This is a genomic window from Bradyrhizobium sp. UFLA06-06, from assembly GCF_054820065.1.
Genome location: NZ_JADFUD010000008.1, coordinates 57,672 through 112,325 on the forward strand (window position 1 = coordinate 57,672; position 54,654 = coordinate 112,325).

59 protein-coding genes and 1 tRNA gene (2 of these 60 running past the window's edge) are annotated in these 54,654 nt (G+C 64.3%); 37 read left to right on the forward strand and 23 right to left on the reverse strand.

Translation table 11 applies throughout. The annotated features are described in order from the left end of the window. The 7 genes from IF803_RS09210 to mgtE all read left to right on the forward strand — a co-directional run. Positions 1–60, forward strand: partial view of a two-component system sensor histidine kinase NtrB gene (locus tag IF803_RS09210; protein WP_026192783.1) — the end only. The gene continues 1,116 nt to the left of window position 1, outside the view; 60 of the gene's 1,176 nt are visible here — the last part of the coding sequence; the start codon falls outside the window, past its left edge; its stop codon occupies positions 58–60. 9 nt (positions 61–69) lie between these two features. Further along, positions 70–1,512, forward strand: coding sequence for a nitrogen regulation protein NR(I) (gene ntrC / locus IF803_RS09215; protein WP_021079341.1), 1,443 nt, complete (start codon positions 70–72; stop codon positions 1,510–1,512). Positions 1,513–1,689: 177 nt separating this feature from the next. Beyond that, positions 1,690–4,161 (forward strand): sensor histidine kinase NtrY-like, encoded by a 2,472-nt coding sequence (locus IF803_RS09220; protein WP_461191935.1) that lies wholly within the window; start codon positions 1,690–1,692, stop codon positions 4,159–4,161. A 17-nt stretch (positions 4,162–4,178) separates the two neighbouring features. Next, positions 4,179–5,549 carry a nitrogen assimilation response regulator NtrX gene (gene ntrX / locus IF803_RS09225; RefSeq protein WP_018271700.1) on the forward strand — a complete coding sequence of 457 codons (1,371 nt, stop codon included), beginning with the start codon at positions 4,179–4,181 and terminating at the stop codon, positions 5,547–5,549. 375 nt (positions 5,550–5,924) lie between these two features. Continuing rightward, complete coding sequence (gene hfq / locus IF803_RS09230) at positions 5,925–6,173, forward strand: RNA chaperone Hfq (protein WP_006020546.1); 249 nt, start codon at positions 5,925–5,927, stop codon at positions 6,171–6,173. An 11-nt stretch (positions 6,174–6,184) separates the two neighbouring features. Further along, a complete protein-coding gene (gene hflX, locus IF803_RS09235; protein WP_461191936.1) occupies positions 6,185–7,579 on the forward strand; it encodes a GTPase HflX in 1,395 nt (464 codons plus the stop codon). A 154-nt stretch (positions 7,580–7,733) separates the two neighbouring features. Further along, positions 7,734–9,104 (forward strand): magnesium transporter, encoded by a 1,371-nt coding sequence (gene mgtE / locus IF803_RS09240; protein WP_461191937.1) that lies wholly within the window; start codon positions 7,734–7,736, stop codon positions 9,102–9,104. A 152-nt stretch (positions 9,105–9,256) separates the two neighbouring features. On the opposite strand, the gene mazG is transcribed toward mgtE, so the two are convergent. Beyond that, positions 9,257–10,102, reverse strand: a complete 846-nt coding sequence (gene mazG / locus IF803_RS09245; protein WP_461191938.1) for a nucleoside triphosphate pyrophosphohydrolase — start codon at positions 10,100–10,102, stop codon at positions 9,257–9,259. Between the two features lie 128 nt (positions 10,103–10,230). On the opposite strand from mazG, the gene queC reads away from it, so the two are divergent. Beyond that, complete coding sequence (queC, locus tag IF803_RS09250) at positions 10,231–10,950, forward strand: 7-cyano-7-deazaguanine synthase QueC (protein ID WP_304495428.1); 720 nt, start codon at positions 10,231–10,233, stop codon at positions 10,948–10,950. A gap of 347 nt (positions 10,951–11,297) precedes the next feature. Here the strand turns inward: queC and IF803_RS09255 are convergent, their stop codons facing one another. The 3 genes from IF803_RS09255 to nthA are packed head-to-tail and all read right to left on the reverse strand — an operon-like array spanning position 11,298 to position 12,960. Then, on the reverse strand, positions 11,298–11,675 hold the full coding sequence (locus tag IF803_RS09255) for a nitrile hydratase accessory protein (protein WP_028344026.1): 378 nt from the start codon (positions 11,673–11,675) through the stop codon (positions 11,298–11,300). Beyond that, positions 11,675–12,334, reverse strand: coding sequence for a nitrile hydratase subunit beta (nthB, locus tag IF803_RS09260; RefSeq protein WP_461191939.1), 660 nt, complete (start codon positions 12,332–12,334; stop codon positions 11,675–11,677). The genes IF803_RS09255 and nthB overlap by 1 nt, the downstream gene beginning before the upstream one ends. Continuing rightward, positions 12,331–12,960, reverse strand: coding sequence for a nitrile hydratase subunit alpha (gene nthA / locus IF803_RS09265; RefSeq protein ID WP_461191940.1), 630 nt, complete (start codon positions 12,958–12,960; stop codon positions 12,331–12,333). The genes nthB and nthA overlap by 4 nt, the downstream gene beginning before the upstream one ends. A gap of 74 nt (positions 12,961–13,034) precedes the next feature. On the opposite strand from nthA, the gene IF803_RS09270 reads away from it, so the two are divergent. From IF803_RS09270 to IF803_RS09285, 4 genes are all read left to right on the forward strand, one after another. Beyond that, entirely contained in the window at positions 13,035–13,841 is an 807-nt protein-coding gene (locus IF803_RS09270) for an enoyl-CoA hydratase/isomerase family protein (protein WP_461191941.1), read from the forward strand. 790 nt (positions 13,842–14,631) lie between these two features. Next, positions 14,632–14,979, forward strand: a complete 348-nt coding sequence (locus IF803_RS09275; RefSeq protein WP_461191942.1) for a response regulator — start codon at positions 14,632–14,634, stop codon at positions 14,977–14,979. 397 nt (positions 14,980–15,376) lie between these two features. After that, complete coding sequence (locus IF803_RS09280; RefSeq protein ID WP_461191943.1) at positions 15,377–15,574, forward strand: hypothetical protein; 198 nt, start codon at positions 15,377–15,379, stop codon at positions 15,572–15,574. 224 nt (positions 15,575–15,798) lie between these two features. Beyond that, the gene (locus IF803_RS09285; RefSeq protein WP_283061416.1) at positions 15,799–15,978 is read left to right on the forward strand and encodes a hypothetical protein; all 180 of its coding nucleotides are present in this window, start codon (positions 15,799–15,801) and stop codon (positions 15,976–15,978) included. Between the two features lie 49 nt (positions 15,979–16,027). Here IF803_RS09285 and IF803_RS09290 read toward each other — a convergent pair whose 3' ends face one another. The 3 genes from IF803_RS09290 to IF803_RS09300 form a co-directional block, all read right to left on the reverse strand. Beyond that, the gene (locus tag IF803_RS09290; RefSeq protein ID WP_461191944.1) at positions 16,028–16,216 is read right to left on the reverse strand and encodes a hypothetical protein; all 189 of its coding nucleotides are present in this window, start codon (positions 16,214–16,216) and stop codon (positions 16,028–16,030) included. Positions 16,217–16,293: 77 nt separating this feature from the next. Then, positions 16,294–16,473, reverse strand: coding sequence for a hypothetical protein (locus IF803_RS09295; protein ID WP_461191945.1), 180 nt, complete (start codon positions 16,471–16,473; stop codon positions 16,294–16,296). Between the two features lie 119 nt (positions 16,474–16,592). Continuing rightward, a complete protein-coding gene (locus IF803_RS09300; RefSeq protein WP_461191946.1) occupies positions 16,593–17,018 on the reverse strand; it encodes a response regulator in 426 nt (141 codons plus the stop codon). A gap of 106 nt (positions 17,019–17,124) precedes the next feature. Between IF803_RS09300 and IF803_RS09305 the strand changes: the two genes are divergently transcribed. The 13 genes from IF803_RS09305 to IF803_RS09365 all read left to right on the forward strand — a co-directional run bounded on the left by IF803_RS09305 (position 17,125) and on the right by IF803_RS09365 (position 27,770). Continuing rightward, positions 17,125–18,135 carry a chemotaxis protein CheB gene (locus tag IF803_RS09305; protein ID WP_461191947.1) on the forward strand — a complete coding sequence of 337 codons (1,011 nt, stop codon included), beginning with the start codon at positions 17,125–17,127 and terminating at the stop codon, positions 18,133–18,135. After that, positions 18,135–18,404: a hypothetical protein gene (locus tag IF803_RS09310; RefSeq protein ID WP_028344037.1), complete on the forward strand. Its 270-nt coding sequence runs from the start codon at positions 18,135–18,137 to the stop codon at positions 18,402–18,404. The genes IF803_RS09305 and IF803_RS09310 overlap by 1 nt, the downstream gene beginning before the upstream one ends. 250 nt (positions 18,405–18,654) lie before the next feature. Continuing rightward, the gene (locus IF803_RS09315) at positions 18,655–21,825 is read left to right on the forward strand and encodes a CheR family methyltransferase (protein WP_461191948.1); all 3,171 of its coding nucleotides are present in this window, start codon (positions 18,655–18,657) and stop codon (positions 21,823–21,825) included. Next, positions 21,826–22,572 (forward strand): Crp/Fnr family transcriptional regulator, encoded by a 747-nt coding sequence (locus tag IF803_RS09320; protein WP_259243388.1) that lies wholly within the window; start codon positions 21,826–21,828, stop codon positions 22,570–22,572. A gap of 266 nt (positions 22,573–22,838) precedes the next feature. Continuing rightward, positions 22,839–23,048: a hypothetical protein gene (locus IF803_RS09325; protein ID WP_461191949.1), complete on the forward strand. Its 210-nt coding sequence runs from the start codon at positions 22,839–22,841 to the stop codon at positions 23,046–23,048. A gap of 352 nt (positions 23,049–23,400) precedes the next feature. Then, positions 23,401–23,652: a hypothetical protein gene (locus IF803_RS09330; RefSeq protein WP_155258749.1), complete on the forward strand. Its 252-nt coding sequence runs from the start codon at positions 23,401–23,403 to the stop codon at positions 23,650–23,652. A 251-nt stretch (positions 23,653–23,903) separates the two neighbouring features. Continuing rightward, the gene (locus IF803_RS09335; RefSeq protein WP_461191950.1) at positions 23,904–24,752 is read left to right on the forward strand and encodes a hypothetical protein; all 849 of its coding nucleotides are present in this window, start codon (positions 23,904–23,906) and stop codon (positions 24,750–24,752) included. Positions 24,753–24,785: 33 nt separating this feature from the next. Further along, positions 24,786–25,007: a hypothetical protein gene (locus tag IF803_RS09340; protein ID WP_038386759.1), complete on the forward strand. Its 222-nt coding sequence runs from the start codon at positions 24,786–24,788 to the stop codon at positions 25,005–25,007. A 4-nt stretch (positions 25,008–25,011) separates the two neighbouring features. Next, the gene (locus tag IF803_RS09345; RefSeq protein ID WP_461191951.1) at positions 25,012–25,455 is read left to right on the forward strand and encodes a hypothetical protein; all 444 of its coding nucleotides are present in this window, start codon (positions 25,012–25,014) and stop codon (positions 25,453–25,455) included. A gap of 109 nt (positions 25,456–25,564) precedes the next feature. Further along, the gene (locus IF803_RS09350) at positions 25,565–26,068 is read left to right on the forward strand and encodes a hypothetical protein (protein ID WP_461191952.1); all 504 of its coding nucleotides are present in this window, start codon (positions 25,565–25,567) and stop codon (positions 26,066–26,068) included. A gap of 2 nt (positions 26,069–26,070) precedes the next feature. Then, positions 26,071–27,153, forward strand: a complete 1,083-nt coding sequence (locus IF803_RS09355) for a YihY/virulence factor BrkB family protein (RefSeq protein WP_461191953.1) — start codon at positions 26,071–26,073, stop codon at positions 27,151–27,153. A gap of 53 nt (positions 27,154–27,206) precedes the next feature. After that, positions 27,207–27,431, forward strand: a complete 225-nt coding sequence (locus IF803_RS09360; RefSeq protein WP_461191954.1) for a hypothetical protein — start codon at positions 27,207–27,209, stop codon at positions 27,429–27,431. 9 nt (positions 27,432–27,440) lie between these two features. Then, positions 27,441–27,770, forward strand: coding sequence for a four-helix bundle copper-binding protein (locus IF803_RS09365; RefSeq protein WP_461191955.1), 330 nt, complete (start codon positions 27,441–27,443; stop codon positions 27,768–27,770). A 194-nt stretch (positions 27,771–27,964) separates the two neighbouring features. Here the strand turns inward: IF803_RS09365 and IF803_RS09370 are convergent, their stop codons facing one another. From IF803_RS09370 to IF803_RS09380, 3 genes are all read right to left on the reverse strand, one after another. Next, positions 27,965–28,396 carry a CBS domain-containing protein gene (locus IF803_RS09370; protein ID WP_016845942.1) on the reverse strand — a complete coding sequence of 144 codons (432 nt, stop codon included), beginning with the start codon at positions 28,394–28,396 and terminating at the stop codon, positions 27,965–27,967. 203 nt (positions 28,397–28,599) lie between these two features. After that, a complete protein-coding gene (locus IF803_RS09375) occupies positions 28,600–29,847 on the reverse strand; it encodes a DUF763 domain-containing protein (protein WP_461191956.1) in 1,248 nt (415 codons plus the stop codon). A gap of 87 nt (positions 29,848–29,934) precedes the next feature. Continuing rightward, positions 29,935–30,423 carry a YciE/YciF ferroxidase family protein gene (locus IF803_RS09380; protein ID WP_028344048.1) on the reverse strand — a complete coding sequence of 163 codons (489 nt, stop codon included), beginning with the start codon at positions 30,421–30,423 and terminating at the stop codon, positions 29,935–29,937. A gap of 238 nt (positions 30,424–30,661) precedes the next feature. Between IF803_RS09380 and IF803_RS09385 the strand changes: the two genes are divergently transcribed. The 5 genes from IF803_RS09385 (at position 30,662) to IF803_RS09405 (ending at position 36,870) form a co-directional block, all read left to right on the forward strand. Further along, positions 30,662–30,865, forward strand: a complete 204-nt coding sequence (locus IF803_RS09385) for a CsbD family protein (protein WP_028344049.1) — start codon at positions 30,662–30,664, stop codon at positions 30,863–30,865. Positions 30,866–30,966: 101 nt separating this feature from the next. After that, positions 30,967–31,575 (forward strand): cysteine hydrolase family protein, encoded by a 609-nt coding sequence (locus IF803_RS09390; RefSeq protein WP_461191957.1) that lies wholly within the window; start codon positions 30,967–30,969, stop codon positions 31,573–31,575. A gap of 691 nt (positions 31,576–32,266) precedes the next feature. Beyond that, positions 32,267–33,286: a TRAP transporter substrate-binding protein gene (locus IF803_RS09395; protein WP_018271684.1), complete on the forward strand. Its 1,020-nt coding sequence runs from the start codon at positions 32,267–32,269 to the stop codon at positions 33,284–33,286. A gap of 22 nt (positions 33,287–33,308) precedes the next feature. Further along, complete coding sequence (locus IF803_RS09400) at positions 33,309–35,195, forward strand: TRAP transporter large permease (protein WP_461191958.1); 1,887 nt, start codon at positions 33,309–33,311, stop codon at positions 35,193–35,195. A 25-nt stretch (positions 35,196–35,220) separates the two neighbouring features. Then, a complete protein-coding gene (locus IF803_RS09405) occupies positions 35,221–36,870 on the forward strand; it encodes an acyl-CoA synthetase (protein WP_461191959.1) in 1,650 nt (549 codons plus the stop codon). Positions 36,871–36,874: 4 nt separating this feature from the next. On the opposite strand, the gene IF803_RS09410 is transcribed toward IF803_RS09405, so the two are convergent. The 6 genes from IF803_RS09410 to IF803_RS09435 all read right to left on the reverse strand — a co-directional run bounded on the left by IF803_RS09410 (position 36,875) and on the right by IF803_RS09435 (position 43,536). Further along, complete coding sequence (locus IF803_RS09410) at positions 36,875–37,681, reverse strand: MBL fold metallo-hydrolase (RefSeq protein WP_304495410.1); 807 nt, start codon at positions 37,679–37,681, stop codon at positions 36,875–36,877. Then, a complete protein-coding gene (locus IF803_RS09415) occupies positions 37,678–38,469 on the reverse strand; it encodes a TatD family hydrolase (protein WP_304500306.1) in 792 nt (263 codons plus the stop codon). The genes IF803_RS09410 and IF803_RS09415 overlap by 4 nt, the downstream gene beginning before the upstream one ends. A gap of 14 nt (positions 38,470–38,483) precedes the next feature. Further along, a complete protein-coding gene (metG, locus tag IF803_RS09420; protein ID WP_461191960.1) occupies positions 38,484–40,478 on the reverse strand; it encodes a methionine--tRNA ligase in 1,995 nt (664 codons plus the stop codon). Positions 40,479–40,551: 73 nt separating this feature from the next. Further along, positions 40,552–41,592: a DNA polymerase III subunit delta' gene (locus IF803_RS09425; RefSeq protein WP_028340650.1), complete on the reverse strand. Its 1,041-nt coding sequence runs from the start codon at positions 41,590–41,592 to the stop codon at positions 40,552–40,554. Further along, a complete protein-coding gene (tmk, locus tag IF803_RS09430) occupies positions 41,589–42,275 on the reverse strand; it encodes a dTMP kinase (RefSeq protein WP_028340651.1) in 687 nt (228 codons plus the stop codon). The genes IF803_RS09425 and tmk overlap by 4 nt, the downstream gene beginning before the upstream one ends. Before the next feature lies 1 nt (position 42,276). Next, positions 42,277–43,536, reverse strand: a complete 1,260-nt coding sequence (locus IF803_RS09435) for a D-alanyl-D-alanine carboxypeptidase family protein (protein WP_461191961.1) — start codon at positions 43,534–43,536, stop codon at positions 42,277–42,279. Between the two features lie 162 nt (positions 43,537–43,698). Between IF803_RS09435 and IF803_RS09440 the strand changes: the two genes are divergently transcribed. Further along, positions 43,699–44,634, forward strand: a complete 936-nt coding sequence (locus IF803_RS09440) for an alpha/beta fold hydrolase (RefSeq protein WP_461191962.1) — start codon at positions 43,699–43,701, stop codon at positions 44,632–44,634. Positions 44,635–44,667: 33 nt separating this feature from the next. On the opposite strand, the gene IF803_RS09445 is transcribed toward IF803_RS09440, so the two are convergent. Continuing rightward, positions 44,668–45,600, reverse strand: coding sequence for a septal ring lytic transglycosylase RlpA family protein (locus tag IF803_RS09445; RefSeq protein ID WP_080583437.1), 933 nt, complete (start codon positions 45,598–45,600; stop codon positions 44,668–44,670). 696 nt (positions 45,601–46,296) lie between these two features. Continuing rightward, entirely contained in the window at positions 46,297–47,547 is a 1,251-nt protein-coding gene (locus IF803_RS09450) for a matrixin family metalloprotease (RefSeq protein WP_461191963.1), read from the reverse strand. A 249-nt stretch (positions 47,548–47,796) separates the two neighbouring features. Between IF803_RS09450 and IF803_RS09455 the strand changes: the two genes are divergently transcribed. Next, the gene (locus IF803_RS09455; protein ID WP_461191964.1) at positions 47,797–48,231 is read left to right on the forward strand and encodes an NUDIX domain-containing protein; all 435 of its coding nucleotides are present in this window, start codon (positions 47,797–47,799) and stop codon (positions 48,229–48,231) included. Here IF803_RS09455 and IF803_RS09460 read toward each other — a convergent pair. The 3 genes from IF803_RS09460 to IF803_RS09470 all read right to left on the reverse strand — a co-directional run bounded on the left by IF803_RS09460 (position 48,185) and on the right by IF803_RS09470 (position 50,549). Next, positions 48,185–48,664, reverse strand: coding sequence for an arsenate-mycothiol transferase ArsC (locus tag IF803_RS09460; RefSeq protein ID WP_461192028.1), 480 nt, complete (start codon positions 48,662–48,664; stop codon positions 48,185–48,187). The genes IF803_RS09455 and IF803_RS09460 overlap by 47 nt on opposite strands. A gap of 1,009 nt (positions 48,665–49,673) precedes the next feature. After that, positions 49,674–49,919 carry a hypothetical protein gene (locus tag IF803_RS09465; protein ID WP_155258488.1) on the reverse strand — a complete coding sequence of 82 codons (246 nt, stop codon included), beginning with the start codon at positions 49,917–49,919 and terminating at the stop codon, positions 49,674–49,676. 267 nt (positions 49,920–50,186) lie between these two features. Next, positions 50,187–50,549 carry a hypothetical protein gene (locus IF803_RS09470; protein ID WP_035631555.1) on the reverse strand — a complete coding sequence of 121 codons (363 nt, stop codon included), beginning with the start codon at positions 50,547–50,549 and terminating at the stop codon, positions 50,187–50,189. A gap of 462 nt (positions 50,550–51,011) precedes the next feature. On the opposite strand from IF803_RS09470, the gene IF803_RS09475 reads away from it, so the two are divergent. Then, positions 51,012–51,164, forward strand: a complete 153-nt coding sequence (locus IF803_RS09475) for a hypothetical protein (protein ID WP_461191965.1) — start codon at positions 51,012–51,014, stop codon at positions 51,162–51,164. 107 nt (positions 51,165–51,271) lie between these two features. After that, a tRNA-Ser gene (locus tag IF803_RS09480) sits at positions 51,272–51,361 on the forward strand. A 217-nt stretch (positions 51,362–51,578) separates the two neighbouring features. Here the strand turns inward: IF803_RS09480 and IF803_RS09485 are convergent. After that, the gene (locus tag IF803_RS09485) at positions 51,579–51,887 is read right to left on the reverse strand and encodes a hypothetical protein (protein ID WP_157340985.1); all 309 of its coding nucleotides are present in this window, start codon (positions 51,885–51,887) and stop codon (positions 51,579–51,581) included. Positions 51,888–52,461: 574 nt separating this feature from the next. On the opposite strand from IF803_RS09485, the gene IF803_RS09490 reads away from it, so the two are divergent. After that, positions 52,462–53,016 (forward strand): SGNH/GDSL hydrolase family protein, encoded by a 555-nt coding sequence (locus IF803_RS09490; RefSeq protein ID WP_028340655.1) that lies wholly within the window; start codon positions 52,462–52,464, stop codon positions 53,014–53,016. Positions 53,017–53,023: 7 nt separating this feature from the next. Here IF803_RS09490 and IF803_RS09495 read toward each other — a convergent pair whose 3' ends face one another. Next, positions 53,024–53,944, reverse strand: a complete 921-nt coding sequence (locus IF803_RS09495; protein WP_461191966.1) for an alpha/beta fold hydrolase — start codon at positions 53,942–53,944, stop codon at positions 53,024–53,026. A gap of 152 nt (positions 53,945–54,096) precedes the next feature. Between IF803_RS09495 and IF803_RS09500 the strand changes: the two genes are divergently transcribed. Further along, positions 54,097–54,555, forward strand: a complete 459-nt coding sequence (locus tag IF803_RS09500; protein ID WP_028340657.1) for a winged helix-turn-helix transcriptional regulator — start codon at positions 54,097–54,099, stop codon at positions 54,553–54,555. A gap of 84 nt (positions 54,556–54,639) precedes the next feature. Continuing rightward, positions 54,640–54,654, forward strand: the 5' portion of a protein-coding gene (locus IF803_RS09505; protein ID WP_016847764.1) for a hypothetical protein. It continues 153 nt past the right edge of the window; only the first 15 of its 168 coding nucleotides appear in the window; the start codon lies at positions 54,640–54,642; the stop codon falls past the right edge of the window.

Sequence of the window (54,654 nt, forward strand, 5' to 3'; positions counted from 1 at the left end):
CAAAGCAACCGCGATGACGTTCCGGGTACGTCCTCGCCTGCCTCTCAGGATGCACGATGAGGAACACCAATGCCTGCAGGTAGCATACTTGTCGCTGACGACGACACCGCCATCCGGACCGTCCTGAACCAGGCGCTTTCGCGCGCCGGCTATGAGGTGCGCCTGACCGGCAACGCCGCAACGTTATGGCGTTGGGTCAGCCAGGGCGAGGGCGATCTCGTCATCACCGACGTGGTGATGCCGGATGAGAACGCGTTCGATCTCTTGCCGCGGATCAAGAAGATGCGGCCGAATCTGCCGGTCATCGTGATGAGCGCGCAGAACACCTTCATGACCGCGATCCGCGCCTCCGAGCGCGGCGCCTACGAATACCTGCCGAAGCCGTTCGACCTGAAGGAGCTGATCACCATCGTCGGCCGCGCGCTGGCCGAGCCGAAGGAGCGGGTCTCCAGTCCCGCCGACGACGGCGAGTTCGACTCGATCCCGCTGGTCGGCCGCTCGCCGGCGATGCAGGAAATCTACCGCGTGCTGGCGCGGCTGATGCAGACCGACCTCACCGTGATGATCTCGGGCGAGTCAGGCACCGGCAAGGAGCTGGTCGCCCGCGCGCTGCACGACTATGGGCGGCGCCGCAACGGCCCGTTCGTTGCGGTCAACATGGCGGCGATCCCGCGCGACCTGATCGAATCGGAGCTGTTCGGCCATGAGCGCGGCGCATTCACCGGCGCCAACACCCGCGCCTCCGGCCGCTTCGAGCAGGCCGAGGGCGGCACGCTGTTCCTCGACGAGATCGGCGACATGCCGATGGAGGCGCAGACCCGGCTGCTCCGCGTGCTGCAGCAGGGCGAATACACCACGGTCGGCGGCCGCACCCCGATCAAGACCGACGTGCGCATCGTCGCCGCCTCCAACAAGGACCTGCGCATCCTGATCCAGCAGGGCCTGTTCCGCGAAGACCTGTTCTTCCGTCTCAACGTGGTGCCGCTGCGGCTGCCGCCGCTGCGCGAGCGCATCGAGGATCTGCCCGATCTGATCCGGCACTTCTTCTCGCTCGCCGAGAAGGACGGCCTGCCGCCGAAGAAGCTCGACGCCCAGGCGCTGGAGCGGCTCAAGCAGCATCGCTGGCCGGGTAACGTCCGCGAGCTGGAAAACCTCGCCCGGCGGCTCGCCGCGCTCTATCCGCAGGACGTCATCACCGCTTCCGTCATCGACGGCGAGCTGGCGCCGCCCGCGGTCACCTCGGGCAGCACGGCGACCGTCGGCGTCGACAATCTCGGCGGCGCGGTCGAGGCCTATCTGTCCTCGCACTTCTCCGGCTTCCCGAACGGCGTGCCGCCGCCGGGCCTCTACCACCGCATCCTCAAGGAGATCGAGATCCCGCTTCTGACCGCCGCGCTGGCGGCGACCCGCGGCAACCAGATCCGGGCCGCCGACCTGCTCGGATTGAACCGCAATACGCTGCGCAAGAAGATCCGCGACCTCGACATCCAGGTCTACCGGAGCGGCGGGTAGAGGTTGACGGGGCCGGCACGGGCCCCACCGCCGTTATTGAGTAGTCACAAATGGTTTTGGGGACACGGCGCCGCACCTTGGTTTGCGCCGCGGAAATGTCGCAATTCGGCAACATTGTGATATGATTGCATCAGTTCGCAATTCCCGCGGGCGATCGCTCTCAGCTCAATTGCCGGTATGACCAGCGCAGAGACCACCGCTTCAACATTACACGCCTCACCGGCCGAGCCCAATGCAGAGGCGCGGGGCTTCCCGCTGCGGCGCTGGCTGGCGCCGTTTGCCGTGGCCATCGCGCTGCTGTCCGCCTTCCTGACTTTCGTGGTGCTGACCGGGCTGACCCCGATCGAGCCCACGTCCGAGGTGGTCCGCTCCTTCCTGATGATCAACGCCGGCACCATCCTGCTGCTGGTCGGCATCATCGTCCGGGAAGTCTGGCAGATGGTGCAGGCGAGGCGGCGCGGCCGGGCCGCAGCGCGGCTGCATGTCCAGATCGTCGGCCTGTTCTCGGTGATCGCGGTGCTGCCCGCCGTGCTGGTCTCGATCGTGGCCAACGTCACCATCGAGCGCGGCCTCGACCGGCTCTTCTCCGGCCCGACCAAGCAGGTGATCCAGAATTCGCTGACGATTGCCAGCGCCTACATGCAGGAGCACGCCCAGCTCATCAACGGCGACACGCTGGCGATGGCCAATGACCTCGCCCATGCGCGGCCGCTCTACGACCAGGACCGCATGACGTTCCTGCAGCTGATGACGGCCGGCGCCGAGTCGCGCAACCTGCCGGTCGCGGTCCTGATGGACAAGGACGGCAAGATCGTCGCCAGCGCCGAAACCGGCGTTCGCCTGAACTACGAGGCGCCCCCGCCCGATATCCTGAAGGATATCAACGAGACCGAGCCGAAGATCTCGGTCTTTCCGGAAAACTACGTCGCCTCCGTGGTCCGCCTGCGGGCCTATGACGACATGTTCCTGTACGTGGCGCGGCTGCTTGATCCGGCGGTGGTTGCCCAGCTCAAGCAGACCCAGACCAGCGCCGCCGAGTATGCCCAGCTCGAGACCCGCAGGCTCGGCATCCAGGTCGCGTTCGCGCTGATGTTCGCGGTGATCGCGCTGACCATCCTGATGGCCTCGGTGCTGATCGGGCTGAACTTCGCCAACGGGCTGGTGTCGCCGATCCGCCAGCTGATGGGCGCGGCGAGCGAGGTCTCGACCGGCAATCTCAATGTCCAGGTGCCCGTCAACAAGTCGGAAAGCGACCTCGCGCTGCTCGGCGAAATCTTCAACAAGATGACGCAGGAGCTGCGCACCCAGCGCAACGAGCTGGTCGATGCCAGCGAAACCATCGACAGCCGCCGCCGCTTCATCGAGGCGGTGCTGTCGTCGGCCTCTGCCGGCATCATCGGGGTCGACGCCTCAGGCACCATCGGCGTCCTCAACCGTTCGGCGGAGAAGCTGATCGGCCACGCTGAGTCGGAGACGCTCGGCCATCCGCTCTCGGACGTGCTGCCCGAGCTCGACGAGATGATGAAGACCGCGCGCGAGGGAACCCAGCGCCTGGTGCAGGGGCAGGTCACGATCCTGCGCGACGGCCATGAGCGCAATCTGTCGGTCCGCGTCTCGGCCGAGCAGACCAGCCAGTCGCGCGACAGCTACATCATCACGCTCGACGACATCACCGAGCTGGTGTCGGCGCAGCGCACCTCGGCCTGGGGCGACGTCGCCCGCCGCATCGCCCACGAGATCAAGAACCCGCTGACCCCGATCCAGCTCTCCGCCGAGCGCATCCGCCGCAAGTTCGGCAAGACCATCACCGAGGAGAAGGACAAGTCGATCTTCGAGCAGTGCACCGATACCATTGTGCGCCAGGTCGACGACATCAGGCGGATGGTCGACGAGTTCTCGCGCTTTGCGCGGATGCCGAAGCCCGTGATGGAAGGCGAGGACGTCGCCGACGTGGTGCGCCAGGCGGTGTTCCTGATGAAGGTCGCCCATCCCGATCTCGACATCGAGGCCGACATCAAGCAGTCGCCGCTGCCCGCGCAGTTCGACCGCCGGCTGATCTCGCAGGCGCTGACCAACATCATCAAGAACGCCACCGAGGCGATCGAGCAGGTCCCGCGTGAGGAGCTCGGCAAGGGCCGCATCGACGTCGTGGCGCAGCGCGAGAACGACGACATCCTGATCGACGTGGTCGACAACGGGATCGGCCTGCCCAAGGTCGCCCGCGCGCGCCTGCTCGAGCCCTATGTCACGACGCGGGCGAAGGGCACCGGCCTCGGCCTGGCGATCGTCGGCCGCGTTCTGGAGGACCATGGCGGCCGCATCGAGCTCAAGGATGCCTCCGATTTCCGCGACGGCCAGCGCGGCGCCTGGATGCGGCTGCGCTTTGCCGTCACGGGCCAGGCGGCCAAGCCGGAGAGCAAGTCCGAAGGCAAGGACCAAAAACCGGACGTCAAACCGGACAAGACCGAACCGGACAGTGAAAAAAATCCGCCGGAGGAGCCGACCAACAGCCCGGCACAAGCGACCAACAATGAACCAAAAATCCAAGAACCGACCCAAGAACCAATCCAAGATCCCGCTGATCAAGGGCCAAATAATCAAGAGCCAAATGCGCAAAAGCCAAAATTCAAAGCCGCGACGAGCGACTGACAAGGCAGGTGTAACCCATGGCAAGTGACATTCTGATTGTCGACGACGAAGCTGACATTCGCGACCTCGTTGCGGGTATTCTGGACGATGAGGGCTTTTCCACGCGCACCGCGCGCGACAGCGATTCGGCGCTCGCCGAGATCGCCAACCGCCGGCCCAACCTGGTCTTCCTCGACATCTGGCTGCAGGGCTCCAAGCTCGACGGCCTGCAGCTGCTCGAGCAGATCAAGAAGGACAATGCCGATCTGCCCGTCGTGATGATCTCGGGCCACGGCAACATCGAGACCGCGGTCGCAGCGATCAAACGCGGCGCCTATGACTTCATCGAGAAGCCGTTCAAGTCGGATCGGCTGATCCTGGTCGCGACCCGGGCGCTGGAAACCTCGCGGCTCCGCCGTGAGGTGAAGGAACTCAAGCAACTGGCACCTGCGGCGAGCGTCCTGACCGGCCGCTCGGCCTGCATGAACCAGCTGCGCCAGACCATCGACCGCGCCGCCAAGGCCAACAGCCGCATCCTGATCGTCGGTCCTTCCGGCGCCGGCAAGGAGCTTGCCGCGCGCACGCTGCACCATGCCTCCGGGCGCGCCGAAGGGCCGTTCGTGGTGATCAATGCGGCCGCGATCACGCCGGAGCGCATGGAGATCGAGCTGTTCGGCATCGAGGGATCGAACGGCGAGCAGCAGCGCAAGGCCGGCGCGCTTGAGGAGGCGCATGGCGGTACGCTGTTCATCGACGAGATCGCGGACATGCCGCGCGAGACCCAGAACAAGATTCTGCGCGTGCTGGTCGATCAGACCTTCCAGCGCCAGGGCGGCACCAGCAAGGTCCATGTCGACGTCCGCATCATCTCCTCGACCGCGCGCAATCTCGAGGAGGAGATCGCAGCAGGCCGCTTCCGCGAGGACCTCTATCATCGCCTCTCGGTGGTGCCGATCCGGGTGCCGCCGCTGTCGGAGCGGCGCGAGGACATCCCCGAGCTGATCGACTATTTCATGGACCAGATCTCGGCCGCCACCGGCTTGCCGAAGCGGCAGATCGGGCAGGACGCGATGGCGGTGCTGCAGTCGCATGTGTGGCCGGGCAACGTCCGCCAGCTCCGCAACAATGTCGAGCGCGTGATGATCCTGGCCGGCGGCGGCCCGGAGGCGATCATCACCGCCGACATGCTGCCGCAGGACGTCGGCTCGATGGTGCCGGCGATGCCGACCTCCAACAATGGCGAGCACATCATGGGCCTGCCGTTGCGCGAGGCGCGCGAGGTGTTCGAGCGAGACTATCTGATCGCCCAGATCAGCCGCTTCTCCGGCAATATCTCGCGCACCGCGGAGTTCGTCGGCATGGAGCGTTCGGCGCTGCATCGCAAGCTGAAGGCGCTGGGGGTCGGCTGACCCCGGCGCGGCAGGCCGGCAGTCCGCCGGGGGCTCGGAGCGAAGCCCCGGCGGTCATCCGCCGGGGAGCCGACAGGCGGCTCTCGGGGGCGGTTTGGATCGATCGGCGGGGCGAGGGTGGGGCCGGTACAACCGGGGATTTATCCACTCTCCACGAGAATATTCGTCTCTTTCCCTGCACTTTCTTAGAATTGCCACCGTGTTCCTACCGACTGCACCGCGAACTGGCTTGCCTAAAAACCGCGCGTAGCCTCTAATCCTACCGCTATGCCTGCCGGAGGGGGATCTCGTGGCAGGTGGGCAGCCGGAGGAGGCTCCGTCAGAGAGCAGCAACCGGTTCAATAAAAAGAAGCACAAGCTTGCGGGACAAAAACAATGGCGGCAGACCGCGCACAAAATCTACAAGACACCTTCCTTAATCACGTTCGTAAAACCAAGACGCCACTGACGATATTTCTGGTCAACGGAGTAAAGCTGCAGGGCATTGTCACATGGTTCGACAATTTCTGCTTGCTGTTGCGGCGCGACGGCCACTCGCAGCTTGTCTACAAGCACGCGATCTCGACCATCATGCCCGGAGCTCCGATTCAGTTGTTCGAAGGTGGTGAGGACGCACCGGCTTGAGAGTGAACTGATTGGAACCCTTCAATCGTGAAGGGGGCGCCGACCGGACCAAGTCCAGGGCCGGATCGGCGGGGAGCGGCAGCACCGGGCGGGTGATCGTCATCGGCCCGTACCTGCGCACGCGCCGTGGCGACGGCGATGCGCAAACGGATTCCTCTGTCCGCGACTATGAAGCGCGGATCGAGGAAGCCGCCGGCCTCGCCGGTGCGATCGACCTCACTGTGGTGGACTCCGTCATCGCGCCGATCAGCCAGATCCGGCCCGCGACCTATCTCGGCAAGGGCAAGGTCGAGGAGATCAACGGGCTCGTCGCCAGCAACGAGGTCGAGCTCGTGGTGATGGATTGTGCGCTGTCGCCGATCCAGCAGCGCAATCTCGAGAAGGCCTGGAGCACCAAGGTGCTCGACCGCACCGGCCTGATCCTGGAAATCTTCGGCCGCCGCGCCAAGACCAAGGAAGGCGCGCTGCAGGTCGAGCTCGCCCATCTCAACTACCAGCGCAGCCGCCTGGTGCGGTCCTGGACCCATCTCGAGCGGCAGCGCGGCGGCTTCGGCTTCATGGGCGGCCCCGGCGAAACCCAGATCGAGGCCGACCGCCGCCTGATCAGCGAGCGCATCACCAAGCTCGAAGGCGAGTTGAAGAAAGTGCAGGCGACGCGGCGGCTGCATCGCGCCGGCCGCCAGCGCGTGCCGTACCGCGTGGTGGCGCTGGTCGGCTACACCAATGCCGGCAAATCGACGCTGTTCAACCGCCTGACCCGCGCCGACGTGCAGGCCGCGGACATGCTGTTCGCGACGCTCGACCCGACCCTGCGCGCGCTCAACCTGCCGCATGGCGGCAAGGCGATGCTGTCCGATACGGTCGGCTTCATCTCCAATCTGCCGACCCAGCTGGTGGCCGCGTTCCGCGCCACGCTGGAAGAGGTGCTGGAAGCCGACATCATCCTGCATGTCCGCGACAGCTCCCATGAGGATGCGGAGGCGCAGGAGCGCGACGTGGAGGCGGTGTTGCGCCAGCTCGGCATCGACCCCGATGCTGACGGCGGCCAGCGCATCATCGAGGTCTGGAACAAGATCGACCGCTTCGATCCCGAGGAGCGGGACAATTTGCGCAATATCGCCGCGCGCCGTCCGCCGGAGCGGCCATGCTTCCTGGTTTCGGCCGCAACAGGCGAGGGGATCGATGCGCTGCTCGCCGCGATCGAGGATCGCCTCGCGGCCAAGCGCTCGACGCTCAATCTCTCGATCGACGCCTCCGATGGCGCCGGCATCAGCTGGCTGCACCGCAATGCCGAGGTCCTGAACAAGGAGCTGCATGGCGAGCGCTTCGACATGACGGTGCGCGTCGACGAGACCAAGCGCGACATCGTGATGAGCCGGTTCGCGGCCGTTCCCCACGAGGCGTAAGCCCGTCGAAGACGGTCCCTGCAATCTTCCGAAATATGACGATGCCGTGACGTTGCGGGCGCCGATGCGACTGCGACGCAGCGTCGCACTTTCTGTTTGAAATCCGCGTCGCCTTGGTTCATTGCGCTGCAAGACGCAAAGCCGAGGCCGATCGATGCAGGACACCAGCGAAACCCTCACCCACGACACGGTCGCCGGCCAGAACGGTGATCTTGCCCATGTCCGCGCGCCCGAGATCGTCGATGCGCTCAACGCCCGGGAGCCGGAGGAGGCGGCGAAGCTGCTGCGCTCGCTGCCCGCCGAGAAGGCAATCGAGGTGCTCGACCTGCCCGGGCTCGACAACACCTGCGAGATCCTCGCCGAGCTGCCGAAAGACACCGCGGTCTCGCTGCTGTCGGGCGTCTCCGACGACCGTGCCGCCGATATCTTCAAGGAGCTGGTCGAGCCGCTGCGCGCCACGCTGCTGAACGGGCTCAATCCGGAGACCCGCAACGTCATCTCGGGGCTGTTGGCCTATCCCGAGCGCAGCGCCGGCAGCATCATGACGACCGAATTCGTCAGCGTGCCCTCGAGCTGGACCATCGCCGAGGTCCTGCATCACATCCGAATGGTCGAGCGCACCCGCGAGACCGTCTACTCGATCTTCGTGATCGACCCGGTCAAGAAGACCCTGATCCAGGCCGTGCCGCTGCGCCGCCTGATCTCGGGCGATCCGCACGCCAATGTGCTGACCGCGGCGCCGGCGCGGAAGCCGCTGATGATCTCGCCGGAGGCCGACCGCATGGAGGCGGCGCGGCTGATCTCGCGCTACGATCTGCTCGCCGTCGCGGTCGTCGACGGCCCCGGTCATATCCTCGGCATCGTCACGGTCGACGACGTCATCGACGCCATCGTCGAGGAATCCACCGAGGACGCCCAGAAGTTCGGCGGTATGGAAGCGATCGACGAGCCGTATTTGCGGATCGGTTTTGGCGAGATGATCAAGAAGCGCGCCGGCTGGCTGTGCGCGCTGTTCCTGTCGGAAATGCTGACCGCGACCGCGATGCAGTCGTACCAGAGCGAACTCGAGAAGGCGATCGTCCTGACGCTCTTCATCCCGTTGATCATGAGCTCGGGCGGCAATTCCGGCTCACAGGCAACCTCGCTCCTGATCCGCTCGCTGGCGCTGCACGAGGTGCGGCTGCGCGACTGGTGGCGTGTCGCCCTGCGCGAACTGCCGACCGGCATCGTGCTCGGCGCCATTCTCGGCCTGATCGGCATCATCAGGATCACGCTCTGGCAGACGCTCGGCCTGTTCGACTACGGCCCGCATTGGGTGCTGGTCGCCGCGACCGTCGGTGCCGCACTGGTCGGCATCGTCACGTTCGGATCGCTGTGCGGCTCGATGCTGCCATTCATCCTCAAACGCATCGGCTTCGACCCGGCCAGCGCATCGGCGCCGTTCGTCGCGACACTGGTCGACGTCACCGGTCTCGTGATCTATTTCGGTGTTGCTGCGGTGATCCTGCGCGGGACGTTGTTGTAGGCTGAGCCGGCGCCCTCAACCTCGGTGTCGTCCCTGCGAAAGCAGGGACCCATAACCACCGGCCGTCGTTATTGAGCTCGGTCGCAGTTGTTCAGCGCAACCAAGCTTGGCGGTGAATTGCGCGGTACTGGTATCGCTAACCTACCGTTAGATCACGCGGTATGGGTCCCTGCTTTCGCAGGGACGACAGCGGTTTTTGCCTCATTCCACAACGCGTCCATCTCTTCCAGCGACGCGCCGTCGAGCGATCGTCCCTTCGCCGCCAGCGCCTTCTCGATATAGGCAAAGCGCCGTTCGAACTTGGCGTTGGTCGCACGCAGCGCGGTTTCCGGATCGGCGTCGACGTGGCGGGCGAGGTTGACCAGCGCGAACATCAGGTCGCCGGTTTCCTCCGCGATCTCCGCTCTGTCGTTGCGGTCGAGCGCGGCCTCGATCTCGTCGGCCTCCTCGCGGATCTTGGCGAGCACGGCACGCGGGTCGTTCCAGTCGAAGCCGACGGTGGACGCCTTCCGCTGCAACTCCACCGCGCGCGTCAGGGCAGGCAGGCCCGCCTTCACACTCGCCAGCAGCGATTTGTGCGCGGTGTCTTCGGGCGGCCGCCGCGCAGCGCGCTCGGCCTTCTCCTCGGCCTTGATCCGTTCCCAGGCGCTCTTGACGCCGGCCGGCTGGATGTTGCCGTCCTTGTCGGCGAAGACGTGCGGGTGACGGCGGATCATCTTCCTGGTGATCGCCTCGACCACATCGCCAAACGCGAACGCGTTCTGCTCCTCGGCCATCCTGGCGTGATAGACCACCTGCAACAGCAGGTCGCCGAGCTCCTCGCGTAAATCGTCGAGGTCGCCGCGCGTGATCGCATCCGCAACCTCATAGGCCTCCTCGATCGTGTAGGGCGCGATGGTCTCGAAATTCTGCACGAGGTCCCAAGGGCAGCCGGTCACCGGCGTGCGCAGCGCAGCCATGATCTCGATCAGGCGGGAAATGTCGCGGGAAGGGGTCATGGAGCACCGCTGGATGAGAGGTATGGCCGTTATGCCAAATCGGCCCTGTCGATCCCAGCAAAACACGCCGGAACCACGGCACTGTCCACGGATTGGCCACGGCGCCGTCAGGTGCTAAATCGCGTTCCATGACCGATCAGAACGCTTCCGACACCGCGCTGGTGCTGTTTTCCGGCGGCCAGGATTCCACCACGTGCCTTGCCTGGGCCTTGTCGCGCTTTGCCCGCGTCGAGATGCTCGGCTTCACCTACGGCCAGCGCCACGCGATCGAGCTCGATTGCCGGGACCAACTGCTGGCCGGGATCAAGCGGGTCCGACCGGAATGGTCTGCGAAACTCGGCGACAGCCACACGCTAGCGATCCCGACACTGTCGGAGATTTCCGACACCGCGCTGACCCGCGACGTCGCGATCGAAATGGGCGCGGACGGCTTGCCGAACACCTTCGTGCCCGGCCGCAACCTCGTGTTCCTCACCTTCGCTGGGGCGCTGGCCTATCGGCGCGGCATCCGCCACATCATCGGCGGCATGTGCGAGACCGACTATTCCGGCTACCCGGACTGCCGCGACGAGACCATCAAGGCATTGCAGTCCGCGCTCAATCTCGGCATGGCCAGGGATTTCGAGCTGCACACGCCGCTGATGTGGCTCGACAAGGCTGCGACCTGGCGGCTCGCGCACGAGCTCGGCGGTGCAGGGCTGGTCGATCTGATCCGCGAGCACTCGCACACCTGCTATCTGGGCGAACGAGGCGCGCAGCACGATTGGGGCTATGGCTGCGGCGAATGCCCGGCCTGCAGCCTGCGGGCCAAGGGCTGGCGCGAATATGTCGCGCAGGGTGGCCCGTAACCGTGGGCTGATAGCCGTCCGCAGGGGCGCACTGCCAAAATATCGAAAACAACCCCATGCAAAGGAGTCGGCGGCTGCCGTTCGACACCGCAACTTGACACGTCGGGCAACTCAGCGGTACTCTTCTATTATCCAGAAATAGTGCAGATGCGGCTCGAATCGCAAACCCATCCTCATCGTCGTCCCGGCGAAGGCCGGGACCCATAACCACAAATGGTCTTTGTTGAGCGATGGTGGAACGACGAGTCGCGTTCACACAATATTCGCCGCGGAGTATGGGTCCCTGCTTTCGCAGGGACGACAGCTGTGAATGCGGCGCGATCTGGTGCTACGGCGGAAACGCGCCGCTACGCGAAATCCCCCGGCGTCAGCACGATCGGCTGGCCGTGCGGGGTGCGGTCGGCGGCGTGGTCCCAGGCGTCGCGGTAGCGGTGCAGTGTCTCATGCGTCGTGACGCCCTTGGCGGCCACGAGGTGTTCGAGGGTTGCCAGCCAATGCTGGTAATAGGTCTCGCCGGTGTCGGGATCGCCGGCAGCCTGCGCGCGCTTGATCTGGTCGGCGAGCGCGGCGGCCCATTCGGTCCAGGTGAACACGCCGCGGTCATGCAGGCTCAACGCCATGGCGAACGCCTGCGCTTCCCAGGGGGCGCGGAATACCGGGCCGTCCTGGTCGCGGGGAATGCTTGAGACGGCGCTGGTGGCGCGCGCAGCGGCGCCGGCATCCATCAGACGGCCTCCAGATACGGCTCGAACGCGTCGATCGAGACCTTGATGGTCGGATCGGAGTCCGGTCCCCACAGCTCGCGTCCGTCGAACACGACAGTGTACAGCCATTGCGGATGTTCGCCGGCGTCGTTGGCCACCGTATCGGGAAACACGTGACAGCCATGATCGCGCTCGACCACCCCGACGTGACCGCGCACATAGCGCGGCAGCCGCGTGTGCGTGGCGGGATGGATGTTCTTCGCCCGCACCCGATCGCCGGCCTTGAATTTCGCAGGTCCCGGCGCGGCGCGGCCGAACTTGCCGCGCACCATGATGCGCTCGATGTCGGCCACCGAGAACTTGCCGTGCTTGAGCGCTTTCGCCGGCGCGACGGCATGTCCGGCAGCAACGTCGTCCCTGGAGATATAGCCCTTGTCGAGCAGCAGGGCTTCCAGTCCGAGCAGCCATTTCCTGTAGTAGGAGCTCGACAGATAGACCTGCGGGGGCAGGGTCTCGCGATAGAAGCGCGAGGCGTCGATGTTGAAGGCGCCGGCCGCGCCCATCGCGCGGACCATGGCGAGCACCCGGGATTCCCATTCCTCATGGAACATCGGCTCGTTCGGCTCGGGCTCGACCTTGCCGAACCCGTCCATGCCGCCCATGTCGTGGACGCCGTTCATGACGGCGCTCCCGGTTTTTTGGGGAAGCCGGTGCCGATCATGGAATCGCGCGTCACCAGCTCGGCGAGTTGCTCTTCGCTCCAGCCCTCGGTGCCTTCGGGCCGCATCGGCAACACCAGGAAGCGCGTCTCCGCGGTCGAATCCCAGACCCGGATTTCCGTCTCCTTCGGCAGGCTGACGCCGAAATCGGCGAGCACGCCGCGCGGATCCTTGACCGCGCGCGAGCGATACGGCGAGGCCTTGTACCAGACCGGCGGCAGCCCCAGCATTTCCCAGGGATAACAGGAGCACAATGTGCAGACGACCATGTTGTGGCGGCCGGGCGTGTTCTCGATCGCGACCAGATGGTCGCCGACCCGGCTGACATGGCCGAGGGTGCCGACCGCCTTGCTGGCGTCCTCGAGCAGCGCCTTCTTGAAGGCGGGATCGGTCCAGGCCTTGGCGACGACGCGGGCGCCGTTATGCGGGCCGATCTTGGTCTCGTAGGCCTGCACGATGGCGTCGAGCGCGGCAGCCTCGACATAGCCCTTCTCGGTCAGGATCGATTCCAGCGCGCGGACGCGCAGTTCGGACTCCGACAGTTCGGAATGGTCGTGATCGTGGTGGTGATGATCATGTTCGCTCATGCCCACAGAATAGGCGAAACCGTCGTGCTATGTCGAGGCAGGCAGTACACAAGAATGAGAGCGGGGAGGTATGCGTGGTTGACGATGTGACGATCGAGAAGGGCCTCGGGCCGGAGGGCCGCATCGCCGTGGTGCGGTTCGACCGCGGCGACGGTATCAACGCGCTGTCGCCGGAGGCGCTGCGGCAGCTGACGGACGCAGCGCGCAGTTTCGAGGACGATGCCGAGACCTCGGTGGTGGTGCTGACCGGCGGCGCCAAATCGTTCAGCGCCGGCTTCGACCTCAAGGATGCCGAAGGGCGTTCGCGCCAGACCATGGACATGGGCGCGCTGCGCCGGCACCTGAAGCTCGGGCCGCGGCTGACGCGCGCCTGGCAGGACATGGAGCAGGTCACGATCGGCGCGATCGAGGGGTTTTGCGTCGGCGGCGGCGTGGCGCTCGCGGTCGCGCTGGATTTCCGCGTCATGGCGCGTGACGCGCATATGCGGGTGCCGGAAATCGCGCTCGGCATGAACATGAGCTGGCAGAGCGTGCCGCGCATGCTGCATCTGATGGGACCGGCGCGCACCAAGCAGGCGGTGATCCTGGCCGACGACCGGATCTCGGCCGAGGAGGCCTACGAATGGGGCCTGGTGGAGCAGGTGACCGATCCTCGAAGGTCATATGAAGCCGCGATGGCGCTCGCGGCCAAGGTCGCCGCCCAGCCGCCGATCTCGGTCGCGATGACCAAGCTGACGGTCAACCGGCTGGCACATGCGCTCGACGATCTCGCCAGCCACATGGACCTTGACCAGTTCGCGCTGGCGAGCCTGACCGAGGATCACAAGGAAGGCGTCGCGGCCTTCCTCGGACGGCGGAAGCCGCGCTTCAAGGGGCGCTGATACGTGTCGTTCAGGAGTCCTTCCAGGCTCGGAATGGCGAAGGCCCTGACGCCGGGCCGATGCGTCAGGGCCTTTGCGGTGCGGAGACGACCCCAGCACCTTTCAGGGCCTGGGAGCCGACGTTGGGGTCATCCGCCTGCACCGTTGTCGAGACCGAGCAGGCATCGGGTACCATGCGCCCATCACCAGCGTCCGCATTTGCCTATGTGAATCGCCATCGTCGTCCTCTCGGAGCTCCAAGTTACTTTCGCCGCCGCGCTCTGGTGCGGGCTGCTTTCTTTGCTGCGGCCGAACGAACGGCGTATCGGACCGGCCCAGCCCTTTGGACGGCGCAGCACGATCATCGCCCAGCGCGCGCCGATCGTTTGCCGGCACGCGCCTCTGTTTGGATTTTACGAATTCCTGCGAGCTCACCGATCTCTCATATGTAAATGCCGGAACCAGGCGGAGAGATGACAAGCGGCAGCGACTGATGTTTCGACCGCGATTCGATATCCGCCTTATTCAGCCGAAGGGTGCAGTTGATGAATCTCATCGACCGCTACTTTTTCGCCGCAACGATGACAGTGACAATTGTACTCTGGCTGTACCTCGGGTTGCTGGTGGCCGGTAGCTGACGGCGCGCGCCTCTAAAGCCAGGGTTACCCCCGCCTTGGCGTCGAATTTCCCTGCTCATTAAATAGGCCACGGCCACTGTCCTAACGGCGCACGCAACGACGCGCCCGGGAAACCCGACCAGCGGGAAAACGTTAACGCCTCGATCATCCGCGTAACTGGCAGAGGTGCTGCTATGCGTACGATCTTGATCGTGGAAGACGAGTATTTCATTGCCGATGACTGTGCCACGCTGGCACGGCAGGCCGGCTATCACGTCGCCGGTCCGTTCGCTTCGATCGACGAAGCCCGCCCGCACGCGTCCGGAGCCTCTGGCGCGCTGATCGACATCAATGTCAATGGAACCGCGTCCTACAAGTTGATTGATGCCCTGCTTGCGATGGGAACACCGGTCACCCTGTACACCGGCTACGACGCCAGCACGCTGCCCGAGAAGTATGCGCATCTCCCCGTGGTGACCAAGACGCGGGGGTGTGCGGAGGCTCTCGGGATACTGTGCAAGCAGATGAGATCCGCTGAATAGCTGGCGAGCTGAACGCAGATCGATGCGCGCGCCGGGATGCGCAGCGGTGGTTATGGGTGCCGGCCCCCCGTGAGAGCTCGCTGCTCTTTCCACACGTCGTCCCTGCGAAAGCAGGGACCCATAACCACAGGGCTGCGTTGTTGAAACGGGCTGTGGCTCCAGCGCAGCAAGCCAACTGACGTCGGCGGCTATGGGTCCCTGCTCCCGTGCGCAATTGCGCACTAGGCAGGGACGACACCGCATGTATTGCGCTGAGGTTCCCGGCACCAGCACTTTTGTTGGCAACTTTTCTCGCCGAGGTCTATTGTCTCCTCATCACCGGCCGAGGCTCTGCCCGTAGGCGTCGGTGGCTGAGAGACCGATGGTGCTCCCGCCTGCATAACCGGGGAGCACGACCATGCCCAACGAGCGGTACATCTATCGCCTTTCCAATTCTCACGATCTCGACGATGCCGAGCGGACGATCCGGGTCGTCGGCCACGCACGCAAACTCCTCGCCGAAAACCCCGCCAGCACGTTTCTGGGCCGCAAGACGCAGGAACCCTTCCCGCAAGCGGAAAGCCAGTACGGGAACCTGAAATCCTCACCTGCGTAAGCTTTCGCGCCTTGCGCAGGCGGAATCGTGCTGGATGGTGATTACAGGTACCAGCTCGCCAGGTATCACGCCGTGAAGCGGCGCATCGATGCCGGCAACGAACGCGCTCGAACAATTTGCGAAGTCTGATGAGCTGATGCGTTTGCCGCACCGCCTGCCGGCAAACGTGCCCCGACTTATCCCATGACAGGGCGGACGCTGCGATCGAGTGACATGTTTCGCCGATGATCGATCCCCTGTTCGCCCGCGCTCAGCTTGCCATCGAAGAAAGTCACACTTTGCGCGCACAAAAGAAATCGCTCGCCGATCAGCGAGACGATCAGCTCGCCGAGCTGCGGCAATCGGTGCGTAATTCCGCGAGCGCGCGCATGGAGATCAAAGCTCACCGCGACAACAGCAAGTAAGGCTTTCGCTGGTGGGGTCGGGCAGTATCCCGATCGATCGGCATGCCGACTAGCGGGCTTTGATGAAGCGTTCGAGATGCATGGATAATTCGTAGCTCAGCGCCAATCGTCGCCAGGATCGCGCCAGCAACTCGTAGTCCTTGCGCGTCGTTTCGACGCTGGATGTCGCAGCCAGACGGTCGGCTTCGTCGGCCAGTTGCCGGCATTCCGCGATCCGACCTGTTGAATCCTGCAGCATCGCTGTCCTTCCCGAGGACGATGTGCCGGGGGGATGCGTCAAGCCGCCGGTTTGCCGGAGATCGCGGACCGAGACAATCAGGCAATATGAATGTCACCCGATCTCAACGTCCTGAGCTGTGCGACGACGAGGCGCAACTCGTCTGCCAATTGGGCGTTGCGGATGCGCGTTTCCATGACGGTTGAGAGGTCGGCGATCAGCGCGCGTTCTGCGGCCGTCTGCTCCAGCAGCTCGATACGCCTTTCGATCTCGGTCATTACGCACCCCGTCCGATATCGTGACTGGAGTATCGTGGGGCTCTCTGCAAACCTCCGCACTAACATTTGCAAGTGCTCGGGCGGATTATTCGTGTCCCGCAGCGCCACGAGACAGGCGGTCAGACCTGCGGATCAATCTGCTTCATGGGATCACCGCGCAGGATCATGCCGGCGAGCCCGTGCGCCATGGCGCGCTGATCGAACGGCTTCTCCCACAACGGGATGTCCGCGAACTCGGTGCCGAGTACGATCTTGTCGTATCCCGAGGTGAACACGATGGGCACGCCGCGCGCCTGGAGCTCGCGCGCGACCGGATAGATCATCTGCTTGCGGATGTTCACATCGAGCACCGCACCATCAATCACGCCGCCGTCGTGCAGGATGCGAAGCGCATCGTCGATGTCACCGGCCGGCCCGGCGATATCCGCACCAAGCGCGCGCAGCGCGCTGCGCATGTCGTCGGCAAGGAAATATTCGTCTTCGACGATCAGGACGCGCCGTCCTGTCAGGAGTGGGGGTTCGCGCAAATGTGCAAATTCGGACATGTCAATTCCGGCCGCGCCCGGCGTGATGTCTTCGCAAAATTGGAACATAGGACGAATGCGCGCCTTGTTGCAAACAATGTTGGAAATGTTGGAAAAGGCAGGTTCCATGTCCAATCGGGACATCATCGTCATCGGCGGTTCGGCCGGGGCGACTGCACCGTTGAAGGAGATTCTGGGCCGGCTGCCGGTGGATCTGCCGGCCGCGGTCTTCATCGTCTTGCACATACCGGCCCACGGGATCGGCATTCTCTCGACGGTCGCGAAGGCCGCCGGCAAGCTGCCGGTCCGGCAGGCAGAAAGCGGCATGGTCATCGAAAATGGTCACGTCTATCTGGCGGCACCGGACCGCCATCTCCTGATCCAGGACGGCCACCTGATGCTCGGCCGCGGGCCACGCGAAAATCTGGTACGGCCGGCGATCGACGCGCTGTTTCGCTCGGCCGCACTGCACTATGGACCGCGGGTGATCGGCGTCGTGCTCAGCGGCCTGCTGTCCGACGGCGCGGCAGGCCTGAACGCGATCAAGCGCTGCGGTGGGGTCGCGCTGGTTCAGGACCCCCAGGATGCGATGTCCGACGAAATGCCGCTCCGGGCATTGGAAGCGACCACGGTCGATCTCTGTGTCTCGGGCGCACAGCTTGGCGATGTGCTGTCCGATCTCGCCCGGGAACGGGCCGGCGCGGTGCTGCCGATCCCGCCCGAGATCGTGCTGGAGGTGAAGATCGCGGCAGGCGAGCGCATCGGCAGCGATACGCTGGTCGATATCGCCGATCCCGCGCCGCTGACCTGTCCAGGGTGCGGCGGCGTCCTGTCCGAGCTCAAGGTCGGGCATCCGCTGCGATTTCGCTGTCAGGTCGGCCATGCCTATACCGCCGATGCCCTCGCCAAGGAGCAGGAAGGCCGGGTCGACGAAGCGCTTCGGGTCGCGCTGCGCATCATCGAGGAGCGCGCCGAACTGGTGCATCGGATGGCCGAGGACGGCCGCCAGAGCGGGCGGCCGGCGATCGCACAAATGTATGAGGCGCGCGCCGCTGAATACCGCGAATATGCCGATATGATCCGGCGTGTCGTGCTACAATCGCTCGATCCGAAGCGACCGGCGCGGAAGGAACCGTGATGGCCAGCGCTGAGCATGCGAACTGGGCCGAACAGTTGCGGTCCGAGCGCGCGCTGCTGGTCAAGGCCGACATCGACATCGAGGAGGGCTGGCGGCGCGTCCGCAACCAGCAGGATTTGCTGGATTGGCTCCAGCGGGCCGGTCACGATACCGAGCAGGCCGAACATCTCGTCAGTCTGCTCAAGCGGACCTTAATCGAGTGGGAACGACACCGGACCCTGATTGTGCAGCGGGTCGCATACCTGGAGGAGCAGGTCGCATCCCATTAGCGCTCGGGAGAAGCACGGCCCGCGTTCGAGCATGTGGCTGGCCTGCCGCGGAAGCCGCTGACGCCGGAGGTCATTTTCGCCGAGCCGTCGGCGACCACGGCGACCGTTCCCGCCGCAGAGGCCAACGGCGCCCTCATCGAGGTTCCCAGGAAGGTGGAGATTTCCTACTTATCCCGTTGGGATAGGACTAAACTCTGCTATCAGCAGACGCAGGCGAGACGCCCGCGGGTAAGTGAGAGCCGCTGCAATCATGGATGACGTTGGCCAACCCCAGAGCGGAGACGAAGGGCGCCAGTCCAAGGCGCCGCTGATCATAGGTGTGGGCGCGTCCGCCGCAGCCCTCGATAGCATCGAGCGGTTCTTCTCGAAACTGAGGCTCAATCCCGACCAGGCCGTCGTGCTCGTGTTGCAGTACCGGGATGCCATCGAGGACACCCGGTTGCGCGGAGCGTTGCAGCGATCGGAAGGCGCCCGATTGTCCGAGATCAGCGACGGACAGCTCGTCGCGGGCGGCGTGATCCATCTGTGTCCGTCCGACATGATCACCACCGTTCATGGCGACCGTTTCGCCGTCCGGCGCGCCGAGCAGGCGCGCGCCGAGCGGGCCACCATCGACAGCTTCCTGGTGTCGCTGGCGGAGGAGCGCGCCGAGGAATCGATCGGCGTGGTGCTGGCCGGCACGGGTGGCGACGGTACGCTCGGGGTCGGGACCTTGAAGGATCATGGCGGTCTTGCGATCGCCGAACGCATTGGCGACGGTCAGTCCAACCCCCACGACGAAGGCAGTTCGGCCGCGGCGATCGCCGATTTTGTGCTGCCGCCGGAGGACATTCCGGAGCATATCGACGTCTATTCCCGCCATTTGCGCCGGCTCGAGGAGAAGCAGGGCTTCGACGAAGTGCTGGCGGCGGCGGCCAGCTCGCTCGCGCGAATCGCGGATATTCTTCGCAACAAGACCGGCAACGACTTCCACGGCTACAAGCAGAACACGTTCCTGCGCCGCGTCCAGCGCCGCATGCAGGTGGTGCAGATCGACGATATCTCCGCCTATGTCGACTTCCTGAGAAACGACAAGGACGAGGCGCAACATCTGTTCAACGACCTCCTGATCGGCGTCACGGAATTCTTCCGCGACAAGAAGGAGTTCGATGTCCTGGAAACCCAGATCATCCCGAAGATCTTCGAAGGGAAGGGCGCCGGCCGGCAGGTGCGTGTCTGGGTGCTTGGCTGCGCGACCGGCGAAGAGGCCTATTCGATCGGCATCCTGCTGCGCGAGCATATGGCCGGTCTCGACTCGGTGCCGCAGGTGCAGATCTTCGCGACCGACATCGACGGCCGCGCGCTCGCTGCCGCGCGGGTCGGGCGCTATCGGACCAGTATCGAGAACGATATGACGCCGGAGCGGCTGGCGCGCTGGTTCGTGCGCGAAGGCGACACCTATTGCGTGGTCAAGGAATTGCGCGAGATGTGCATCTTCTCGCAGCACAACGTCATCAAGGACGCGCCGTTCTCCAAGCTCGACCTGATCTCGTGCCGCAACCTCCTGATCTACCTCAATGCCGAACTGCAGAACCGCGTCATCCCGCTGTTCCATTTTGCGCTGCTGCCGGACCGGTTCCTGTTTCTCGGCAATTCCGAGAACGTCACGCGGCATCCGAAGCTGTTCGCACCGGTCGACCGCCGCGCGCGCATCTTCAGGAAGCTCGAGACCGGGACACGGCTGCCGCCGGAATTCCCCATCACGACGGTCACAGGGCGGGCCTCCGTCGACATGCCGCCGGTACGTTCCGTCGGTCCGGATGTCGGCCTCGAGCGCCGCGCCCAGCGCATTGCCGAGCGCTATGCGCCTGCCTATGTCATCACCGACGACCACTTTCACATCCTGCATTTCTCCGGCCGCACCGGCCGCTATATCGAGCCGACCGCAGGCACGGCGACGCTCGATTTGCTGCAACTCGTGCATCGCGACCTCAGGCTTGAACTGCGCACGGTGCTCAGCCGTGCCGCGGAAACCAATGAAGCGGCGCATGCCGAGCAGTTGCAACTCGGCGTCAACGGGCATCGCATGCTGGTCGACATCACGGTCGAGCCAATCCAGGACGGTCCCGCCGGCCATCGCAACTTCGTCATCCTGTTCAAGGATGGCCCGATCCGTCCCGTGGAGCAGGCCGAGAACATTCCCAACATTCTGGTCAGGACCGAGCATGTCGAGCGGCTGGAAGGCGAGCTGCGCGCCACCCGCGAGCGGTTGCAAGCCACGATCGAGGAGCTGGAAAGCACTAATGAGGAGCTGAAATCCTCCAACGAGGAATATCAATCGCTGAATGAGGAACTGCAATCCGCCAACGAGGAGCTGGAGACCTCGCGCGAGGAATTGCAGTCGGTCAATGAGGAGCTGACCACCGTCAATGGCGAGCTGGCGCACCGCGTGCAGGAATTGACCCGCGCCACCAGCGACCTGAAGAATTTCCTCGAGAGCACCCAGATCGCAACGGTGTTCCTGGACAACGATCTGAAGGTGATGAACTTCACGCCCGCGATCACGCATTTGCTGCATCTGGTCGAGACCGATGTCGGCCGCCCGATCGCGCATATCAAGGCGCGGATTCCGATCGAGGAGCTCTACGACGATGTGCGGCGCGTGCTGCGGGCGCTGGCCAGCGCCGAGCGCGAGCTGACCGCGCCCGACAGCGGCACGCGCTATATCGTGCGCATCCTGCCGTACCGCAGCATCGACAATTTCATCGCCGGCGTCGTGATCACCTTCATCGACGTCACCGCGATCACGCGGGCCGAGGAGCGGCAGCGGCTGCTGCTCGCCGAGCTGCAGCATCGCGTCCGCAACACGCTCGGCGTGGTCCGCTCGATCGCGCGCCGCTCGGCAGAGACCAGCGCGAACGTCGAGGACTACGCATCGCATCTCGACGGCCGGCTCAATGCCTTCGCGCGGACCCAGTCGCTGGTGACCCGCGATCCCGAGGGCGGCGTCGACCTCGAATATCTCGTGGTCGAGGAATTGCTGGCTTACAACGCGCGGGAGGGCGAGCAACTGAGAGTCTCCGGTCCCGGGATTCGCCTGCAACCCAAGGCCGCGGAGACATTCGCGCTGGCACTCCACGAGCTCGCAACCAACGCCTTGAAATATGGCGCGCTGAGCCAACGCGCCGGGCGCATCGACGTTACATGGCGCATCGACGATGCGGCCGAGCCACGGCAACTGGTGTTCAACTGGCGCGAACGCAGCGGGCCTGAGGTGACGCCGCCGCGCCGCAGGGGATTTGGATCCGATCTCCTGGAGCGGACGCTGGCGTTCGAGTTCAAGGGCAAGAGCACGCTTGAGTTCAATCCGTCGGGACTTCACTGCACGATCGCCATACCGATGAGCCCGCAAGCGATCCATACGCCGAGCATGGGGAGCTAGATGCATCCCCCGGTGCTCGAGGGGAATCTGGCGCAGCCGGTGATCCGGCGGCTCAACGCCATGCGGCAATTGTCCGAGCGGGGAATCGCGTTGCTGCAACAGGCGATCCAGGACGGGCTGCACCGCGCCCGCCCGGGCGAAGACCTCGCCACCGAGGGCGATCCGGTCGACAGCGTCAGGATCATCCTGTCGGGCTGGCTCTGCCGCTACAAGACGCTGGCCGACGGTCGTCGCCAGATCGTCAATTTTGTCCTGCCGGGCGACAGCTGCGACGCCTGCGTTTATCTGCTGTCGGTGATGGATCATTCGATCGGCGCTCTGACCCCGGTCACCTACGCCGACATCAAGCGTCCGGCCTTCGAGCAGCTGCTGGCGAGCGACCGTTCGCTGGAGGAAGCGCTGTGGTGCGAAACCATGGTGAACAGCGCGATCCAGCGGGAATGGACGGTCAATATCGGGCGGCGCGTGGCGCTGGAGCGGGTCGCGCATCTGTTGTGCGAACTCTATGAGCGCCTGCTGCCGGTTGGAATGATCGACGGCGACTCCTGCCTGTTTCCGATCACGCAGATGGATCTCGCCGATGCCACCGGGCTGTCCGTGGTCCATGTCAACAGGACCCTGCAGGAGCTGCGCGGCGCCGGCCTGATCGTGCTGCGCGACCGCATACTGACGATCAACGACCTGAAGCAGCTCAAGGACACGGCGCTGTTTTCGGCCGACTATCTGCACACCAAGCGGCGCGGCTGAGACGCGGCCGGTGCGGCGGGCGCGAGAGGCGCCGCAGGCGTTCGTCGATGCGATCCAAATGTCGCAGCAGGGCTAAAGCGGGCGCGGCGACATCGACGTTTTGCCCAGCGCACTGACGATCTGAACATGACAGTGATTTGTCACGACGAAGACAGCGCGACGGTCGGCCGCGCAAGATTTGGATACGGCTGATAACATACTTGAAACCCCTCTCGCGCCGTCTCGCGCTACGATGCGGTTCAATCCACGAGGGCAGGGAGGCAATCATGCTCGATGGAGAGACGGCGGCAGTGCTTCGCGCGGTGCTCGACGAGGTCTGCGGAGAGGTGCCGCGCTCCGATACGACGAAGCGGACCAACGTCGCCTCCGGATTGCTGCAGGCCGTTCGCGAGGGACGCTCGTCAATCGATGAGCTGCGCATCGCAGGCCAGGCCGCGTTGCGCACCGCCCCGAGCATGTGGGGCCAAGCGGTCTGATCGGGCAATCGCAGCGGCATGATTGTGCGTCGCACATTTGCAGACGTTAGTGCCGGAACCCGTTGCGAAGCGCAGGTTCTCGCGAGCTGACGCGCCGACCGGCCGTCAGCGCAACCAGGAGAACCCCGCTACGACCCCAGCTCTCCACCCCTGAGCTGGGGTCACTTGTGTCGAACAGGTGAGAGTGGAGCCACAGCGATCGAGCAGAGCGCGTCGAGGGCTCCTCGATCTCGTGCGCCGGTCACGTGCAGCCGCCATGATGGTGAAGGAACGTTCAGGAAAGTTCCGATCCTGTTCCTGCAACATGCGCGGACGCCAGTCGTTGTCACGGTGTACTGGAAAGGAGGATGCCATGACGAAGCTTACTTACGCTCTTGCCGCAGTGGCGGCACTCTCGATAGCGGCACCGACCGTTGCGAGCGCGCAGGGTGTGGGCATCTATGTCGGCAGCGACCACGGCTACTACGGCAATCGATATTATGGTGGCCCGCGCGTCGACGTATACCGGCATGACCGGGGTTGGCACCACGGCTGGTACAACCATCATCGCGACTACTACCGCGACCGCGGCTTCGTGATCCGTGGTCATGACTGGGACGATTAACGGTGCTGGTCGCACGTCGCGATAACCAGCTCGCGACGACCGATGAGGGCCTCGCTTCGGCGGGGCCCTTTTCATTGGCGTTACCGCATCGCGCCGGTTCGTCCACGTAGGAACCTTGGCTGCTCCACCAGATTGTCAGGACGGGACGAGGCGGACGGAGGAGGTTTGCATGAACCAGTTGATTTATCTGGTCGGACTGATCGTGGTCATTTTGGCGATATTGTCGTTCTTCGGGCTGCGGTAGGCACATCATGGATAACGAGCGAGGCCTTGCCGTGTCCGCCGCCAACAGGACCGGGCTTCGGCTGCAATGGAGCCCGGTCATCGCCGGCGCGCTCGCCGCTGCCGCACTGTTGGTGATCCTGATCGGCTTCGGCGCGGCGGTCGGATTGGGCGTGAGTTCAAGCTCGCCGTCATGGCGCGACGCATCGGCTGCGCTCGCGTTGCTGTCGGGGCTGTATTTGATCCTGCAGGCGGTGGTGAGCTTCGGCGTCGGCGGCTACATCGCCGGCCGGGCGCAGCGCGTGATTGGCGTGACGCCATCGGACGAGATCGACAGCCGCGACGGGCTTCACGGACTGACCGCCTGGGCGCTCGCCGTCATCCTCGGTGCCACAATCGTCACGCTGGTTGGCCTGTCAACCGCGCGCCCGGTGGTCCAGAACCGGCCATCTGCGACGGCCGCGGAGCCGTTGCTGAGCGCCGAGCTCGACCGTCTGTACCGGTCGCTGCGGCGTCCGGCCAATATCGATATCGGCTATGAGCGGGCGGAGGCGGGCCGCATCCTGCTGACGAGCTCCGGCCGCAGCGGCGTCAACAGTGACGATCGCAGCTATCTGATCCAGCAGGTCGCGGCCGCGACCGGTCTGGCCGCGGCGGAGGCGGAGAAGCGCGTCGACAGCGTGATGGGCGATGCCAGGACCGCGATCCAGCGGTCGCGGCGCAGCGCGGTGATTCTGGCGTTCTCGGTTGCGGCGGCGCTGCTGTTCGGTGCGGTCGCCGCGTGGGCCGCGGCCGGCGCGGGCGGCCGTCACCGTGACGGCGCCGCGTTGCCGGAGTGGATGGGCGGCAGGCCGACGACGGCCGTGCCGATTGTCTGATGCAGTTGTGAATGTCCTTCAAGGGAGACGATGATGGCAACGATCTTGGTGATGGACCACTCCGGCGACACGAGGCAGCAATTCGATCCCGATAACAGCGAGCAACTGGCCTGGGCGAATGCCCGCTTCGCCCAGCTCACATCGGACGGCTACACCGCCGCAATTCGGCAGGCGACCGGAGAGGCGAGGTTGGTCCGTGCGCTTGATCCGACCGCCGAGGAAACGTTGTTCTATCCGAGGCTGGTCGGCGGCTGACGCCATGCTCGCCCGTCTGCGCGAGATGCCCCTGCGATCCGCGCTCCGAGGAGCCGCCAGCACGCTCCGTGCGACGCTGGCCGCGATCTGGGATCGCTGGAAAGCGTATGAGCGAATTGAGGCGCGCGGACTTGCGCTGCTGTCCGCGTGGCTGTCACCCGAACAGCGGGCGCAATTCGAAAAATATAATCGCTTCGACGTCATCGGCTCGGAGTCCGGCAAGCGATACCGGATTTGCTACGGCACCTCGACCAACGTCTACGAGATGGACGGCGGCGACCACATCGTGCTGGGCTGGTGCTTCCGGCCCGTCGGCTCACTGGTGGCGGGCGACGTCATGCTTGCCCAGAAAATCGCGCTCGAAACCGACGAACGCGCGACGCTCATGGTTGCCAAGCCATTCCCGAGCTCCATGCCACCACGCGCAAATCTCCCTCCGGTCAGTTAGCGCTCGGTCCGCGCTGCCCCGCGTGGCGCGAGCTGTCGCGCGTTGCCCGGGGGAGGAACGTCGATCTTCCTGCCGGGTTGTCGGGTGCCAACTTGCTACGGACCTCGACATGCGCGTCAACACCCGGCCGTCCTCGCTGAGCCAGATCTTCCGCTCCTACCTTGCGGACTTGCGGCAATGGCTGGGGCGCCTCGCGACCGGCTACGCGCTGGCATGCGGCGTCATGCTGGTCGGCGCGGTCTCGCTCCTGGTTGCGATCGGGATCGGGGTCGCCGCGGCTTTCCACGCCCTTGAAGTGCATTACGGCAGCTGGATCGCATATGCCGCGACCGGGGGCGTCTTTCTCCTCCTCGGGGTCCTGGGGTTTGTCGTGGGCCGCGTGCTGCTCGCGCGTCCTGCGCCGGCGGTGCCGCGTCCGGGCCGACAGGCCGACATGCTCAAGCGCGCGATCGCGGTGCCCGTCGCGGCGCGGCTGATCGCCTCCACCCGGACGGGAGCAGGGGGGAGCGTAGATCCCACCACCCGGGCACTGGCCGCCGGGGCTGCAATCATGCTTGTCGGCTGGTTTGCCGCATCGCGCGCCCGGCGTCAGCGCGACGCGATCCAGGACTAGCGATGGTGCCGCGCAATTGGACCAACGATCTAATGCTCGCCAGTGCAACGGCTCTGGCGACCTTGGCGATCTCTCGCCAGCTCTCCCGATCGGAGCAGCCGTCCGCTCGGGAGCCGGGCGTCGAACCCGCGCTGGCCGAAACCCGGGATCGTGGACGGCTCGCCGACACGCCGCTTGAGATTCCGGCTGCCGGCTGGAAGGACATTCTGCTGCGCACCTATCAGCAGATCGACGAGGACCGCCTGCTGGCCACCGCGGCCGGCGTCGTGTTCTACGGCCTGCTGGCGATCTTCCCGGCCATCACCGCGCTGGTCTCGAGCTACGGCCTGTTCGCCGATCCGTCCACGATCTCATCCAACCTGCAGAGCCTGGCGCTGATGCTGCCGGAAGGCTCGTTTGCGATCGTCCAGGACCAGATCGCCCGCGTGCTCGCGAAGGGGACCTCGACACTCGGCCTGACCTTTGCCGCCGGCCTACTGATCGCGATCTGGAGCGCCAATGCCGGCATGAAGGCGATCTTCGATGCGCTCAACGTCGTCTATGACGAGAAGGAAAAGCGCGGCTTCGTCAAACTCAACCTGATGTCCCTCGCGTTCACGATCGCCGGGCTGATTTCCATCATGCTGATGGTCGGAGCGGTGGTCGTCGTCCCGCTGCTGCTGCAGCAGGTTGGACTGGGCACGACGGCCGAGCTCGTCATTCGGCTCGGACGGTGGCCGATCCTGGCGCTCCTGCTCCTCACCGCGCTTGCGGTGCTTTACCGCTATGGCCCGAGCCGAACCAGGCCGCGCTGGCAGTGGCTCAGCGTCGGCGCCGTCGCGGCAGCGGTGCTGTGGCTGGCCGGTTCGGTGCTGCTCTCCTGGTATCTGGCGAACTTCGGCGATTACAACGCGACCTACGGCTCGCTGGGGGCGGCCATCGGCCTGATGACGTGGATGTGGATGTCCGCCATCATCGTGCTGTGCGGGGCAGAGCTGAATTCAGAGATCGAGCATCAGACGATGCTCGATTCGACCGAGGGCCGCCGCAAGCCGCTCGGAGCGCGTGGCGCAACCATGGCCGACACGGTCGGCAAGGCGTCGTAACCGGCGCCGACCCCGCAGCAACGCATCCAGCAATGAGCATAGGAACCAATGGCATGACCCGGGCTTATGCCAAAATGGTTCAGATCAACGTGCTGGAAAAACCGATCGAGCGGATCAAGGAAACCTGCGAGCTGATGGGCATCGCGGACAGGTTCGACCGCGCGCTTCCCGAGCTCGAGAACTTCCTCGAAGCCGAGATCGCACAGGGCGAGGTCCGCGAGTCGAAGCTGACCTTTGACGGGCTCTGCTACCTGCGCCGACTGCTGGCGCAGGCGTGAGGTATCGACATGGCATTCTCGGAGGAAATGAACCGATGCGTTGAGACCTGTCTGTCCTGCTACAAGATGTGTCTCGCCACGGCCATGAACCATTGTCTCGTCACCGGCGGCAAGCATGTCGAGCCGGCACATTTCCGATTGATGACGGCCTGTGCGGAAATGTGCCGGACGGCGGCCCATTTCATGCTGATCAACACCCCGCATCACAAGCACACCTGCCGGGAATGCGCCGAGATCTGCGGCGAATGCGCCGAGGATTGCGATCGCGTCGGCGGCATGGACGAATGCGTGGCGACGTGCCGTGCGTGCGCGGAATCCTGCCGCAAGATGGCGGCCTGACGGCGCGCTCGCCGTTCGGTCAATCGGAGCTGACGTAGTGGGCACGCCAGAGCAACGCTGTGACGATCAGGGCGATGACCCCGGCGGCAATCACGATCCACGGTACATAGTCGGCCATTGGTGGCGCACCTGACGCTCCGCTTCGCGAGCCGGGCTTTTTGCGAGCCTGGGCCGCGAAGCTGAGCCGTGTAAGTCTAGAGTTGCGCGTGCTGGGTGGTCGGGCGCGAGATCTGGCTGAGCGCCATGCCGGTGCCATCGCTGGCCTGGATCAGGGCGATATCCCCGAGCGCGATGATTCCGACCAGGCGCTTGTCCCGGCTCAGCACAGGCAGGCGCCGAACCTGGATCGCACCCATGTTCTGCGCGATGTCCTCGAGCTCCTGATCCTCGAAACAATACTTCACCTCGGCCGTCATGACGTCGCCGACCCGCGAGTCGGGGCCGCGACCCATTCCGATGCCGCGAAGCGCGATGTCGCGGTCCGTGATCATACCGACCAGGCGCTCGCCATCGGCAACCGGCAGCAGGCCGACACCGAGCGCTGCCATCGCTTCTGCGGCATCGCGCAGCGTATCGTCGGGGGTGCACAGCTGGACGTCAGGTGTCATCGCGTCGCAAACCTTCATGCTAGCCTCTCCATGTGGCTGGTTGCGTCAACGGCCTAACGATGCGGCCCGGAACGGCGTTCCTAACTTTGTCGCCGCGGCCAGGACGCAGGCGATCAACGGGAACGAAGCGCCGGCGCCGGCAGGCCGGGATGCTACCTGCCGCTCTCGGTGGTCACCTCGTAGGACCTGACGATGGATCGAGCGGTGGATCAGCCCTCGCTTTAAGGCTTGGTGATCCCGTTGCGCTCGGCAAGGTCGGCTTCCCAGCCGAACACCGAGCGGCCGTCGAGCGCAGGAGAACGGGCCCGCTCGTTCGCGACAAACGCCTCGAAGGAGGGGCCGGTGGCAGTTCGTTCCAGCCTGCGGGCCTGATCGTCGAGCCGCTTCAAGGCCTGCATCTCCTCGTCGCGGCCGAGCTTTGCCTGCTGCACGGCCGACTTCAGCACGCGGATGGTCTCGTCATAGACCTTGATCGGCACCGGGAAGGGGTGACGGTCCTTGCCGCCATGGGCGAGCGAGAAGCGTGCCGGATCGCGGAAGCGGTAGGGCGTCCCGTGAACGACCTCGGCGACCATCGCGAGCGACTGCACCGTGCGGGCGCCGACGCCGGGCGTCAGCAGCAGCTCGGGAAAATCCAGCGGCCCGCGATCGGCAGCCGCGGCCAAGGTGCCGTGCAGGCGGCGGACGAACACGTCGCTCGAGCGCACGTCGTGATGCGCGGGCATGATCAGGTGCAGGAGGTCCGGCTGCGCGGTCGCGCTCTGCGTCAGCTCGGCATATTCACGCGTGATGCCGTCCGGCCCAAGCGCAGCGAGCAGATCGAGCTGCGCCTGGCGTGAGCTTTCGGCGCGGTGATCGGTGAGATTGACGATCTCGCCCTGCGTCGGGCCGTCGATCGCGCTGTGCGGCTCGTCGACGAAGCTGCGCAGGCCTTCGGAGTGCCAGTGATAGCGGCGGGCCTGCCGCTTGTCGCCGTTCATGCCTTGCTGGACGACGGTCCACTTGCCGTCGTCGGTGACGAAGAAGCCATGCAGGTAGAGCTCGAATCCGTCCTGCACCGCGGCGCTGTCGACCTTGGCCACCAGCCGGCTCGCGCGGGTCAGGGCGGCACCGTCGAATCCGACGCGGTCGCCAAGGGCGGACAGTTCATCCGGCGTGCGACGCGAATGCTTGCCGCGGCCGCCGCAGACGTGGATTCCGAGCTCGCCTTGCAGCGGCGCCAGACCTCGCTTCAGCGCACCGATGACGCTGGTGGTGATGCCGGACGAGTGCCAGTCCATGCCCATCACGGCGCCGAACGACTGGAACCAGAATGGATGCGACAGTCGCTGCAAAAAGGCATCGCGGCCGTGATGGTGGACGATAGCCTGGGTGATGATGGCGCCCAGCGTCGCCATGCGCGCCGCCAGCCATGGCGGCACGCGGCCGCCATGGAGCGGAAGATCGGCGCTGCCGGTGCGTCGGGCCATCGGGCTCCCAGATGCTGAATCGGCGTCCAATCTACCAGCAAATGCGAGCGTGTGTACAAAGCGGACGTCGCTTCATCGCGCGTCTGGTCAGGCGGCTTCGGCGTTGATGCCGCTGACGGCGAGCTTGGTGAGCGCTTCATCCGTCTTCTTTTCCTCGGCCAGGGTCTGGTCGATGAGCTTGACCGCATCCTTCATGCTGAGGCGGTTGGCCCAGGCCTTCAAGGTGCCGTAGCGGGCGATCTCGTAATGCTCGACCGCCTGGGCTGCCGAGAGCAGGCCCGCGTCGAGCGCCGGCGTGTCGGCATACTCCTCCATGATCTCCTTGCCCTCGTCGATGATCCCCTCGATGGCGTCGCACTTCTTGCCGCGCGCCGGCTTGCCCATGAGGTCGAAGATCTGCTCGAGCCGCTCGATTTGTCCTTCGGTCTCGTCATGATGCTTCTCGAAGGCCGCGCGCAGGTCGTCGGACTCGGCGGCCTTGGCCATCCGCGGCAACGCCTTCAGGATCTGCTTTTCCGCGTAGTAAATGTCCTTGAGAGTATCGAGGAAGAGGGCGCTGAGATCCTTGTCCGGCATTGGTCGCTCCGTGTGTTGGGTGAATAGTCCGGAGTGCCAACACGAGTGCGAAAAGCAAGTTCCTATCCTTGATCGATGCGCGGCAAAGCGCCTTCTCGGCTGTCGCGCATTCAAGCGCGCTACGATGGAGCTTGGTCGGATTGCGAAGTCTTGATTGCGAAGTCTTGCCGCAACGCGGCTACGGAACGAAGCCTCGGCCGGCCCGTTGGTCGGTCTCATCGTTCAAGGGAGAAACGCAATGGATTGGAATCGTGTCGAAGGCAACTGGAAGCAGGTCAAGGGTAAGGTCAAGGAGCAGTGGGGCAAGCTCACCGACGACGATCTCGATGTGATCGACGGCAAGCAGGAGCAGCTCGAGGGCCGTCTGCAGCAGCGCTACGGCTATGCCAAGGATCAAGCCGCCAAGGAAGTGAACGACTGGTATGGCCGCCAGAAATGGTGAACCGGACCACGTCAGGGGCCCCGCTTCGGCGGGGCCTTTTACGGCCTGGGCGGCTGACCCTGCGTGTGACGGCATGCGGTCGGCGCGCGCAGGAGTGAGCGATGGGACAGCTTCTCAGCCCGCCGGGTCCGTGCGCGGCGCACCTTTGCATCGACATGCAGCGACTGTTCGAGCCGGGGGCGCCCTGGGCGACGCCCTGGATGGACCGCGTGCTGCCACGCATCGTCGAGCTGGCGCAGCATGCACCTGAACGTACCGTGTTCACCCGCTTTATTCCGCCGCGCTCGAAGCACGACGCGCGAGGGATTTGGCGGGCCTATTACGAGAAATGGGAATGCGTGACCCGTGAGCGGCTCGATCCGGAGTTGATCGAACTCGTGCCGGCGCTCGCCGCCTGTGTGCCGCCGGCCGCCATCGTCGACCGGCCGATCTACAACGCGTTCGGCAACGGGCGCCTGCAAGCTCATCTGGATGCGCATGGGATCGATACGACCATCGTGTCGGGCGGCGAGACCGACGTGTGCGTGCTCGCCACCGTGCTGGCCGCGATCGATATCGGCTATCGGGTGATCGTGGCCGAGGATGCGCTGTGCAGCTCCTCCGATCACAGCCATGACGCGCTGCTGCAGCTTTATGCCGAACGCTTCAGCATTCAGATCGAGGTGGCATCCACGGCCGATATCCTCCGGATGTGGACCCTCGACGACTGACGCGACAACGCGCCGGTCGGGCAACATTCCAGACGAGGCGTCCTGGCATCAGGGCGGTCGGAGCAGGGGTGGCAACACCTACTTGCTGGGGTTGCGCTTGGGACAATTTGTGCTGCCGTTCTTCGCGGTGCCGAGCACGAAGGTGCGATCCAACCCACGCGCACTCATGATCCTCTGCGGGCTGACCGGCTGATGGTACCGTGGGCGGCGAAGCCATGGTGACGCCGTGCAAGCCAAAACGCACGCGGTCGAGCGATGGGCCGCTGGGACGTGGGACCGGCCGTCGATCTGCGACTGGTGCAATGGTTCCTGGGATGGCTGTCGGCCTTGCGGCGAAGGTGAGCGGCGCAATGGGATAGCTGCCGGTGATCGTAGCCACGCCCATATCCATAATTCGCATAAGGTATATTATGGAATATCTATATCTACAATTAGATCAGATATTTAGTGGGAAATCTTCGCACTGGTCCGCAAGTTGGCGCGTGTGCTGATGTGCCCAAGCCGGTCGTCCGGCCCGTGCCAATGCCGCAGCGATCGACGCGCGCGCATCTCGTCTGAAAGCCGATATTGCCGCCGCGGACGGACGCTGCAATAAGCCCCAGCTGTGCAGAGATCGCTGGTGACCCCGCGGCATCAGGTCCGTATAGGATGGCATCTCAGAACAACAACAAGCCTCTTGAGGGAGCAACCAATGAGCTTTTCACGACGCACGCTGCTGAAGGTTTCCGCCGCTTCCGCCGTCCTCGGCGGGATTGGCGCGCCCTATGTCGCGCGCGCCCAGTCGGCCGAGTTCTCTTACAAGTTCGCCAACAACCTGCCGGAGTCGCATCCGTTCGTGGCGCGCGCCCGGGAGATGGCCGCGGCGATCAAGACCGAGACCAACGGCCGCTTTGACCTGCAGGTGTTCCCGAACAGCCAGCTCGGTTCCGATACCGACATGCTGAGCCAGGTGCGCTCCGGCGGCGTCGAATTCTTCACGTTGTCCGGCCTGATCCTGGCGACCCTGGTGCCGGCCGCCTCGATCAACGGCATCGGCTTCGCATTCCCGGACTATCCCACGGTCTGGAAGGCCATGGACGGCGAGCTTGGCGCCTATGTGCGCGGCGAGATCAACAAGGCCGGCCTCGAGGTCATGGAGAAGATCTGGGACAACGGCTTCCGTCAGACCACGTCGTCGACCAAGCCGATCACCGGTCCTGACGATCTCAAGGGCTTCAAGATCCGCGTGCCGGTGTCGCCGCTGTGGACCTCGATGTTCAAGGCGTTCGATGCATCGCCCGCCTCGATCAATTTCAGCGAGGTCTATTCGGCGCTGCAGACCAAGATCGTCGAAGGCCAGGAGAACCCGCTGGCGCTGATCTCGGCGGCGAAGCTCTACGAGGTGCAGAAATACTGCTCGATGACCAACCACATGTGGGACGGTTTCTGGTTCCTGATGAACCGCAGAGCCTGGGCGGCGCTGCCGGACGATATCAAGACCATCGTCGCCAAGAACGTCAACGCGGCGGCCGTCAAGGAGCGTGAGGATACCGAGAAGCTGAACGCCACCGTGAAGCAGGAGCTCACGGGCAAGGGCCTCGTCTTCAACCAGCCCGAGGTCGGGCCGTTCCGCGACAAGCTCCGCGCCGCCGGCTTCTACGCCGAGTGGAAGGGCAAGTACGGCGAGAAGGCCTGGGATCTGCTCGAGAAGTCCGTCGGCAAACTGTCCTGATCGATCAAGCAGGAGGCTTGCCATGGCTCATGTCGAGATGACGCCGGCCGTGGCCGGCGAGGCGGCGTCGCAGCCCCCTCGCCGCCGCTCCATTCTCGGCTCCATCGACGCGGCGCTCGGGATGCTGGTCGAAATCCCGGCGGCGATCCTTGTCGTCGCAGAGGTCGTGATCCTGTTCGCCGGCGTGGTATCGCGTTACGTGCTGCATGCGCCGCTGATCTGGTCCGACGAACTGGCGTCGATCCTGTTCCTGTGGCTTGCGATGCTGGGCTCGGCGGTGGCATTCCGTCGCGGCGAGCACATGCGGATGACGGCGCTGGTCGCAAGCGCGGGACCGCGGCTCTGGGGCTATCTCGACGTCGTCGCGACCTGCGCCGCGCTGGCGTTCCTGATCCTGATCGTGCGGCCGGCCTATGAATACGCCTACGAGGAAAGCTTCATCACGACGCCGGCGCTGCAGATTTCCAACACCTGGCGCGCGGCGGCGCTGCCGGTCGGCACCTGCCTGATGGCGCTGTTCGCGCTGCTGCGGCTGGCCCGGGTCGGCGATTTCAAGACCTTCCTGCTGGCCGCGCTGACCGTGGCTGCGCTGATCGGCGCGTTCTGGCTGGCGCAGCCGATGCTGCGGCCGCTCGGCAATCTCAATCTGATCATCTTCTTCGTCGGCGTGGTCGGCTTCTGCGTGTTCGCCGGCGTGCCGATCGGCTTTGCCTTCGGCATGGCGATCTTCGGCTACTTGGCGCTGACGACCCGAACGCCGCTGATGGTGCTGGTCGGCCGGATGGACGAGGGCATGAGCCATCTGATCCTGCTGTCGGTGCCGCTGTTCGTCTTCCTCGGCCTCCTGATCGAGATGACCGGCATGGCGCGGGCCATGGTGGCGTTCCTCGCGAGCCTGCTCGGCCATGTCCGCGGCGGCCTGCATTACGTGCTGGTCGGCGCCATGTATCTGGTGTCCGGCATCTCCGGATCGAAGGCCGCGGACATGGCCGCGGTCGCGCCCGTGCTATTCCCCGAAATGAAGCAGCGCGGCGCCAAGCCGGGCGATCTGGTCGCCCTGCTCGCCGCCACCGGCGCGCAGACCGAGACCATTCCGCCGAGCCTCGTGCTGATCACGATCGGCTCGGTGACCGGCGTCTCGATCTCGGCGCTGTTCACCGGCGGCCTGCTGCCGGGCGTGGTGCTGGCGATCACGCTATCGGGGCTGGTGTGGTGGCGCTACCGCGGCGAAGACCGCAGCCACGTCCAGCGCGCCACCGGCAGCGAGATCGGCAAGGCGTTCGTGTTCGCCCTGCCCGCATTGGCCCTGCCCTTCGTGATCCGCTACGCCGTGGTCGAAGGCATCGCCACCGCCACCGAAGTCTCGACCATCGGCATCGTCTACGCCTTTGCCATCGGCCTCTTGATCTACCGCAAGTTCGACTGGCGGCGGCTGTTGCCGATGCTGATCGACACGGCGTGCCTGTCGGGGGCGATCCTGTTCATCATCGGTACCGCGACCGGCATGGCCTGGGGCCTGACCCAGTCCGGCTTCTCGCGGGCGCTGGCGGCGGCGATGACCGGGCTGCCCGGCGGGTCGGCGACCTTCATCGCGGTCTCGATCCTGGCCTTCGTGATCCTCGGCAGCGTGCTCGAGGGTATCCCGGCGATCGTGCTGTTCGGGCCGCTGCTGTTTCCGATCGCGCACCAGGTCGGCGTCCACGAGGTGCACTACGCCATGATCATCATCCTGGCGATGGGCATCGGGCTGTTCGCGCCACCGTTCGGAGTCGGCTATTATGCCGCCTGCGCCATCGGGCGCGTCGATCCGGCCGAGGGTATCCGGCCGATCTGGGGGTACATGCTGGCGCTGTTGATCGGCTTGATCATCGTTGCCATCTTCCCCTGGATATCGATCGGTTTCCTGTAAAGCACCTTGCGGATGGGATAGAGCCATGAGTGCAGCTCAAAACCAGTACTCGATCGGGTTGGACAAGACGCCGGCCAACTACGTGCCGCTCTCGCCGCTGAGCTTCCTGGCGCGCTCGGCCGCCGTCTATCCCGACCACATCAGCGCGGTCTATGAGGGCCGCAGCTTCATCTGGAAACAGACCTACGAACGCTGCAAACGCTTTGCGTCCTATCTCGCGGGCCGTGGCATCGGCCATGGCGACACGGTCGCGGCGATGCTGCCTAACATCCCGGCGATGAACGAATTGCACTTCGCGGTGCCGATGACCGGCGCGGTGCTCAACGCGCTGAACATCCGCCTCGACGCGGCGTCGATCGCGTTCCAGCTCGAGCATGGCGGCGCCAGGATCATTCTGGTCGATCCCGAATTCTCCGGCGTGATCGCGGAAGCCTTGACCCTGATGACGGGCGCGAAGCCGTTCGTGATCGACGTCGATGACGCGGCCTTCGGCGGCGGCAAGCGGATCGGCGAGATCGAGTATGAGGCGGCGGTCGCGGCGGGCGATCCCGGCTTCGTCGAACGGCCGCCGGCCGACGAATGGGATGCGATCGCGCTGAGCTATACGTCGGGCACGACGGGCAATCCCAAGGGCGTCGTGACCCATCACCGCGGCGCCTATCTCAACGCGGTCAGCAACATCCTCGCCGGCAATCTCGGCCAGCATCCGGTCTATCTCTGGACGCTGCCGATGTTTCATTGCAACGGCTGGTGCTTCCCCTGGACGATCGCCGCGACCGCCGGCGTCAATGTCTGCCTGCGCAAGGTCGATCCGGCCAAGATCTTCGAGCTGATCCCGAGGCACGGCGTCACCCACATGTGCGGTGCGCCGATCGTCTACAACACGCTGATCAACGCGCCCGACGCGCCGAAGGGCGGCAAGGCAAAGCCCGTTGTCGGCCTGATCGCCGGCGCGGCGCCGCCGGTTGCGGTGCTCGAGGGCGCCGAGCGCATCGGCATCAAGCTGACCCACGTCTATGGATTGACCGAGGTCTACGGCCCCGCCTCGGTCTGCGCCGAGCAGCCGGGCTGGGACGAGCTGTCGGCTGATGCGCGCGCGCAGCTGAAGCGGCGTCAGGGCGTATCCTATCCGCTGCAGGAAGGCGTCACGGTGCTCGATCCCGAGACCATGCGCGAGGTGCCGCGCGACGGCGAGACCATCGGCGAGGTCATGTTCCGCGGCAACATCGTGATGAAGGGCTATCTGAAGAACGCGACGGCGACGCAGGAGGCCTTTGCCGGCGGCTGGTTTCACACCGGCGATCTCGGTGTGCTCGACGAGCACGGTTACGTCATCATCAAGGACCGCTCCAAGGACATCATCATCTCCGGCGGCGAGAACGTCTCCTCTGTCGAGGTCGAGGACATCCTCTACAAGCACCCGGCGGTGCTGTTTGCGGCCGTCGTGGCAAAGCCCGACCCGAAATGGGGTGAAGTACCTTGCGCCTTCATCGAACTGAAGGACGGCGCCAAGGCGACCGAGGCCGAGATCATCGCCTATTGCCGCGAGCACATGTCGGGGTTCAAGACGCCGAAAGCCGTGGTGTTCGGCGTGATCCCGAAGACCTCGACCGGCAAGATCCAGAAATTCCTGCTGCGCAACCAGGTCGGATCGGCCAAGGCGATCTCGGCCTGAGCCGTCAGCCAGCCCGATCGAGCGTCAACCGCATGCCGTCATAGGCCGGGATGACGCCGGCCGGCAGGCTCTGCCGCAGCACCTCGTAGTCGAGGTCGGAATGCATGTTGGTGATGACCGCGCGCTTCGGCTTGAAGCGCTCGATCCACGACAGCGCGTCCGCAACACTGAAATGGCTGGGATGCTGCGCATAACGCAAGCCGTCGACGATCCAGAGATCGAGACCTTCGAGCGCCGGCCAGCTCTCCTGGGGGATGTCGTGCAGATCGGGCGTGTAGGCGGCGCCGCCAACGCGGTAGCCGAGCGCCGGGATCTTGCCATGCTGCACCAGGAAGGCCCCGAGCTTCAGCGGGCCGCCCTTCCCCTGGACCGTGTGGCTCTCGCCGGCCTCGATCGAATGCCGCGTCAGGATCGGCGGATAGTCGCTGCCTTCCGGCGCGATGAAGCAATAGGAGAACCGCGCCATCATGTCCTTGGCGGTCGACTGGTTGAAGTAGACCGGGATGCGGCGGCGCTGATGCAGCACGACCGAACGCAAATCGTCGATGCCGTGGGTCTGGTCGGCATGCTCATGCGTCAGGAACACCGCGTCGATGTGCTCGACATTGCTGTCGATCAGCTGCTCACGCAGATCGGGCGAGGTGTCGATCACGACCCGCGTGGTGCCGTGCTCCATGGTGCGCTCGGCCATGATCGAGCAGCGGCGGCGGCGATTCTTGGGATTGCCGGGGTCGCAGGCGCCCCAGCCGAGTGCCGGGCGCGGCACGCCGGCGGACGAGCCGCAGCCCAGAATGGTCAGTGTCAGCGTCATGCAGCAACCTTCGGCGCCGGCACCTTGGAGAACAGCCGGAAGAAGTTTTCGGTGGTCTGCCGCGAGATCTCCTCCAGGGAGACGCCGCGCGTTTCCGCGAGCACCTTGGCGACCTCGACGACATAGGACGGCTCGTTGCGCTTGCCGCGGAATTTGCCGGGCGCAAGATACGGCGCGTCTGTCTCGACCATGATGCGGTCGGCCGGCAGCTCGGCGGCCAGCGCGCGCAGCGCGTCCGACTTCTTGAAGGTCAGGATGCCCGTGAACGAGATCGACAGCCCAAGCGCGATCGCCTTCATCGCGAGCTCGCGGCCGCCGGTGTAGCAGTGCAGGACGGCCTTGAACGCGCCCTTCGCGACTTCATCCTCCAGGATGCGACCGCAATCCTCGTCGGCCTCCCTGGTATGGATGACCAGCGGCAGCCCCGTTTCGCGGGCGGCGGCGATGTGCGCGCGAAAGCCGCGCTCCTGGGCCTCGCGCGAACCGTGCTCGTAGAAATAGTCGAGCCCCGCCTCGCCGAGCGCCACGACCTTCGGATGCTTCGTCAGCTCGATCAGTTCGCTGGCCGGGATGCCGTCCTCTTCATCGGCATGATGCGGATGGGTGCCGACCGAGCAGTAGACGTCGGGAAAGCGCTCGGTGATCGCGAGCAGGCCGCCGAGCCGCCTCACCCGGGTCGAGATCGTGACCATGCGGCCGATGCCGGCCGCTTCGGCACGCCCGACGATCCCGTCGAGATCGTCGGCGAAATCAGGGAAATCCAGATGGCAGTGACTGTCGACCAGCATGAATTTCGAACCGCTCACTCGGTCTTCGGTTCCACATAGCGCGGGAACACGCCAACAGGCGCCGGCAGGACGGTGCCCGGCTTGATGCGCTCGGCGACCGCGGCAAAGCCGCGGGCGTCAGCAGCTATACCGAGGCTGTCGAGCATCTTGCCGCAGGACTCCGGCATCACGGCCTGCGCCATGATCGCGATCTGGCGCACGACCTCGGCGGTGACATACAGCACCGTCTTCTGGCGCGCGGGATCAGTCTTCGCCAGCGCCCACGGCGCCTCGCCGGCAAAATAGCGGTTGGCCTCGGCGACCACGGCCCAGACCGTGTTGAGCCATTGATGGATCTGCTGCGTCGCCATCGCGGTCCGCGACGTCTCCAGCATGGCGTCGGCCTGCGCCAGAATCGCCTTGTCGTTGTCGCTGAATTCGCCGGGCTCCGGCAGCACGCCGCCGAGTTGCTTGGCGATCATCGACAATGAACGCTGCGCCAGATTGCCGAAATCATTGGCGAGGTCGGCGTTGATGCGCGCGACGATGGCCTCGTGATTGTAGTTGCCGTCCTGGCCGAACGGCACTTCGCGCAGGAAGAAGTAACGCATCTGGTCGACGCCGTACTGCTCGGCGAGATTGAAGGGGTCGACCACATTGCCGACCGACTTCGACATCTTCTCGCCCCTGTTGAACAGGAAGCCGTGCGCATAGACCCGCTTCTGCACGGGAATGCCTGCCGACATCAGGAAGGCCGGCCAGTACACGGCGTGGAAGCGGATGATGTCCTTGCCGATGATGTGGACGTCGGCCGGCCAGTAGCGCCAATGCTTGTCGCTCTCATCGGGATAGCCGACGCCGGTGATGTAGTTGGTCAGCGCGTCGACCCAGACATACATCACGTGCTCGGGATCCTCCGGGACCTTGACGCCCCAGTCGAACGTCGTGCGCGAGATCGAGAGGTCCTTGAGCCCGCCGCGCACGAAACTCATCACCTCGTTGCGACGCGAATCCGGGCCGATGAAATCGGGCTGGCTCTCATAGAGGTGCAAGAGCTTGTCCTGGTAGGCCGAGAGCTTGAAGAAATAGCTCTTCTCCTCAACCCACTCGACCGGCGTGCCCTGCGGGCCGCGGCGGACATTGTCCTCGCCGACTGTGGTCTCATCCTCGGCGTAATAGGCCTCGTCACGTACCGAGTACCAGCCGGCATAGGCGTCGATGTAGATGTCGCCATTGTCCTGCATGCGCCGCCAGATCTCCTGCACGGACTTGTGGTGCGCAGGCTCCGAGGTGCGGATGAAGCGGTCGAACGAGACGTTGAGCCGCTCGTCCATCTCCTTGAAGCGGGCAGCGTTGCGGGTCGCAAGATCGTGCGGCGTCATCCCCTCACCGGCCGCGGTCTGGATCATCTTCTGTCCGTGCTCGTCGGTGCCGGTCAGGAAGAACACGTCCTTGCCGTCGAGACGCTGGAAGCGCGCCAATGCGTCGGTCGCGATCGCCTCATAGGCGTGGCCGATATGCGGCTGACCGTTCGGATAAGCGATTGCGGTCGTGATGTAGAAGACGTTGCCGCGGTCCGCGGCGGGCACCGGGATGGATGCGGCCGCAGGAGCCGCCGCTGCGGATTTGGGCTGCTTCGGCGCGCGAACCTTTGCTGGTCTCGGCGCCTTCTCGGCAACGGGAGCCACCGGCAGAGCGGGCTTCTTTGCCGCGGGTGCGACGGCTGCTGCGGCTGCTTTCTTCGGCGGAGCCTTGGTGGCCTTCGCAGCAGCCTTCTTGGCCGTGCTCTTGGCCGACTTCTTCACAGTCTTCTTGACGGCCTTTTTGACGACCTTCTTCGCTGCCGATTTCCTGGCGCCCTTGGCTCCGGTCTTGGATTTGGACTTGGCGGCCTTCTTCGCTTTCTTGGCGACGCGCCCGGCCTTCTTGGCGGCGCGCGATTTCGCCGTGGCTTTGCCGGTCGCGCGAGCGGGCGATGCCTTCTTCGTCTTCTTGGCTTTTTTCGACGATTTCTTCTTAGCGGTCGCCACCACGGAATCCTTTGCAGATCGAAACGAGATTGTCGGGAGTGTTGTCAGACGGATGTGTTGTCAGACGCGGCGTCTATCGGGTCGCGTCCGCGAGCATCGAAAACACCGAGAAAACCAGCGGCTTGCGCTCCAGATTGTAGGCTTCGGTATCGCGCGCGGCGCGGACGATCTTTTCCCATACCTCCGCCAGCCGTGCAAGGCGCGGCAGATTGGCATTGGCGTCGCCCGTGCGCATGCGCTCGCTCATCCAGCGATCGATGCCGTCGATGAAAGCGGCGAGCGCGACGCGGTCACTGGTGCCAAGCGCTTCGCCCAGCGCATGCAGCTCGCGCGGATCGACGCTCGGAAGCGTCGCGAGCAGCGCGGCCGTGCGTTGCTGCAGTTTCAGCGCATCGCCGCCGAGCAGCGACAGCGCCCGCCCGACGCTGCCTTCGGATGCTGCGGCGGCTTCCAGTAGCGCCGGATCGTCGGCTTCGATATCGGTTGCGGCCGCGGCCGCGCGCACCACGTCGCTCGTCTCCAGCGGCCGCAGCAGCAACTTGCGGCAACGGGACAGGATGGTCGGCAGCACCCGTGACGGTGCGTGGCTGACCAGGAGGAACAGCGATTGCTGCGGCGGCTCCTCGAGGATCTTCAGCAGCGCGTTCGCGGCGTTGGGATTGAGCTCGTCGACGGTATCGACGATGCAGACGCGCCAGCCGTCGACCGCAGCGGTCGAGCCGAAGAACGAGATGGTCTCGCGCGTCTCGTCGACCGTGATGACGGTCCGCATCACGCCGCGATCGTTGAGGCCGCGCTCGAGCACAAGGAGCCCGCCATGGGCGCCCGCCGTGATCTGGCGTGCCACCGGATCTGATGGATCGACCCGCAGCGTCGGCGCCGCCTGAATCTGGGACGATTTCGGATTGCGAAACGCCAGCACGAACCGCGCCATGCGGTAGGCCAGCGTCGCCTTGCCGATGCCCTGCGCGCCACCGATCAGCCAGGCGTGCGGAATTCGTCCGCTGCGATAGGCATCGAGCAAGGCGGTCTCCGCCTCGCGATGCCCGAACAAATCCGGCGTTTCGCGCGGATGGCGGGCGGCGCTCTCCTGTTCGACCTTGCGCGCGCTCATGCAGGATTGTCCGCCGTGAGCGCTGCGCGCAGATGCTCGCGCAGCGCGGCCCATATCCTGGCCGTGACCGTATCCGGATCCGCCGTGGCGTCGATCAGGACGCAGCGCTCCGGATCTTCGGCCGCGATCCGGCGGTACGCGTCACGCAAATCCTGATGGAACTTGATGCCTTCGGCTTCGAAGCGATCGGCGGTGGCGTCGCCGCGTCGCGCAGCGGCGCGTTGCAGTCCGACCTCGACCGGCACGTCGAGGATGAAGGTCAGATCAGGCTTGAGATCGCCGATGGTCACGCGCTGCATGGCGTTGACGAGTTCGGGCGACACCTGCCCGAGCTGGCCCTGATAGGCCCGCGTGGAATCGAAGAAACGATCGCACAACACCCAGATGCCCTGATTGAGCGCCGGCAGGATCACGGTGCGGACATGGTCGTCGCGTGCAGCGGCAAACAGCAGCGTCTCGGCCTCCGGCCCGAGCAGCTTGCCCATTCCCGACAGCACGAGGTGACGGATGATCTCCGCCCCCGGCGAGCCGCCCGGCTCGCGGGTCACGATCGCGCGTAGCTTGGCGGCATCGAGCCGTTCGGCAAGCTTGCGGATCTGGGTCGATTTCCCCGACCCCTCGCCGCCCTCAAAGGTGATGAAGCGACCGCGCAAGCTCGGCCGTTGGACTGCTGCTTCCGCCATGTCAGAGCTTCTCGACCCCTGCGCGGAACATGCCGATGACCAGCTCCTGGGCGCCGTCGAGCGCACGGCGCATCGTCGATCCGGTGCCGACGGCGTCCGCCGCGAAAACCGGAGTTTCCATTGCGACATTGGCGCCGCGCCACACCCGCACTACCCCGATCTTCTGGCCGGCGGTGATCGGCGCCTTGACCGGGCCGCTATAGATGACGCGCGCGAGCAGCTTGTCGTTGCCGTTCTTCGACACCATCACCTTGATCGGATCGGGGCTGACGAGCTTGACCGAGCGGCTCTCGCCGCCGAACACCCGTGCATAGCCGACCGGCTGATTGGCCGCGATCAGGGTCCGGGTCTCGAAGCTGCGGAACCCCCATTCCAGCATCTTCTTGGCTTCGGTCGCGCGGTCCTCGGAATCCTCGAGGCCGTTGACCACGACGATCAGCCGCGTGTCGTTCTGCACGGCCGAGCCGACCATGCCGTAGCCGCCTTCCTTGGTGTAGCCGGTCTTCAGGCCGTCGGCACCGGGCAAGGCGTTCAGCAGCGGATTGCGGTTTTGCTGGCGGATCTTGTTCCAGGTGAATTCCTTCTCGCCGAACAGCTTGTACCGTTCCGGGTAGGTCAGGATGATGTGGCGCGCCAGCGTTGCGAGTTCCCGCACCGTCATCTTGTTGGCCGGGTCGGGCAGCCCGTTGGAATTGCCGAAGGTCGACTTGGTCATGCCGAGCTCGCGGGCGCGCTTGGTCATGAAGTCGGTCGCAAAGGTATGCTCATTGCCGGCAATGCCTTCGGCGAGCGCGATGCAGGCGTCGTTGCCGCTCGGGATGATCGCGCCATGCAGGAGATCGTCGACCGAGACCTTGCTGTTGATCGCCGCGAACATCGTCGAGGTGCCGGACGGCGCCCCGCCCCGCCGCCAGGCGCTCTCGCTAATCCGGTACTCGTCCGTGAGCTTGATGTCGCCCTTCTTGATGGCGTCGAACACCACCTCGGCCGTCATCAGCTTCATCATGCTGGATGGCGCGCGCAGCTCGTCGGCGTTCTTCTCGAACAGCACGCTGCCGCTGCTGGCCTCGACCAGGATCGCGGTCGGCGCATCGCCGTCGAACCCGCCCTCTTCCTTCTTGGCGCCCTGGACACTGTTGTTGGCGGCATAGACCATTCCGCCGCAACCGATTGCCAGCGCGACCGCGGCCGCGATCAGGCCCCGCCAGCAACGCCCGGCGCGAGCTGACAACGTGCGGGGAACTGCGGTCTGGGCTGCCATCGGCGATGTCCTGAAAGACTGCGTTCTAACAGCTGGAAGTATCGCAAACAACTGAGGTTTCTGCGCTTGTGCATGGCAAGCTGGATTGCCGCCTGCGTTGAACGTCCGTATCCTTGGAACGAGCTAACGTCAGCAGAACCGGCAAACAAGGCGGAAACGCGAATGTCATCCTCCCGTACCATTTCCGCCAACGGCATCGACATGTTCGTGCGCGAGGCCGGGCAAGGCCCGCTGGTCGTGCTCTGCCATGGCTGGCCGGAACTGTCCTATTCATGGCGGCACCAGATCGCGGCGCTGGCCGCGGCAGGCTTTCGGGTCGTCGCGCCTGACATGCGCGGCTTCGGCCGCTCCGGCGCGCCGGCCGAGGTCGGCGCCTACACGATCTTCGATACGGTCGGAGACATGGTCGCGCTGGTTGCCGCCCTCGGCGAGACCCGCGCGATGATCGTCGGCCATGACTGGGGCGCGCCGGTGGCCTGGCACGCGGCCCTGTTCCGTCCCGACATCTTCACGAAAGTGGCCGGCCTCAGCGTGCCGCCGCCATTCCGCGGCCGTGGTCGCCCGCTCGAGACCCTGCGCGACAGCGGCATCACCAATTTCTACTGGCAGTACTTTCAGGCGCCCGGCGTGGCCGAGGCCGAGTTCGAGCGCGACATCGCCCACACCATGCGGTTGGTGCTCGGGCGTGGCGTCTCCGATCCAAGCTCTATGTTCGTCGACGAGGCCAAGGGCTTCCTCGGCAAGCTGCCGGCCGGAATGCCGTTGCCGGCCTGGCTGACCGAGGCTGACATTGCCGAATTCGCCGAAGGCTATCGGCACTCCGGTTTCCGCGGCGGTCTGAACTGGTATCGCAATCTCGATCGCAACTGGGAACTGACCGCGCCCTGGCAGGACGCACAGATCCATCAGCCGTCGCTGTTCATCGCCGGCTCGAATGATTCGGTGATCACCGGGCTGATCGGCGCCAAGCGGGTCGCGGACATGGAGCGCGTGCTGCCGAACCTCAGGCAGAAGCTGATCATCGAGGGCGCCGGCCACTGGATCCAGCAGGAGCGCCCGGACGAGGTCAACAAGGCGCTGATCGCGTTTCTGAAATGATCAGGCCAAGAGCCTGATCTGTAAGCGCATGGCTCAGTAGAGGCCGCGCCCGCTCAGGACTTCGGCCGGTCCCCGCGCATCGATCGGGACATAGGCGGCCGCCGGGCTCGGGCTTGCGGCATAGCGCGCGTCACCCTCATAGGAGACTTCGCGCGGATTGTTCAGGGCGCGGCGGTGCGAGCGGCTCGAGGCCGACATTTCGGAGGTGGCGCTCACCGAGGCGTAATCTGCCTGGGTGTTGCCGAGGCTGTAGGGCCGTCCTTCCGGCAACGGAACGTCGCCACGGATCCGGCCCGAGGAGGACGACATCTCAGGCACGAACGGCCGTGCGGAGGCGACCCGGACCATCGACGGGGACGGCGCTGGAGTACCGGTGCGCAAGGTCGCCATCAGCTGGCGGTCGTCGGACCCTTCGAGCGGCGCTCGGCCGACATATTCGACGCGGACGCGAGCCACGCCATTGCCTTTGAATTCAAGCAGTTCCGCGGCTTTGTTCGAGACGTCTATGAGGCGATTGCCGTGGTACGGCCCGCGGTCATTGACCCGAACGACGAGCGATCTGCCATTGCTCAGATTGGTGACGCGGGCATAGCTCGGCATCGGCAGGGTCGGATGGGCGGCCGTGAGCGAGCCCATGTCGAACACCTCGCCATTGGCGGTGAGGCGGCCATGGAAGTCGTCGCCGTACCAGGACGCCATGCCCTCGGCGCGGTAGTTCTCGTTCTCCTCCGGCACGTAGGTGCGGCCGGCGACAACATAAGGCTTGCCGATGCGATAGGTGCCGCCGCCTTTCGGCACGGGATCACCCAGCGCCACCACGCGCGGGCTCGACGACACCCCGTATTTGGGGTCGACCCGGCTGGCGAACTTGTTCGAGGAGGCACAATTGGCGAGGACGAGGCACGTCGCCACCGCAACGGCGCCGCGCGCCGTCCGGATCATCGAATCTGGCCGTCTAATCCCCATCTGCCCCAAGTACCATTCTGCCGGACCTGCGCCTACTCCGAGGCGTCGAAGTCCCTTGCCGTCGCTGTGCGGCCCACCTCCGCACCAGAGCGTGACGATATCGCAACCGGAACACGGCGGAAATGGGGAGAGCCGGCGGGCGGTGGCGTCTTGGTGAATGGTCTGTTGCGCCTCCTCCGTCGTTCTACTGACCTTCAGCTCCGCCCAACGCCCTCGCCTGTCCCGCTATCAGACACACTGTTGCAGCAAATCATCAGTCGGGGGGCATCTTGGATTCCAACAATTGAATCTTTTTGACTGTGCAAGGCTGCAATCGTTTTCTCGTCCGCGTGGGGCGCAAAGGAAGTTTGCGATGATCGAGACGGTTACAGCGGTGATGGGCCTGGTGAGTGCGGCGATCTTCTTGGCGCACGCCGTGGAAGGCTATCGGTACCGGGCCTGACAGTCCGTTGAAGGTGGAAAGACGCGTCACCTCTTTCCAGGAGTGAATGTTCGGAAAGCTTTAATCAATTCGGATGAGCATCGATTGAAGGCAGGTGTGTCATGCGTAATCACGATTTGGTCTCCGACGGATTTCTGACCCTGACCGCAGCCAGCCTCGTGCTGCTGTGCTCGAGCCTGCTGGCGTTCGCGTTCGGCTGAACGTTTTTGAGGCGCGCCCAAGGGCCGCCTTGCCTCGTCGCCGCCCACCAACTCTCAGGTGAACAAGTGGCCGGCCGCACCTGCGGCATGAACAAGTGAAAGGCCGACCGCATCCAGTGGATGCGTACTTGTGATGTGGCTGCCGTCGAATACCAGTTCGGTCGTTGCTCCCGATGCGCTCTCAGTCAGAAAAACCGCTGAGCCGTTCTTCATATCGGTGACATCGAGAACCGGGTCGTAGTTGCCCGGTAGCAAATTACTTGCAACGAACTTGAAGTTGTCGAAGTAGAGAAGATCGATCTGGCCCGACGAAGACTGCGTCACGATGTCGGCGTGCCCGTCTCCGTTGACATCCGCAACCCCGACGACATTCCAGAATGCCAGACTCGTTAGCGCACTCGTGGTGAGCTTGCCCGCACCGTTGAAACCCAGGAAATCAATCTGCCCGCTCGACGACTGAGTGACAAATTCGGCGTTCGCGGCCCCGCTGAACAGACCGGCGCCTTTAACGTCCCAATAGCTCCCCGTCATCAGCAAAGAGCTCGATAGTTGCCCTGCACTGAAGTTAAGCAAATCAATTTGGCCATTGGACTGGGTAATGACGGCAGGATTTCCGTTCGACGCAAAATCTACGTTGCCGACGACCTTCCAGAATGCTTGCTGCGTCAGGGATGAACCCGTGAGATGGCCGGACGAGTTGTATTGCAGGAAATCCAGCCGTCCGTCGGCGAGCTGGGCGGCAGTCGAAACGGCGATGCCGGGAAGCACGCCGTAAAGGGCTCGCACGCCGTCGATGTCCGATTGAGTGAGATCTGTGACTGCGGGATTGATGACCGCATTCATGACCGCCGGACTGACATTGTAGTGGTCCAGTCCGAGGCTATGTCCGATCTCGTGCAGCGCTACGACGTAGAAAGAGACTCCGCCATTACTGACAAGCTCACCATTGACGAGATGCCAACCCTCATCCATGTCGAACGTAATATCAGCTGCAATCTCCGAACCGCGCGCATAGGAGCTCTGTTCCTCGCCGACGACGTTGTTCTGGCCGTCGATGTGGCTCAGTCCAAGGCGTATTTGATTCCCGGCGGCGTCAGAGACTTCATGAAAGTCGATATTGGCCGCCGATTCCCACCGGTCGAATGCCTCCCTGATCTCGGTCTGGAACATTCCGGTCAGGAAGCTGTCGAACTGAATGAATTGGCCAGTGAAGTTCGCCGCGGCGAAGCTCCAATCAATCTCGCCGGAAGCGGTTCCAAGTGCGCTGGAGCCCCACTTGAAGCCCTCGAGGACGTAGTCAGCCATCAAACAATGCCCTTGGCTCGATGATGCCCTGTGGCCAGAGGGGAAGTCCCAGTCGTTGCGAGACGTCCGAAATCACTGTCTGCACAATGCATAATTTTACCAGCGATTGTCGATTCTGACCACGTTGGCCTTGGTTGTCTTGACAGCATTACCCGGACTTTCCAGCTAGAGCCGGCGGCCGATGGCGGCAGGGAATCTGGGCCAACGGCAAGATGATCTGGATCGAGGCGAAGAAGAGAGGAAACACGGATGACCGGCAGTGTCAGAGAGGGAACGTCCGCCCTTCTCGTCAGCACAGATGGCCGGCTGCTGATGCAACTGCGCGACGACCTCCCACATGTTACCGATCGCGGAAAGGTCAGCCTGTTTGGCGGACGGCGGGAAGGCGCCGAGACTTTCCTCGAATGCGTGGTGCGCGAGATCCACGAGGAGATTGGCTACTACCTGCCGCCCGAGCGTTTTGAGTTGATCGGCCGCTATTCCGGTCCCGATCATGCAACGCCAAACGGTAGGCTTCGCGGCGAGGTGTTCCTTGCGCGCGAGGTGCCCATCGACCAATTGACGGTGACCGAAGGCCGCCTCGAGATCGTCGCCATCGACGACCTCGAACGCATCAGCGGCATGCTCGCGCGCCCGGCTACGTTCGCGCTGGAGATCTTCCTGAAGCGCGAACCGATGACCTGAGCGCTGAAACCAGCGCGCGGATGTGATCGTCGATCATGGCCAACGCGACTGACGGATGAGCAAAGTCGATATCGTCTACGTGCCAGTAAGTCACCCTGTCGGCGACCTCGGGGAACCGGCGCTCGATCAGCGGACGGTGCTCGGCCTCCTTGAGAGCGATCACGAGGGCGGCGTCGTCGAAGTCCGCCAATGAACAGGGCTGCGGAAAGCGCGCTGCGCCTTCCGGCACGATACCGCTGGCGCGAAGACGATCATCGGTGAAGACTGACATCGGCCCGACATTGTCGGGCGATCCCCGCTCGGCCGCGCCTCTGGAGGACGCGCGCCACGCCAGCTGTTCGGCTCTAGCAAGATGATTGAAAAGTTCCTCTGCGTATCGACTGCGATAATAGTTGCCGGTGCAGAGAAAGAGGACACGCTTCATGGGCGTCATGATGGCCAACGTCGGCCCTCGCGGTCAACGGCGTTGCGAGCATGAGCTCCTTTTGGCTCACGAACCGGGCGAATGACGGGCCGGCCCGGGGTTTCTTGAAACGACGGAACCGACCAGTCCTCAATCATCCCTGCCCGTCCCGTTGAGTTGGGTGCCAATTGCGGTGCCAATTTTGAGCAGCAGGCCGCAACCGAAAACGGCCCCAGCGAGGGTTGCTGAGGCCGTCATTCCGTCTGCTGGGGGCGCGGGCGCCAGTGAGCAGGCCGCCTCGGTTCAGCAGAGCGCCGGTACATCCGCGGCTGTCTGAATTGTACTCGATGTCGTAGCGTGCCTGGCGAGGTCTCAGGGGGTACCCCACAGGGCGCATCCGGAAATGGGACCCGTTAGCAAATCAGCAACGTGATCGGCGCAGGCTTCTCTGAGGGACGGGACCGTTGGGGACGCAGCACGGTCACGTTTCGGAGGAGCTGGCGCGCCGGCCCTGAGCGTCGGCTCCTCTTTTGGACCTTGTGTGAGTTAGGCAACAGCCGTCACTCCAGGTACCTGCTAAGCGAGAGACGTTGGGAATTTCAGGGCCCTAGCGCTGGGAATGACAGGGCGCCGCCGGGACAAACCATTTCGGGCCCGGCGGCGTAATTTTTGAGATTTGCCGCGCTGACGCGTGAGAGGCGCCTCGAGAATGTCTGGCGACAAGATTGCTACAAAGACCGTGCTGTTGGCGCTGGCCATAGGCGTTGCGGTATGGGCAACTATGGGGGCGCCCGAGCCAGGCACAAACTCGCCGATGCACGTCGCCAACAGGCGATGAGGCCCTGCCGGCACGGCCCATGCAGTTAAATTGACGCTGGGGATTTCAGTGTCCCAGTTCAGGAAGGAAACGCCGCCGGGCGTGTATTTTTGAGACCGGCGGCGTCTTTTCCTCGCACAGCAAGCTGGCGCGATTGCCCTGCCTGCCCGTCTGGCGGTTTAGTCTCCTTGGCAGATTGGGCGCTGTCGCTTTAGGTCGGCGTCATTCGAGCGGTAAAGAAAGCGCGGGCAGCGGCTTATTGCCCTGCTCGCAACCTGTTCGCCCCTTGAGCGGTAGAACCGGCGTTGAGGCATCCGCCGCAGTCCGGCCCATGAAATGGGTCAGATTAACGGCCGATGACCACTCCACATAACCAACAGTCGAAAAGGCAACCGCTCCCACGATGACAATACTGAGCACTGAAGCGGCGGCTGCTGACGCCAAGCTTTGGCTGCTGAAAAACGGCATCACGATTCTCCGACACCGAGCTGCCACCCATCCTTGCGTTATGCCAACTCGCGATGATCGAGTGTGAACCGCCTCACATTTCACGGGCACTTGATGCCGAGACCGGGCCCGACGATGCCGGTTCACGGCCGGCGGGCCATTTTGCCAATTCAGGTCCAGGCCGCTGCCCATCCGGACAGATTCGTTCTTTGATCTTCGGCCGCAATTGAAGCGTTTCCGGCCGCCTCAATTGGCGGCCTCTTTCAACCGCAATTCATCGAATGGCGCTCAATTGCCTAGTGTTTTCGAACCTTGCTTGGGCCTCTCAGAGGGCATTGTCGATGGCGAGTCCCAGTCAATCATTTTCAGGCAAACGAGGAGTTCGACATAGCTTTGCACTTGCCCTGACCCCGCCAAGAGTTCGCAACTTTCACGCGGTCCTGCCGGGACAGTTAGCCAGATCGAGTTTAGCTGCTGCCGCGCAACCGTCTCGTCACTCACGCACTTGCTCGCGTCCTTGGGAAGTCCCGACGCTTTATCGTCAACGGAAACGTCCGCGCAGAGCGCCTTGATGTCGAAATTGGGAACACTGTCTGAAACTTGTACGGGCGGCTGAGCAACGAGCGACAATGCCAAGAGCGCTGCCTTCATAAGATCTCCCTCCCCGTCCGGTGCGCCCAGCTGGAAGGCGGATTGAGCTGGGACTGACCGCGGCTTCGGAGGCTGTAGCGGCCACCCTCCGCCGCCGACGTACATTGCGCCTTTTTCGCAATTTCTATCCACCACGAACCGCAATGCTGCGGCGCGCTACTACTTTTGCGCACGCGATTTGCCTGCCGGTCTGTTGGTTAGGACTAGTTCGGAATGGCAATTGCCGCGGCTGCCCCGCGGGTTTCGAAGCATGTTCAGCAGGTGCGATCGACAAAAATAGTGCGGTCCAAATCACCCCGACAGTAACGGCGGGGGTTGGCGGTGTATCCGTAAATCCACGGTTCGCCACCTTAACGTTAAGCCGAAAACCGATGCCCGCACCGACGTGGCGTCGTGTAGTGTCTGAGATATTTCATTTTTTCTTCGTCAAGGCCAATTGCCAAAGTTCAGCGATTTAAATCAATGATCGTGGAGTTCGGTATCGCGAGCACGATCGTGGGATCGGTGCTCGCCGTTTATGCAAGGCGGCATCGTTCAGTCATCTTGGAAGCGTGCGCAGGCGCGCTGCTGATTGTCGGCCTCGCCTGCATTGGCGCGGGGCTGCCGCATGTGTGACCCGCCCCTTCAGCAGGGACCGGGCGAATGACCGGCCGGCCGGGTTTCGCTGCCAAGTTCGCGTTGCGTTCGGCGCTGCCCTACGCTAAGGGCCTGATCCTTGATCCGGAAGGGTGGCCGAGTGGTTTAAGGCACCGGTCTTGAAAACCGGCGTGCCCGCAAGGGTACCGTGGGTTCGAATCCCACCCCTTCCGCCACAATTTATTGAATTCACTTTGTTATTTGCCCACGACGATTTCGTGCGCCCAAGTGATCCGGCCCACGGGGCCAGAACCGACAGCCGCATTGATACCGGCGTCGATGCGGCCGTTACGACAATCCCACTATTGTTATGGGCATTGCGGACCAGCTGACATTACGCCGCCGAGACAAACCGTTTCGGCCCCGGCGGCGTAATTTTCGCGTACTGCTCATTCAAAGTTCAATCTCGATCGCCATGTTCGCGCGCACGAGGGTGGTCAAGCCCGCTTTCAATCTTTTCGCTTGCCAAGTTTGGAAGGCTGGATCGGCGTTGAGTTTGTCAACCGCCGCGCCGTAAGCCGAAAACGTCTCGAAATTCACTGAGAAAACGAAATTGCCGGCTTCACCGACGGCGACAGACCAGAACCTTGGTTTGCCACCGTGCTTGCGCCAAAGCCCGGCGCTCTCCTTTGCCAATTCGAGTATTCCTGCGAGGTCGCCGCCTGGATTCGGCTTGACCACATACTGCACGACGACTGCCATGCTACCCTCCAATTGAAATGACAGGGGCGCGCATGTGGCGCTGTTTTCGATAGATGGGGCTTGATCTAGGTCAAGGTATCCAGCGATGCGGCATGCGTACTTTGCCGTCCCGCGTGAACCGCGATGGCATCATCTCTGCAGTTTCGACGGTGCTGGGGATTTCAGTGTCCCAGTCCAGGAAGAAAACGCCGCCGGGCGTGTATTTGTGACACCGGCGGCGTCTTTTCGGGACAATGCCTCTCTCGATCCGGCCGCCGTCACAGCGTCGATACCGGGCGATTCAGCTCCGCGCGAGCTCGGCCGGGATCAGAGCTGAGCTGAAGCGGCTGCGCGATAGCCGACCACCAGATGGCCGCAACGATGGTAACGGGTTGCGCGCCGCCGTATCCAGCAACCTCCCGCAGGGCGTGATCCGCATAAAGTGATCGCTCCGGCGTTGTGCGGTTGTTTCTGAATATTGCTCGGGTTGGAGCCGCGATGGTAGCTCTGACGAGCAATGCGTCGCGCACTACCTTGGGTTTTGGCCGTTACTTTTCTGATTGGTTTTGTCGCTTCCTTTGCGGAGCTGCAGAGGATGCGCAACCGCTTCGGTGAAGTGTCTCAGCACGGCTTTCACGATCATGCCGCGGTGCGCGAATTCATGATACGCGCCGCGCTCGCCGACGCGCCGGCGCCGATCGTTGTGCTTGGCGATAGCATCACCGAAATGGCTCCGCTGCCCCGGCTGCTCTGCGGACGTCCGGTCATCAATGCCGGCGTTGGCGGTCAGACCATCCCGGAGGCAAAGCAGCTCGCCGGGCGCGTGCTGCAGGATCAGGGCGCATTCCTGCTCGTCCTCGCGGTGGGCGCGAACGACGCTGGATCGCCAACGGCGCAACGCGACTTCACCGACCTCATCGATGCCGTCAAGCCGCTGTCGACGCGGCCATTGGTGGTCATTGCCGTCGCAGCTGACGAACGGACCAACCGCGCGATCGAAGCTGCCGCAGTTGCGCGCGGTGTTCGGTTTATCGACCCGCATTTGCCGTCCGGCGCGAAGATGGCTGACGGCATTCACTTCACCGCGGCCGCCTACAAGGCCTGGGTGCCGGCACTTGAGGCGGCGATCTCGGCGGAATGCACGATGTGACGTGCAGTCACGTCTGCCGGATGAACTCCGCGATCAGGCCTGGGATTTCCTCAGGCGCATCCTCGAAACAATAGTGCCCGACACCGGCAAGGCGCCTGACCGGTGCCGCCGGGAAGATTGCGGAAAACAGCGGCAGGAAATGCTCTGCGCGCAGCGTGCGGTCCGCCTCGCCCCAGATTGCGAGCGCAGGTTTGCTGCGAATCAAACGGTCGGCGGCGGGATCAGGCGTCTGGAATTGATGCGCGCCGGTCGCAAAGCCCTTGGCCCAGCCGATCGCACCGAGGCAGTCCGCCGGACGCGCGAAGTGCGCGCCGTAGGCGGCGAGCCAGGCGTCCGTGATGACGGCGTTGTTCTCGAATCCGTTGAGCTTCAGCGTGCTCAAAATGTTGAAGCCGAGCTGTCCGAGAACCGGCTCGAGGTCGCCGCTCGCCTCGGCCTTTGCGATCCATTGAAACCACGGCGAGACCTGCGCGTTGGCGGCGACGCGATCGAACAGATCGCTCTGCCCGAACGGCGTTGGCCCATTGGCGGAGACGATGCGGCGGATCCGGTCCGCATGCCGGGCCGCTAACCCCATGCCGACCGGGCCGCCGAAATCATGCATGACAAGGGTGATGTTGGTGAGATCGAGCGCGCGGACCAGCGCTTCGAGATTGTCGACATGGTCCTGCAGCCAATAGCTGCGATGCGCCGGCGTCGCGCTCTTGCCAAAGCCCATGTGATCCGGAACGACCACCCGGTGCGTCGCACTGAGGCCTGGCACCAGGTGGCGGAACAGATAGCCCCAGCTTGGCTCGCCGTGCAGGCAAAGCACCACCTCGCCGTCCCGCGGACCTTCGTCGACATAATGCATCTGAAAGCCCGGCGCCGCGCTGAAATGCGGCGAGAACGAAAAAGTGTCGTCGAACGTGGCGTCGGCTCGGATCACGGCTCTGACCTCGCATGGTTTCAATTTGAAACCAACGTGTAGCGCTTGAGGTTTTACTTTGCAACCAATATATCCAACCAACGATCCGGGTGGTTTTCCGGCCGCGCCATTGAGCGCCGATCACCCCCAGGGAATGAGTGTTGAGGATCACGATGGCCAAGCGAGTGAGCCACAGGGACTCGATGTGCGGCGTCGCTCGGCCGCTGGATGCGATCGGCGACTGGTGGTCGCTGCTGATTGTCCGCGATGCGTTCGACGGGCTGCGCCGCTTCGGCGAGTTTCAGAAGAGCCTCGGGCTTGCCAAGAACATCCTCTCGGCCCGGCTCCGCAATCTTCTGGCGCACGGCATCATGGAGACGGTGCCGGCAAGCGACGGTAGCCCCTACCAGGAATATGTGCTGACCGAAAAGGGACGCGGGCTCTTCCCTCTTCTCGTCGCGCTCCGGCAGTGGGGTGAGGACTTCTTCTTTGAACCCGACGAGGCGCATGTGCTCCTGGTCGACCGCAAGAACGGGCTGCCGGTGCGGCGGCTCGAGTTGCGCGCGCAAGACGGACGCGTCGTTGGCGCGGAGGACACGATGGTGCGGCTGCCGCCGGCTTCACCTGAGTGAGAAGTGCACGTGTCGCGCGCGCCATCAACTGCAACCGGATGTTAACGCTCCGTGCCGCAGCATCCGCGCGTGGAGGTTCGACCAATGCAAACATTCCGG

Excerpts from the sequence above, each read along its gene's own strand:
- ntrC (WP_021079341.1), top strand. The coding sequence starts at position 70 with ATGCCTGCAGGTAGCATACTTGTCGCTGACGACGACACCGCCATCCGG.
- IF803_RS09220 (WP_461191935.1), top strand. The coding sequence starts at position 1,690 with ATGACCAGCGCAGAGACCACCGCTTCAACATTACACGCCTCACCGGCC.
- ntrX (WP_018271700.1), top strand. The coding sequence starts at position 4,179 with ATGGCAAGTGACATTCTGATTGTCGACGACGAAGCTGACATTCGCGAC.
- hfq (WP_006020546.1), top strand. The coding sequence starts at position 5,925 with ATGGCGGCAGACCGCGCACAAAATCTACAAGACACCTTCCTTAATCAC.
- mgtE (WP_461191937.1), top strand. The coding sequence starts at position 7,734 with ATGCAGGACACCAGCGAAACCCTCACCCACGACACGGTCGCCGGCCAG.
- mazG (WP_461191938.1), bottom strand. The coding sequence starts at position 10,102 with ATGACCCCTTCCCGCGACATTTCCCGCCTGATCGAGATCATGGCTGCG.
- queC (WP_304495428.1), top strand. The coding sequence starts at position 10,231 with ATGACCGATCAGAACGCTTCCGACACCGCGCTGGTGCTGTTTTCCGGC.
- IF803_RS09255 (WP_028344026.1), bottom strand. The coding sequence starts at position 11,675 with ATGGATGCCGGCGCCGCTGCGCGCGCCACCAGCGCCGTCTCAAGCATT.
- nthB (WP_461191939.1), bottom strand. The coding sequence starts at position 12,334 with ATGAACGGCGTCCACGACATGGGCGGCATGGACGGGTTCGGCAAGGTC.
- nthA (WP_461191940.1), bottom strand. The coding sequence starts at position 12,960 with ATGAGCGAACATGATCATCACCACCACGATCACGACCATTCCGAACTG.
- IF803_RS09275 (WP_461191942.1), top strand. The coding sequence starts at position 14,632 with ATGCGTACGATCTTGATCGTGGAAGACGAGTATTTCATTGCCGATGAC.
- IF803_RS09280 (WP_461191943.1), top strand. The coding sequence starts at position 15,377 with ATGCCCAACGAGCGGTACATCTATCGCCTTTCCAATTCTCACGATCTC.
- IF803_RS09285 (WP_283061416.1), top strand. The coding sequence starts at position 15,799 with ATGATCGATCCCCTGTTCGCCCGCGCTCAGCTTGCCATCGAAGAAAGT.
- IF803_RS09290 (WP_461191944.1), bottom strand. The coding sequence starts at position 16,216 with ATGCTGCAGGATTCAACAGGTCGGATCGCGGAATGCCGGCAACTGGCC.
- IF803_RS09295 (WP_461191945.1), bottom strand. The coding sequence starts at position 16,473 with ATGACCGAGATCGAAAGGCGTATCGAGCTGCTGGAGCAGACGGCCGCA.
- IF803_RS09300 (WP_461191946.1), bottom strand. The coding sequence starts at position 17,018 with ATGTCCGAATTTGCACATTTGCGCGAACCCCCACTCCTGACAGGACGG.
- IF803_RS09305 (WP_461191947.1), top strand. The coding sequence starts at position 17,125 with ATGTCCAATCGGGACATCATCGTCATCGGCGGTTCGGCCGGGGCGACT.
- IF803_RS09310 (WP_028344037.1), top strand. The coding sequence starts at position 18,135 with ATGGCCAGCGCTGAGCATGCGAACTGGGCCGAACAGTTGCGGTCCGAG.
- IF803_RS09315 (WP_461191948.1), top strand. The coding sequence starts at position 18,655 with ATGGATGACGTTGGCCAACCCCAGAGCGGAGACGAAGGGCGCCAGTCC.
- IF803_RS09320 (WP_259243388.1), top strand. The coding sequence starts at position 21,826 with ATGCATCCCCCGGTGCTCGAGGGGAATCTGGCGCAGCCGGTGATCCGG.
- IF803_RS09325 (WP_461191949.1), top strand. The coding sequence starts at position 22,839 with ATGCTCGATGGAGAGACGGCGGCAGTGCTTCGCGCGGTGCTCGACGAG.
- IF803_RS09330 (WP_155258749.1), top strand. The coding sequence starts at position 23,401 with ATGACGAAGCTTACTTACGCTCTTGCCGCAGTGGCGGCACTCTCGATA.
- IF803_RS09335 (WP_461191950.1), top strand. The coding sequence starts at position 23,904 with ATGGATAACGAGCGAGGCCTTGCCGTGTCCGCCGCCAACAGGACCGGG.
- IF803_RS09340 (WP_038386759.1), top strand. The coding sequence starts at position 24,786 with ATGGCAACGATCTTGGTGATGGACCACTCCGGCGACACGAGGCAGCAA.
- IF803_RS09345 (WP_461191951.1), top strand. The coding sequence starts at position 25,012 with ATGCTCGCCCGTCTGCGCGAGATGCCCCTGCGATCCGCGCTCCGAGGA.
- IF803_RS09350 (WP_461191952.1), top strand. The coding sequence starts at position 25,565 with ATGCGCGTCAACACCCGGCCGTCCTCGCTGAGCCAGATCTTCCGCTCC.
- IF803_RS09355 (WP_461191953.1), top strand. The coding sequence starts at position 26,071 with ATGGTGCCGCGCAATTGGACCAACGATCTAATGCTCGCCAGTGCAACG.
- IF803_RS09360 (WP_461191954.1), top strand. The coding sequence starts at position 27,207 with ATGACCCGGGCTTATGCCAAAATGGTTCAGATCAACGTGCTGGAAAAA.
- IF803_RS09365 (WP_461191955.1), top strand. The coding sequence starts at position 27,441 with ATGGCATTCTCGGAGGAAATGAACCGATGCGTTGAGACCTGTCTGTCC.
- IF803_RS09370 (WP_016845942.1), bottom strand. The coding sequence starts at position 28,396 with ATGAAGGTTTGCGACGCGATGACACCTGACGTCCAGCTGTGCACCCCC.
- IF803_RS09375 (WP_461191956.1), bottom strand. The coding sequence starts at position 29,847 with ATGGCCCGACGCACCGGCAGCGCCGATCTTCCGCTCCATGGCGGCCGC.
- IF803_RS09380 (WP_028344048.1), bottom strand. The coding sequence starts at position 30,423 with ATGCCGGACAAGGATCTCAGCGCCCTCTTCCTCGATACTCTCAAGGAC.
- IF803_RS09385 (WP_028344049.1), top strand. The coding sequence starts at position 30,662 with ATGGATTGGAATCGTGTCGAAGGCAACTGGAAGCAGGTCAAGGGTAAG.
- IF803_RS09390 (WP_461191957.1), top strand. The coding sequence starts at position 30,967 with ATGGGACAGCTTCTCAGCCCGCCGGGTCCGTGCGCGGCGCACCTTTGC.
- IF803_RS09395 (WP_018271684.1), top strand. The coding sequence starts at position 32,267 with ATGAGCTTTTCACGACGCACGCTGCTGAAGGTTTCCGCCGCTTCCGCC.
- IF803_RS09400 (WP_461191958.1), top strand. The coding sequence starts at position 33,309 with ATGGCTCATGTCGAGATGACGCCGGCCGTGGCCGGCGAGGCGGCGTCG.
- IF803_RS09405 (WP_461191959.1), top strand. The coding sequence starts at position 35,221 with ATGAGTGCAGCTCAAAACCAGTACTCGATCGGGTTGGACAAGACGCCG.
- IF803_RS09410 (WP_304495410.1), bottom strand. The coding sequence starts at position 37,681 with ATGACGCTGACACTGACCATTCTGGGCTGCGGCTCGTCCGCCGGCGTG.
- IF803_RS09415 (WP_304500306.1), bottom strand. The coding sequence starts at position 38,469 with ATGCTGGTCGACAGTCACTGCCATCTGGATTTCCCTGATTTCGCCGAC.
- IF803_RS09425 (WP_028340650.1), bottom strand. The coding sequence starts at position 41,592 with ATGAGCGCGCGCAAGGTCGAACAGGAGAGCGCCGCCCGCCATCCGCGC.
- tmk (WP_028340651.1), bottom strand. The coding sequence starts at position 42,275 with ATGGCGGAAGCAGCAGTCCAACGGCCGAGCTTGCGCGGTCGCTTCATC.
- IF803_RS09435 (WP_461191961.1), bottom strand. The coding sequence starts at position 43,536 with ATGGCAGCCCAGACCGCAGTTCCCCGCACGTTGTCAGCTCGCGCCGGG.
- IF803_RS09440 (WP_461191962.1), top strand. The coding sequence starts at position 43,699 with ATGTCATCCTCCCGTACCATTTCCGCCAACGGCATCGACATGTTCGTG.
- IF803_RS09445 (WP_080583437.1), bottom strand. The coding sequence starts at position 45,600 with ATGGGGATTAGACGGCCAGATTCGATGATCCGGACGGCGCGCGGCGCC.
- IF803_RS09450 (WP_461191963.1), bottom strand. The coding sequence starts at position 47,547 with ATGGCTGACTACGTCCTCGAGGGCTTCAAGTGGGGCTCCAGCGCACTT.
- IF803_RS09455 (WP_461191964.1), top strand. The coding sequence starts at position 47,797 with ATGACCGGCAGTGTCAGAGAGGGAACGTCCGCCCTTCTCGTCAGCACA.
- IF803_RS09460 (WP_461192028.1), bottom strand. The coding sequence starts at position 48,664 with ATGACGCCCATGAAGCGTGTCCTCTTTCTCTGCACCGGCAACTATTAT.
- IF803_RS09465 (WP_155258488.1), bottom strand. The coding sequence starts at position 49,919 with ATGCCGTTTTTCAGCAGCCAAAGCTTGGCGTCAGCAGCCGCCGCTTCA.
- IF803_RS09470 (WP_035631555.1), bottom strand. The coding sequence starts at position 50,549 with ATGAAGGCAGCGCTCTTGGCATTGTCGCTCGTTGCTCAGCCGCCCGTA.
- IF803_RS09475 (WP_461191965.1), top strand. The coding sequence starts at position 51,012 with ATGATCGTGGAGTTCGGTATCGCGAGCACGATCGTGGGATCGGTGCTC.
- IF803_RS09485 (WP_157340985.1), bottom strand. The coding sequence starts at position 51,887 with ATGGCAGTCGTCGTGCAGTATGTGGTCAAGCCGAATCCAGGCGGCGAC.
- IF803_RS09490 (WP_028340655.1), top strand. The coding sequence starts at position 52,462 with ATGCGCAACCGCTTCGGTGAAGTGTCTCAGCACGGCTTTCACGATCAT.
- IF803_RS09500 (WP_028340657.1), top strand. The coding sequence starts at position 54,097 with ATGGCCAAGCGAGTGAGCCACAGGGACTCGATGTGCGGCGTCGCTCGG.